54 protein-coding genes and 1 pseudogene (1 of these 55 running past the window's edge) are annotated in these 56211 nt (G+C 73.3%); 27 read left to right on the top strand and 28 right to left on the bottom strand.

Going from position 1 to position 56211, the window contains the following annotated elements:
- The first annotated feature begins 98 nt into the window (after positions 1-98).
- Positions 99-827, top strand: coding sequence for a lysophospholipid acyltransferase family protein (locus AB0K80_RS16230; RefSeq protein ID WP_365669913.1), 729 nt, complete (start codon positions 99-101; stop codon positions 825-827).
- Positions 828-865: 38 nt separating this feature from the next.
- On the opposite strand, the gene AB0K80_RS16235 is transcribed toward AB0K80_RS16230, so the two are convergent.
- The 5 genes and pseudogenes from AB0K80_RS16235 to AB0K80_RS16255 all read right to left on the bottom strand — a co-directional run bounded on the left by AB0K80_RS16235 (position 866) and on the right by AB0K80_RS16255 (position 5692).
- Positions 866-1741 carry a PhzF family phenazine biosynthesis isomerase gene (locus AB0K80_RS16235; RefSeq protein WP_365669915.1) on the bottom strand — a complete coding sequence of 292 codons (876 nt, stop codon included), beginning with the start codon at positions 1739-1741 and terminating at the stop codon, positions 866-868.
- A gap of 56 nt (positions 1742-1797) precedes the next feature.
- A pseudogene (locus AB0K80_RS16240) lies at positions 1798-2414 on the bottom strand (cytoplasmic protein).
- A gap of 25 nt (positions 2415-2439) precedes the next feature.
- Positions 2440-3510, bottom strand: a complete 1071-nt coding sequence (locus AB0K80_RS16245; RefSeq protein ID WP_365669917.1) for a low specificity L-threonine aldolase — start codon at positions 3508-3510, stop codon at positions 2440-2442.
- Positions 3507-4256, bottom strand: a complete 750-nt coding sequence (locus AB0K80_RS16250) for an SDR family oxidoreductase (RefSeq protein ID WP_365670287.1) — start codon at positions 4254-4256, stop codon at positions 3507-3509. Before AB0K80_RS16250 ends, AB0K80_RS16245 begins: the two co-directional genes overlap by 4 nt.
- 38 nt (positions 4257-4294) lie before the next feature.
- The gene (locus tag AB0K80_RS16255) at positions 4295-5692 is read right to left on the bottom strand and encodes a DUF6421 family protein (protein WP_365669918.1); all 1398 of its coding nucleotides are present in this window, start codon (positions 5690-5692) and stop codon (positions 4295-4297) included.
- Between the two features lie 308 nt (positions 5693-6000).
- Here AB0K80_RS16255 and AB0K80_RS16260 point away from each other — a divergent pair, with 308 nt between their 5' ends.
- Entirely contained in the window at positions 6001-6681 is a 681-nt protein-coding gene (locus AB0K80_RS16260; RefSeq protein WP_365669919.1) for a glycerophosphodiester phosphodiesterase family protein, read from the top strand.
- Positions 6682-6690: 9 nt separating this feature from the next.
- Here AB0K80_RS16260 and AB0K80_RS16265 read toward each other — a convergent pair whose 3' ends face one another.
- Positions 6691-7230 carry an N-acetyltransferase gene (locus AB0K80_RS16265; RefSeq protein ID WP_365669921.1) on the bottom strand — a complete coding sequence of 180 codons (540 nt, stop codon included), beginning with the start codon at positions 7228-7230 and terminating at the stop codon, positions 6691-6693.
- A gap of 80 nt (positions 7231-7310) precedes the next feature.
- Between AB0K80_RS16265 and AB0K80_RS16270 the strand changes: the two genes are divergently transcribed.
- The 8 genes from AB0K80_RS16270 (at position 7311) to AB0K80_RS16305 (ending at position 14353) form a co-directional block, all read left to right on the top strand.
- Positions 7311-7703 (top strand): VOC family protein, encoded by a 393-nt coding sequence (locus tag AB0K80_RS16270; protein ID WP_365669923.1) that lies wholly within the window; start codon positions 7311-7313, stop codon positions 7701-7703.
- 182 nt (positions 7704-7885) lie between these two features.
- Positions 7886-8650 carry a VOC family protein gene (locus AB0K80_RS16275; RefSeq protein ID WP_365669925.1) on the top strand — a complete coding sequence of 255 codons (765 nt, stop codon included), beginning with the start codon at positions 7886-7888 and terminating at the stop codon, positions 8648-8650.
- Between the two features lie 77 nt (positions 8651-8727).
- A complete protein-coding gene (locus AB0K80_RS16280; RefSeq protein WP_365669927.1) occupies positions 8728-9774 on the top strand; it encodes an aldo/keto reductase in 1047 nt (348 codons plus the stop codon).
- A gap of 264 nt (positions 9775-10038) precedes the next feature.
- Positions 10039-10608 carry a DUF5134 domain-containing protein gene (locus AB0K80_RS16285; protein ID WP_365669929.1) on the top strand — a complete coding sequence of 190 codons (570 nt, stop codon included), beginning with the start codon at positions 10039-10041 and terminating at the stop codon, positions 10606-10608.
- 122 nt (positions 10609-10730) lie between these two features.
- Positions 10731-11663, top strand: a complete 933-nt coding sequence (locus AB0K80_RS16290; RefSeq protein ID WP_365669931.1) for a M56 family metallopeptidase — start codon at positions 10731-10733, stop codon at positions 11661-11663.
- A gap of 80 nt (positions 11664-11743) precedes the next feature.
- Entirely contained in the window at positions 11744-12415 is a 672-nt protein-coding gene (locus AB0K80_RS16295; protein WP_365669932.1) for a phosphatase PAP2 family protein, read from the top strand.
- A 364-nt stretch (positions 12416-12779) separates the two neighbouring features.
- On the top strand, positions 12780-13469 hold the full coding sequence (locus AB0K80_RS16300; RefSeq protein WP_365669934.1) for an HAD-IA family hydrolase: 690 nt from the start codon (positions 12780-12782) through the stop codon (positions 13467-13469).
- Between the two features lie 197 nt (positions 13470-13666).
- Positions 13667-14353, top strand: a complete 687-nt coding sequence (locus tag AB0K80_RS16305) for a TetR/AcrR family transcriptional regulator (RefSeq protein ID WP_365669937.1) — start codon at positions 13667-13669, stop codon at positions 14351-14353.
- On the opposite strand, the gene AB0K80_RS16310 is transcribed toward AB0K80_RS16305, so the two are convergent.
- Positions 14341-15843 (bottom strand): hypothetical protein, encoded by a 1503-nt coding sequence (locus AB0K80_RS16310; RefSeq protein ID WP_365669939.1) that lies wholly within the window; start codon positions 15841-15843, stop codon positions 14341-14343. The two genes, AB0K80_RS16305 and AB0K80_RS16310, sit on opposite strands and share 13 nt — an antisense overlap.
- Before the next feature lie 193 nt (positions 15844-16036).
- Here AB0K80_RS16310 and AB0K80_RS16315 point away from each other — a divergent pair, with 193 nt between their 5' ends.
- On the top strand, positions 16037-16696 hold the full coding sequence (locus AB0K80_RS16315) for a DUF305 domain-containing protein (RefSeq protein WP_365669942.1): 660 nt from the start codon (positions 16037-16039) through the stop codon (positions 16694-16696).
- A 73-nt stretch (positions 16697-16769) separates the two neighbouring features.
- On the opposite strand, the gene AB0K80_RS16320 is transcribed toward AB0K80_RS16315, so the two are convergent.
- A complete protein-coding gene (locus AB0K80_RS16320; protein ID WP_365670289.1) occupies positions 16770-17228 on the bottom strand; it encodes a DUF6214 family protein in 459 nt (152 codons plus the stop codon).
- Positions 17229-17421: 193 nt separating this feature from the next.
- On the opposite strand from AB0K80_RS16320, the gene AB0K80_RS16325 reads away from it, so the two are divergent.
- Complete coding sequence (locus AB0K80_RS16325; RefSeq protein ID WP_365669945.1) at positions 17422-18765, top strand: FAD-dependent oxidoreductase; 1344 nt, start codon at positions 17422-17424, stop codon at positions 18763-18765.
- A 54-nt stretch (positions 18766-18819) separates the two neighbouring features.
- Here the strand turns inward: AB0K80_RS16325 and AB0K80_RS16330 are convergent, their stop codons facing one another.
- A complete protein-coding gene (locus AB0K80_RS16330; RefSeq protein ID WP_365669946.1) occupies positions 18820-19197 on the bottom strand; it encodes a helix-turn-helix domain-containing protein in 378 nt (125 codons plus the stop codon).
- 131 nt (positions 19198-19328) lie between these two features.
- On the opposite strand from AB0K80_RS16330, the gene AB0K80_RS16335 reads away from it, so the two are divergent.
- Entirely contained in the window at positions 19329-20408 is a 1080-nt protein-coding gene (locus AB0K80_RS16335; RefSeq protein ID WP_365669947.1) for an NADH:flavin oxidoreductase/NADH oxidase, read from the top strand.
- 24 nt (positions 20409-20432) lie between these two features.
- Here the strand turns inward: AB0K80_RS16335 and AB0K80_RS16340 are convergent, their stop codons facing one another.
- On the bottom strand, positions 20433-21737 hold the full coding sequence (locus AB0K80_RS16340; protein ID WP_365669949.1) for a PHB depolymerase family esterase: 1305 nt from the start codon (positions 21735-21737) through the stop codon (positions 20433-20435).
- A gap of 383 nt (positions 21738-22120) precedes the next feature.
- Between AB0K80_RS16340 and AB0K80_RS16345 the strand changes: the two genes are divergently transcribed.
- Positions 22121-22921: a pectate lyase gene (locus AB0K80_RS16345; RefSeq protein ID WP_365669951.1), complete on the top strand. Its 801-nt coding sequence runs from the start codon at positions 22121-22123 to the stop codon at positions 22919-22921.
- Positions 22922-23021: 100 nt separating this feature from the next.
- Here AB0K80_RS16345 and AB0K80_RS16350 read toward each other — a convergent pair whose 3' ends face one another.
- Positions 23022-23783, bottom strand: coding sequence for a PaaX family transcriptional regulator C-terminal domain-containing protein (locus tag AB0K80_RS16350; protein WP_365669953.1), 762 nt, complete (start codon positions 23781-23783; stop codon positions 23022-23024).
- A gap of 74 nt (positions 23784-23857) precedes the next feature.
- On the opposite strand from AB0K80_RS16350, the gene AB0K80_RS16355 reads away from it, so the two are divergent.
- Entirely contained in the window at positions 23858-25528 is a 1671-nt protein-coding gene (locus AB0K80_RS16355; protein WP_365669955.1) for an acyl-CoA dehydrogenase family protein, read from the top strand.
- 126 nt (positions 25529-25654) lie between these two features.
- Positions 25655-27709 carry a HEAT repeat domain-containing protein gene (locus AB0K80_RS16360; protein ID WP_365669957.1) on the top strand — a complete coding sequence of 685 codons (2055 nt, stop codon included), beginning with the start codon at positions 25655-25657 and terminating at the stop codon, positions 27707-27709.
- A 141-nt stretch (positions 27710-27850) separates the two neighbouring features.
- Here the strand turns inward: AB0K80_RS16360 and AB0K80_RS16365 are convergent, their stop codons facing one another.
- The gene (locus AB0K80_RS16365; protein ID WP_365669959.1) at positions 27851-28435 is read right to left on the bottom strand and encodes a hypothetical protein; all 585 of its coding nucleotides are present in this window, start codon (positions 28433-28435) and stop codon (positions 27851-27853) included.
- A 306-nt stretch (positions 28436-28741) separates the two neighbouring features.
- Here AB0K80_RS16365 and AB0K80_RS16370 point away from each other — a divergent pair, with 306 nt between their 5' ends.
- The 3 genes from AB0K80_RS16370 (at position 28742) to AB0K80_RS16380 (ending at position 31771) form a co-directional block, all read left to right on the top strand.
- Positions 28742-29830, top strand: a complete 1089-nt coding sequence (locus AB0K80_RS16370; protein ID WP_365670291.1) for an exo-alpha-sialidase — start codon at positions 28742-28744, stop codon at positions 29828-29830.
- 81 nt (positions 29831-29911) lie between these two features.
- A complete protein-coding gene (locus AB0K80_RS16375) occupies positions 29912-30589 on the top strand; it encodes a uracil-DNA glycosylase (protein ID WP_365669961.1) in 678 nt (225 codons plus the stop codon).
- Between the two features lie 258 nt (positions 30590-30847).
- A complete protein-coding gene (locus AB0K80_RS16380; RefSeq protein ID WP_365669963.1) occupies positions 30848-31771 on the top strand; it encodes a hypothetical protein in 924 nt (307 codons plus the stop codon).
- A gap of 108 nt (positions 31772-31879) precedes the next feature.
- On the opposite strand, the gene AB0K80_RS16385 is transcribed toward AB0K80_RS16380, so the two are convergent.
- Both AB0K80_RS16385 and AB0K80_RS16390 read right to left on the bottom strand, forming a co-directional pair.
- Positions 31880-32908, bottom strand: a complete 1029-nt coding sequence (locus AB0K80_RS16385; protein WP_365669965.1) for a lactonase family protein — start codon at positions 32906-32908, stop codon at positions 31880-31882.
- 75 nt (positions 32909-32983) lie between these two features.
- Positions 32984-34480: an FUSC family protein gene (locus AB0K80_RS16390; protein WP_365669967.1), complete on the bottom strand. Its 1497-nt coding sequence runs from the start codon at positions 34478-34480 to the stop codon at positions 32984-32986.
- Positions 34481-34691: 211 nt separating this feature from the next.
- On the opposite strand from AB0K80_RS16390, the gene AB0K80_RS16395 reads away from it, so the two are divergent.
- The 3 genes from AB0K80_RS16395 (at position 34692) to AB0K80_RS16405 (ending at position 36776) form a co-directional block, all read left to right on the top strand.
- The gene (locus AB0K80_RS16395; protein WP_365669969.1) at positions 34692-35168 is read left to right on the top strand and encodes an Lrp/AsnC family transcriptional regulator; all 477 of its coding nucleotides are present in this window, start codon (positions 34692-34694) and stop codon (positions 35166-35168) included.
- Between the two features lie 19 nt (positions 35169-35187).
- Positions 35188-35874: an HAD family phosphatase gene (locus AB0K80_RS16400; RefSeq protein WP_365669971.1), complete on the top strand. Its 687-nt coding sequence runs from the start codon at positions 35188-35190 to the stop codon at positions 35872-35874.
- Positions 35875-36011: 137 nt separating this feature from the next.
- Positions 36012-36776, top strand: coding sequence for a DUF4142 domain-containing protein (locus tag AB0K80_RS16405; RefSeq protein ID WP_365669973.1), 765 nt, complete (start codon positions 36012-36014; stop codon positions 36774-36776).
- Positions 36777-37139: 363 nt separating this feature from the next.
- On the opposite strand, the gene AB0K80_RS16410 is transcribed toward AB0K80_RS16405, so the two are convergent.
- Complete coding sequence (locus tag AB0K80_RS16410; protein ID WP_365670293.1) at positions 37140-37850, bottom strand: LysR family substrate-binding domain-containing protein; 711 nt, start codon at positions 37848-37850, stop codon at positions 37140-37142.
- Between the two features lie 148 nt (positions 37851-37998).
- Here AB0K80_RS16410 and AB0K80_RS16415 point away from each other — a divergent pair, with 148 nt between their 5' ends.
- From AB0K80_RS16415 to AB0K80_RS16435, 5 genes are all read left to right on the top strand, one after another.
- Complete coding sequence (locus tag AB0K80_RS16415) at positions 37999-38391, top strand: DUF5997 family protein (RefSeq protein WP_365669975.1); 393 nt, start codon at positions 37999-38001, stop codon at positions 38389-38391.
- A 240-nt stretch (positions 38392-38631) separates the two neighbouring features.
- Positions 38632-39120: a hypothetical protein gene (locus tag AB0K80_RS16420; RefSeq protein WP_365669977.1), complete on the top strand. Its 489-nt coding sequence runs from the start codon at positions 38632-38634 to the stop codon at positions 39118-39120.
- Between the two features lie 196 nt (positions 39121-39316).
- Positions 39317-40540 carry a GAF domain-containing protein gene (locus tag AB0K80_RS16425; protein ID WP_365669979.1) on the top strand — a complete coding sequence of 408 codons (1224 nt, stop codon included), beginning with the start codon at positions 39317-39319 and terminating at the stop codon, positions 40538-40540.
- A gap of 127 nt (positions 40541-40667) precedes the next feature.
- The gene (gene adh, locus AB0K80_RS16430) at positions 40668-42185 is read left to right on the top strand and encodes an aldehyde dehydrogenase (protein WP_365669981.1); all 1518 of its coding nucleotides are present in this window, start codon (positions 40668-40670) and stop codon (positions 42183-42185) included.
- A gap of 138 nt (positions 42186-42323) precedes the next feature.
- Positions 42324-42986: a phosphatase PAP2 family protein gene (locus AB0K80_RS16435; RefSeq protein ID WP_365669983.1), complete on the top strand. Its 663-nt coding sequence runs from the start codon at positions 42324-42326 to the stop codon at positions 42984-42986.
- A 20-nt stretch (positions 42987-43006) separates the two neighbouring features.
- Here AB0K80_RS16435 and AB0K80_RS16440 read toward each other — a convergent pair whose 3' ends face one another.
- The 13 genes in view from AB0K80_RS16440 to AB0K80_RS16500 are tightly spaced (at most 7 nt apart) and all read right to left on the bottom strand, a layout consistent with a single transcriptional unit that may run on beyond the window.
- The gene (locus tag AB0K80_RS16440; RefSeq protein WP_365669985.1) at positions 43007-44332 is read right to left on the bottom strand and encodes a glutamate-1-semialdehyde 2,1-aminomutase; all 1326 of its coding nucleotides are present in this window, start codon (positions 44330-44332) and stop codon (positions 43007-43009) included.
- A 7-nt stretch (positions 44333-44339) separates the two neighbouring features.
- The gene (locus AB0K80_RS16445; RefSeq protein WP_365669987.1) at positions 44340-44891 is read right to left on the bottom strand and encodes a dTDP-4-dehydrorhamnose 3,5-epimerase family protein; all 552 of its coding nucleotides are present in this window, start codon (positions 44889-44891) and stop codon (positions 44340-44342) included.
- Positions 44888-46108 carry a polysaccharide pyruvyl transferase family protein gene (locus tag AB0K80_RS16450; RefSeq protein ID WP_365669989.1) on the bottom strand — a complete coding sequence of 407 codons (1221 nt, stop codon included), beginning with the start codon at positions 46106-46108 and terminating at the stop codon, positions 44888-44890. The genes AB0K80_RS16445 and AB0K80_RS16450 overlap by 4 nt, the downstream gene beginning before the upstream one ends.
- The gene (locus AB0K80_RS16455) at positions 46105-47052 is read right to left on the bottom strand and encodes a glycosyltransferase (RefSeq protein ID WP_365669991.1); all 948 of its coding nucleotides are present in this window, start codon (positions 47050-47052) and stop codon (positions 46105-46107) included. The genes AB0K80_RS16450 and AB0K80_RS16455 overlap by 4 nt, the downstream gene beginning before the upstream one ends.
- Complete coding sequence (locus AB0K80_RS16460; RefSeq protein WP_365670295.1) at positions 47049-48344, bottom strand: hypothetical protein; 1296 nt, start codon at positions 48342-48344, stop codon at positions 47049-47051. Before AB0K80_RS16460 ends, AB0K80_RS16455 begins: the two co-directional genes overlap by 4 nt.
- Positions 48345-48349: 5 nt before the next feature.
- Positions 48350-49633, bottom strand: coding sequence for a DUF4910 domain-containing protein (locus AB0K80_RS16465; RefSeq protein WP_365669994.1), 1284 nt, complete (start codon positions 49631-49633; stop codon positions 48350-48352).
- Positions 49621-50646, bottom strand: coding sequence for an SDR family oxidoreductase (locus AB0K80_RS16470; protein WP_365669996.1), 1026 nt, complete (start codon positions 50644-50646; stop codon positions 49621-49623). Before AB0K80_RS16470 ends, AB0K80_RS16465 begins: the two co-directional genes overlap by 13 nt.
- Before the next feature lie 3 nt (positions 50647-50649).
- Positions 50650-51297 carry a PIG-L family deacetylase gene (locus AB0K80_RS16475; RefSeq protein WP_365669998.1) on the bottom strand — a complete coding sequence of 216 codons (648 nt, stop codon included), beginning with the start codon at positions 51295-51297 and terminating at the stop codon, positions 50650-50652.
- Positions 51294-52088, bottom strand: coding sequence for a sugar phosphate nucleotidyltransferase (locus tag AB0K80_RS16480; protein WP_365670000.1), 795 nt, complete (start codon positions 52086-52088; stop codon positions 51294-51296). The genes AB0K80_RS16475 and AB0K80_RS16480 overlap by 4 nt, the downstream gene beginning before the upstream one ends.
- Complete coding sequence (locus AB0K80_RS16485; RefSeq protein ID WP_365670002.1) at positions 52085-53335, bottom strand: class I SAM-dependent methyltransferase; 1251 nt, start codon at positions 53333-53335, stop codon at positions 52085-52087. Before AB0K80_RS16485 ends, AB0K80_RS16480 begins: the two co-directional genes overlap by 4 nt.
- A complete protein-coding gene (locus AB0K80_RS16490) occupies positions 53332-54543 on the bottom strand; it encodes a glycosyltransferase (protein ID WP_365670003.1) in 1212 nt (403 codons plus the stop codon). The genes AB0K80_RS16485 and AB0K80_RS16490 overlap by 4 nt, the downstream gene beginning before the upstream one ends.
- Before the next feature lie 2 nt (positions 54544-54545).
- The gene (locus tag AB0K80_RS16495) at positions 54546-55778 is read right to left on the bottom strand and encodes an O-antigen ligase domain-containing protein (RefSeq protein ID WP_365670005.1); all 1233 of its coding nucleotides are present in this window, start codon (positions 55776-55778) and stop codon (positions 54546-54548) included.
- 1 nt (position 55779) lies between these two features.
- Positions 55780-56211, bottom strand: the final stretch of a protein-coding gene (locus AB0K80_RS16500) for a right-handed parallel beta-helix repeat-containing protein (protein ID WP_365670007.1). The gene runs 1113 nt beyond the window's last position; 432 of the gene's 1545 nt are visible here — the last part of the coding sequence; its start codon lies off the right edge, out of view; it ends in the stop codon at positions 55780-55782.

A 56211-nucleotide genomic window follows, 5' to 3' on the forward strand; every position in this document is an offset into this window, starting at 1 on the left:
GGGCACGATCTGCGACAAGCCGCAAACCTACGGCTGCGTAACTTGTCGTCGCTGGGAGCCCCCTTCCCAGACAGAGCAGGAAGGGTTCCACCTCGCCCATGGCCGAACTCGTCTACCGTCCCGTCATCGGTTTCGCCCGCACCCTGTTCAAGGTGTGGGACCTCAAGATCGACTGCCGGGGTTCGGAGAACATCCCGCGTTCGGGCGGTGCCGTGCTGGTGAGCAACCACATCAGCTATCTGGACTTCGTCTTCAACGGTCTGGCGGCGCTGCCGCAGAAGCGTCTGGTGCGCTTCATGGCGAAGGAGTCCGTCTTCCGGCACCGGATCTCCGGGCCGCTGATGCGCGGGATGAAGCACATCCCCGTGGACCGCGAGCAGGGGGAGGCGGCGTACGCGCACGCCCTGGACTCGCTGCGGTCCGGGGAGATCGTCGGGGTCTTCCCGGAGGCGACGATCTCCCAGTCGTTCACGCTGAAGAGCTTCAAGTCCGGTGCCGCGCGCCTGGCCCAGGAGGCCGGCGTGCCGCTGATCCCGATGGCGGTGTGGGGCACGCAGCGGCTGTGGACCAAGGGGCAGCCGCGCAACTTCAAGCGCAGCCACATCCCGATCACCATCCGGGTCGGCGAGGCGATCGAGGCCTCCCGCGACAAGTACGCGGGGGCGATCACCCGGCAGCTGCGCGATCGGGTGCAGGAGCTGCTGGAGGCGGCGCAGCGCGCCTACCCGGTGCGGCCCAAGGGCCCGGACGACACCTGGTGGATGCCGGCGCACCTGGGCGGCACGGCCCCGACGCCGGAGGCGGTCCGGGAGGCCGAGGCGCGGTAGAACACCGGCCCGGGCCCGCCCGGCCGCCGTGTGCCGGGTCAGGGCAGCGGCACCGCCGTACCGCTCACCCGGATGCGCGGGTCACCGGCGCGCACGTCCACCGTGAGGGTCGACGGGCGGCCCAGGTCGTGTCCCTGATGGAGGGTCAGGCGTGCGTCCGCGGTGATGGCTCCCAGCTCGCGGAGGTAGGCGCCGAACGCGGCGGCGGCCGCGCCCGTGGCGGGGTCCTCCACCACGCCGCCCACCGGGAACGGGTCGCGCACGTGGAACACCGTCTCGGACTCGCGCCACACCAGCTGGAGCGTGGTGAGGTCCAGGCGCCGCATCAGGCGCGCGAGCCGCTCGAAGTCGTAGTCCAGGTCGGCCAGGCGCGCCCGGCCGGCGGCCGCGAGCACCAGGTGGCGGGCACCGGCGTTGGCGATCCGGGGCGGCAGCGCCGGGTCCAGTTCGGCGGCCTGCCAGCCGAGGGCGGCCAGCGCCTCGGCCACGTCGGCGTCCTCGACGTCGGTGACCTGGGGCTCCACGCTGGTCAGCGTGGCCTGCGGGGCGCCGGTGCCGTCGTCCGTCACGGACACCGGGACGGGCCCGGCCGGGGTGTGGAAGAGGAGATCGCCGGGGCCGATGCGTTCCGCGAGGGCGACGGCGGTCGCGACCGTGGCGTGGCCGCAGAACGGCACCTCGGCCTTGGGGCTGAAGTAGCGGGCGTCGAAGACCCGGCCCGGTGTGCCGCCCGCGTGCTCCGGCGCGGCGGTCAGGAACGCCGTCTCCGAGTAGCCGATCTCGGCGGCGAGGGCCAGCATCGCGGCGTCGTCGAGGCCACGGGCGTCGAGCACGACCCCGGCCGGGTTCCCTCCGGCCGGATCGCTGGAGAAGGCCGTGTAGCGCAGGACCTGGGCTGTCGTATGGCTGGTCATACCGGCTGCAACGCCGCCCGGGCGGGGGCTATTCCCCGGCCCGGGCGGCCGGCCCGTCAGGCCCGGGAGGGGGCCGGGTCGTGCACGGCGATCCGTGCGCCCGGGCTGAACTTCTCCAGCAGCTCGGCCAGTTCGGCGGCGGCCGACACCAGGTCCCCGGCCGGCATCGGCGCCATGCCCTCCAGCAGGAAGACGCCGGACGTGGTCTGCTCGGTGAGCCGGGTGCGCGGGCCCTGGCGCCAGTTCCAGCGGCGGCAGGTCACACCCGCGTCGTCGCGCCAGACCAACTCCCCGGCGTCGGGGTGCTCGACGACCTCCGCACCAGCGGCGACGGTCACGAAGTGGGCGACGCTGACGGCGTTGTAGAGGTCGACGAGGAGGTTGATGCGGGGCAGGCCCGTCTCGGACAGGACCCGCTCGGCTTCGCCCCGAACGCCGTGTAGACCTCGCGCCACGCGGCCATGTGCGGATCCTCGTGCGGGGCGCGTCCGTCCAGGCGTGCGGCCAGCCGCCGGGCCGCCTCGTCCAGCAGCGCCGAACCGGCCGCCGTGCTGGGACCGTTGACCAGGCCGTACGCCTCGACGGCCACGTGGGTGAAGCCGGGTGCGAGCGCGCGCACCTCGTCAGAGAGTATGCGCCGATCGGCAGCCAATGGCTTTCCGATCAGCCGCATACCTGCAATCGCAGGGACGATGCCGCTAGCGCGCCATCTCTTCCTTGAGGGCGCTCACGAACGTGTCGACGTCGTCCTCGGTGGTGTCGAAGGAGCACATCCAGCGCACGTCGCCGGCCGCCTCGTCCCAGAAGTAGAAGCGGAACCGCTTCTGCAGGCGTTCGCTCACCTCGCGCGGCAGGCGCGCGAAGACCGCGTTGGCCTGGACCGGGTGGAGGATCTCCACGCCGTGCACGGCGCGTACGCCCTCGGCGAGGCGCTGGGCCATCTCGTTGGCGTGCCGGGCGTTGCGCAGCCACAGGTCCCGGGCGAACAGGGCCTCCAGCTGCACCGAGACGAAGCGCATCTTGGAGGCGAGCTGCATGGACAGCTTGCGCAGGTGCTTCATGTGGCGCACGGCGTCCTGGTTGATGACCACGACCGCCTCGCCGAACAGGGCGCCGTTCTTGGTGCCGCCCAGGGAGAGCAGGTCGACGCCGGCCGCGTTGGTGAACGCCCGCATCGGCACGTCAAGGAAGGCGGCGGCGTTGGCCAGCCGGGAGCCGTCGAGGTGCACCTTCATGCCGTGCGCGTGGGCGTGCTCGCAGATGGCCCGTATCTCGTCCGGCGTGTAGACCGTGCCCAGCTCGGTGGCCTGGGCGATCGAGACGACCTGCGGCATGGCGCGGTGCTCGTCGTCCCAGCCGTAGGCCTGCCGGTCGATCAGCTCCGGGGTGAGCTTGCCGTCGGGCGTCGGGACGGTGAGCAGCTTCAGCCCGCCGACCCGCTCCGGCGCCCCGCACTCGTCGACGTTGATGTGCGCGCTCTCGGCGCAGATCACCGCGCCCCAGCGGTCGGTGACCGCCTGCAGCGCGACGACGTTGGCGCCGGTGCCGTTGAAGACCGGGAAGGCCTCGGCGGTGGCGCCGAAGTGGCTGCGGACGACCTGCTGGAGGTGCTCGGTGTAGGCGTCCTCGCCGTACGCGACCTGGTGCCCGCCGTTGGCCAGGGCCAGGGCGGCGAGCACCTCCGGGTGGGTCCCGGCGTAGTTGTCACTGGCGAAACCGCGGACCTCGGGGTCGTGGTGGCGACGCGCGTCGGTCTTCGGGGGGTTCACGGCTTCTCGGTCAGCCACAGACGGTTTCCGTTCACTTCCGCGGCGGGCTTCTCCCAGACTTCGGCGATGGCCTCGGCGAGGTCCTTGACGTCCGTGAAGCCCGCGAACTTCGCGTTGGGGCGATCGGCGCGCATCGCGTCGTGCACCAACGCCTTCACCACCAGGATGACAGCCGCCGAGCTCGGGCCCTGCTCTCCCCCGGCCTTGCCGAAGTAGTCGGCCAGGGCCAGCGTCCACGCCTCGGCGGCGGCCTTGGCGGCGGCGTACGAGGCGTTGCCCGCGGTGGGCTTGCTGGCGCCGGCCGCGCTGATCAGCACGTACCGGCCGCGGTCGCTGCGCTGCAGCGCCTCGTGGAAGGCGAGGGAGGTGTGCTGGACGGTGCGTACCAGCAGCATCTCCAGGAAGTCCCAGTCGTCCAGGCTGGTCCGGGTGAAGGTCTCGCTGCCGCGCCAGCCGCCGACCAGGTGCACGAGCCCGTCGACGCGGCCGAACTCCTTCTCGGTGCGAGCGGCCCAGTCGCGGGTGGCCTGGAGGTTGAGCAGGTCGACCGTCTCGCCGGTGACGGTGGCGCCGCCGTGCCCGTAGCGCGCCGCGTCCACGGCCTCGGCCAGCCGCTCCGGGTCGTTGTCCGCGCCGACGACGGTCGCCCCCGCCTCGGCGAGCCTGACCAGCGCCGCCCGGCCGGCGGGTCCGCCCGCGCCGGCCACCGCGATCACCGCACCGCTGAGCGCCCCGTTGCCCGCCATGATCTTCGCCTCCTGAGCAGTGGTGTTGTCGCGGTCGCTCACGCGGCGACCCGCTCGGCGCCGTCCGCCGTGATGCCCTTGGTGGAGGCGATCACGTGCTTCAGCTTCTTGGACAGTGCCTCATAGAACATGCTCAGCGGAAACTCGTCCGGAAGCACGTCATCGACGAGTTTGCGCGGCGGCTGCGTCAGGTCGAGCGCGTCCGGGCCCTTGGCCCACTTGGAGCCCGGGTGCGGGGCGAGGTAGGTGGAGACCAGCTCGTAGCCGGCGAACCAGTGGACGAGCTTGGGGCGGTCGATGCCGTCGCGGTACAGCTTCTCGATCTCGGCGCACAGCTGGTTGGTGACCTGCGGGGCGCGCTCCCAGTCGATCGAGAGCTTGTTGTCAGTCCAGCGGACCACGTCGTGCTTGTGCAGGTAGGCGAAGAGCAGCTGGCCGCCGAGGCCGTCGTAGTTGCGCACCCGCTCGCCGGTGACCGGGAAGCGGAACATGCGGTCGAACAGCACCGCGACCTGGACGTCACGGGCCTGCGGGACGCCCTCCTTGGCCAGTTTCACGGCCTCCTTGAAGGCGGTGAGGTCGCAGCGCAGCTCCTCCAGGCCGTACATCCAGAACGGCTGGCGCTGCTTGATCATGAACGGGTCGAACGGCAGGTCGCCGTGGCTGTGGGTGCGGTCGTGGACCATGTCCCACAGCACGAAGGCCTCCTCGCAGCGCTTCTGGTCGTGGACCATGGCGGCGACGTCCTCGGGCAGCTCCAGGCCCAGGATGTCGACGGCGGCGGCGGTCACGCGGCGGAAGCGGGCGGCCTCGCGGTCGCAGAAGATGCCGCCCCAGGTGAACCGCTCGGGGGCCTCGCGCACGGCGATCGTCTCGGGGAACAGGACGGCGGAGTTGGTGTCGTACCCGGCCGTGAAGTCCTCGAAGGTGATGCCGCAGAACAGCGGGTTGTCGTAGCGGGTGCGCTCCAGTTCGGCCAGCCAGTCGGGCCAGACCATGCGCAGCACGACCGCCTCGAGGTTGCGGTTGGGGTTGCCGTTCTGCGTGTACATCGGGAAGACGACCAGGTGCTGCAGGCCGTCCTGGCGGTTCCGGGCCGGCTGGAAGGCCAGCAGCGAGTCGAGGAAGTCGGGCACCTCGAAGCCGCCCTCCGCCCACCGGCGCAGGTCCTTGACCAGGGCCTCGTGGTAGTCGTGGTCGTGCGGCAGCAGCGGGGAGAGCTCCTGGACGGCGTCGGCGACCTGGCGTACGGCGAGTTCGGCGTCGGCGCGGTCCGGGGCGCCCTCGGCGTCGAAGTCGATCGATCCGTCCTTGGACTGCCAGGGCCGGATCCGCTCCACGGCATCCTTGAGCACGGGCCATGCCGGGTGCTCCACCACCCTGCCTGCCGGAGAAACCTGCTTCTCCGCACCCACCTGCACAAGAATTTCCGTCATGTCCCATCCTCCACAGGAGAACCTCGCGTATGGAGACCGTATACACACGAGGTTTCTTCCAGCAAGGGGAGCCCCAGGAAATCATCCTGCGCAGCCCCCACCCACGCCGCACTTTTTCCTGTCGGACACCTGCCCTGCCGCGACTAGGCCAAACGGGTCACGCCCGGCGCGTCGCCGCGGGCGCAGGCGATACGGTCCACACAGGGCCGCAGCGGTTACGGTCCACAGGGGCCGTAGCCATACGGTCCACGGGGGCCGCAGGGCCGCGGCCCGCTCACAGCGCAGCGTCGACGGAAGCGAGTCCCGTCTTGAACTTCGTCACCATCGGTCACCGTGGAGTCATGGGTGTGGCACCGGAGAACACCCTCCGGTCGTTCGTCGCCGCCCAGGAGGCGGGTCTGGACGCCATCGAACTCGATCTGCACCTGAGCAAGGACGGCGCGCTCGTCGTCATGCACGACCCCGACGTGGACCGGACGACCGACGGCACCGGGCCGATCGTCGAGAAGACCCTCGAGGAACTGCGTGCCCTGGACGCGGGCGACGGCGAGCGGATCCCGGTGTTCGAGGAGGTGCTGGACGCCGTTCAGGCGCCGCTGCAGGCCGAGATCAAGGACGTGGCCGCGGCGCGGGCCCTGGCCGAGGTCATCCGGGAACGGGACCTGACCGGCCGTATCGAGGTGTCCTCGTTCCACGACGAGGCGATCGCCGAGATCGCCCGTCTGGTGCCGGGCGTGCGCACCGCGCTCATCGCCGGCCGGTACGGCCTCGACATCGCGGACCGCGCCGTGGAGGCCGGCGCGGAGACCGTCTGCCTCAACATCCGACGGCTCTCCCTCGAGGTCGTGGAGCACGTGCGCCGCGCGGACCTGAGGATCATCGGCTGGGTGGTGAACACGCAGCAGGACGTGCGGCTGGCCCGGGCGTTCGGGCTGGACGGCGCGACCACCGACTACCCCGAGATCAGGCAGGCGATCGCCGCCGTGTGACGAGGCCGGTCAGGCGAGGTCCTTCACCAGCAGCTCGAACCGCAGGTCGTCGCGGCGCGGGATGCCGAAGCGCTCGTCGCCGTACGGGAAGGGGGTCGTCTTTCCCGTACGGCGGTAGCCGCGGCGCTCGTACCAGGCGATCAGGTCCTCCCGGACGGAGATCACCGTCATGCGCATCTGCGCCGCACCCCACCTCTCGCGGGCCTGCCGCTCCGCCTCCGCGAGGACGGCCTTGCCGAACCCGCCGCCCTGCAGGGTCGGGCTGACCGCGAACATGCCGAAGTAGGCGTGGTCGCCGCGGTGTTCGAGCTGGCAGCAGGCGACGATCCGGCCGTCCCGCTCGGCCGTCAGCAGCCGGCTGTCGGGCGACTTGACGACCTCCAGCACGCCCTCGGGGTCGGTGCGCTGCCCGTCCAGGATGTCCGCCTCGGTGGTCCACCCGGCCCGGCTGGACTCTCCCCGGTACGCCGACTCGATCAGCGCGACCAGCTCGTCCACGTCGGCGTCGGTGGCGTCGCGGAAGGTCAGTCCGGTGACGGAGGTCTCCATGAGGGCACTCCCAGGTGCTGGAGGGTTCGGGCGAGACGAAAGCAACGACGAGGGTAACCCTGCCACTAGGCTCCGGGTGCATGGTGCATGTTCTCAGCAGCCGGATCCTGCTCCGCCCCACCGACCCCGAGCGCTCCCGCGCCTTCTACGGCGAGCACCTGGGCCTCGCCGTGTACCGGGAGTTCGGTACGGGCCCGGAGCGCGGCACCGTCTACTTCCTCGGCGGCGGTTTCCTGGAGGTCTCGGGCCGGTCCGACACGGCGCCCGCCGCGGACGTGCGGCTGTGGCTCCAGGTCGCGGACGTGGCCGCGGCGCACGAGGAACTGCGGGCGAAGGGGGTGGAGATCGTCCGTCCGCCGGTGAAGGAGCCGTGGGGCCTGGTCGAGATGTGGATCGCCGACCCGGACGGAACGCCCATCGTGCTGGTGGAGGTGCCCGCGGATCATCCGCTGCGGTACCGGCCGGAGATCTGAGAGGCCGCTGCCTCTTCCGAGCCGGTGCTCGCCGCGCCGGGCGGCGGTCCGGGTCAGTGTGGTGCGGGGCGAGAGTCCGGGGGCCGGTGCCGTACACCAGGGGGTTCCACCGGATGGCCGGGGGCCGGGGCCCGGCTTAACGTGCTGGAGGGGGACACGGCACGCGCCATGAGGGGAACGCCATGAAGCTCGACGCGCCGGTGACCGACGGGCCCTGCTGGAGTGAGCTGGGCACCAGCGACCTGGAAAGCGCCGCACGGTTCTACACCCGGCTGTTCGGCTGGCGGCCCGAGAGGGATGCGCGCCAGGAGGTCGGCGGTTACACGGTCGCGCACCTCGGGGACGCGGCCGTCGCCGGGCTCACGCCGCTGTACCAGCCGTCGCAGCCGGTGGCGTGGACCGTGTCGTTCGCGGTGCGCGACGCGGATGCCGCCGCCCGGGAGGTGACGGCGGCGGGCGGGCAGGTGCTGTCCGGGCCGGCGGACGTGTTCGACATGGGCCGTTTCCTGGTGGCGGCCGATCCGGGCGGCGCCGTCTTCCAGCTGTGGCAGGCCGGTACCTTCCCGGGCGCCGGGCTGTCCGACGCGCCCGGCTCGCTGGGCTGGGTGGAGCTGCTGACCCGCTCCCCCGAACAGGCCGTGTCCTTCTACACGACGGTGTTCGGCTGGGACGTCGACGCCGGGCGCCACTACACCCGGTGGCGTCTCGGCGACGCCGAGTTCGGCGGCATGGTGACGATGGACGACAAGTTCCCGCCCGAGGTGCCCGCGCACTGGCTGCCGTACTTCGCGACCGAGGACGTCGACGGCACCACCGGAGCGGCCACACGGGCGGGTGGGGACGCGCTGATGGTGCCCACGACCGTGCCCGACGGGCCGCGCATCGCGGTGCTGCGGGACCCGCAGGGCGCCATGTTCGGGGTGTACCGGGCCGGGGAGGAGGACTGACCCAGGGAAACGGTTGCGCTGGAGCGCGCTCCACCTCCTAGCGTCGTCCGTACGACCTGCCCGGAGGGGACAACACTGTGCGTTACACACTGTTCGGCAAGACCGGTCTGCGCGTGAGCGAACTGAGCCTGGGCGCCATGACCATGGGCGGCGACCAGGGACGGGTCACCGACAAGGAGACCAGCGGGAAGATCCTCGGCGGTTACGCGGACGCGGGCGGCAACTTCGTCGACACCGCCAACATCTACACCGGCGGCGAGTCCGAGAACGTCCTCGGCGAACTGCTCCACGGGCGGCGCGACGCGTTCGTCCTGGCCAGCAAGTACACCTGCGGCATCCGCGCGGGTGACGTCAACGCCGCCGGCAACCACCGCAAGAACCTCGTCCAGTCGGTGGAGGCCAGCCTGCGGCGGCTGCGCACCGACCGGCTGGACGTGCTGTGGGTGCACGCGCGGGACAACTTCACCCCGGTCGAGGAGGTCATGCGGGCCCTGGACGACCTGGTGCGCACCGGCAAGGTGCTGTACGTGGGTGTCTCGGACTGGCCCGCCTGGGAGATCGCGCAGGCCAACACGCTGGCGGAGCTGAGGGGCTGGACCGCGTTCGCCGGGTCGCAGCTGCGCTACAACCTGCTGGAGCGCACACCGGAGCGCGAACTGCTGCCGCAGGCGCGGGCGTTCGACATGGCCGTACTGGCCTGGGCGCCGCTGGCGGCCGGGAAGCTGACGGGGAAGTACCGGCGGGGCGAGCCCGGGCGGCTCGGCTCGGCGGAGGAGGACCGGCGGGAGGAGGCCGTCATCGACGCCGTGCTGGAGATCGCCGAGCAGGGCGGCTGGAGCCCGGCGCAGGTGGCGCTGGCCTGGCTGCTGTCCCGGCCCGGCAACGTCGTCCCGATCATCGCGGCCACCCGGCAGAGCCAGCTCGCCGACAACCTGGCTGCCGTCGACGTCCGCCTGGACGCGGACGCCCTGGCCCGCCTGGACGAGGTGAGCGCGGTGCCGCTGGGCTTCCCGCACGACTTCCTGCGTGACCCGGCCGTCACGCGCAACGTCTACGGCGACCGCTGGCAGGACATCGACGACCGCCGCTCCACCCACCGCCGCACGGTGCACGACGTGCTCTGACCGCTCCCCCGTACGTCCTCCGTTCTCGTGTCCGGGCCCGGGCCCCGGTCCGGGAGCAGCCCGCTCGCCGGACCGGCCGGCGGGGGCGGGGGGCGCACTGCTCATGAGGCGCGACGTCAGCAGGGTGGTCTACTCGTCAAACAGAGCGTCTGACCTGCGCTGCTCCGTCGAACGCTCCCGTGCACTCCCTTGCGCTCGCGTGCGCGCCGCCGCCCGAGGGCATCTCTGGACCGACCGTGGAGCGGGTCGAGGGGGAGGTGCGGGGTGCACGGACCGGCGGCGTCCGGCTGGCTGCTGGTCGCGCTGTGCGCGGCGACCGGCGCCTACTGCCTGCTGCGGATGCGCAGCGGGGTCGAGGAGCAGCGCAGCGCAGCGGGCGGCGAGGCGCTCATGGGGTTCGGCATGGCCGTGATGGCCGTGCCCGCGGCGGTGTTCACCCCGCCAGGGTGGGCCTGGGCCGGATACGCGGTGGTGTTCGGGGCGGCGGCGGCGCGGGCGCTGTGGGCGCTGCGGACGAGCGCCCACCACCTCCACCACCTGGTGGGCGCGACGACCATGGTCTACATGGCACTGGTGATGGGCGGCTCCCCCGCGCACGGGCACACCTCGGGCCCGTCCGGCCTTCCCGCACTCACCGGGGCACTCCTGCTCTACTTCACCGGGTACGTGCTGCTGACCGGAGTGCGCCTGGTGCCGGTCCCCAACGGGGTCCGAGGCAGAACCGGGGGCGGCGGAGCCCGGGGCGGGACGGCCGCCTGGGGTGACCCGGAACTGGCGCGGGCGTGCCGGCTGTCCATGGGGATCGCGATGCTGGCGATGCTGCTGACCCTGTGACCCGAGCGCGGTCCGACCCGTCGCCGGGCACTGTGACGCAGGCCCGTACGGGTCCGTTGTCTGCGTCACTTCACGGCCGGCGGCCGTACCCCTGAGCGGTACCGCGCTCATATGCTGCGCGCATGATGCTCCCCGCGGCCCTGCTGCTGCTCGGCGTCCTCACCGCCGTCGCCGGTCCCCGGCTGCTCGCCCGGGCCGACTGGGTGGACCGCGAACCGGTACTGGCACTGTGGGTGTGGCAGTGCGTGGTCGCGGCCGTGCTGCTGTGCTGCGCCCTGTCGATGACGCTCAGCGCGGCCGCCGCCTGGCGGGCGGTGGGCGGCCAGGTCTTCGCGTCGGCGCCGAGCCCGGTGGTGAAGGCCTACGCCCTCGGCACGGCCGGCCCCTGGGCGGCGGCCACGGCGGTCGTGCTGGCCTGCGCCGGGCTGTGGAGCGCGACGATGCTGGTCCGGGAGGTCGTCCGGGCACGCGTCCGGCGCCGGCGCGGCCGGGCCGAACTCCTGCTGCGCGCCCCGCAGCTGCCCGGTGAGAAGCCTGTCAGCCGACTCGTCGTGCTGGAGGGCGAGCGGCCCGATGCCTGGTGGCTGCCCGGCACCCCGCCCCGACTGGTCGTCACCACCGCCGCGGTGCGCCGGCTCAAGGGGCGGCAGCTGGACGCCGTACTCGCCCACGAGGAGGGGCACGCGCTCGCGCGGCACGAGTGGCTGCGGCACTGCTCGGCCGCGCTGGCGTACGGGTTCCCGCAGGTGCCGGTGTTCGCCGCGTTCCGCGACGAGATGCACCGGCTGGTCGAACTCGCCGCAGACGACATGGCCTCCCGCCGTTTCGGCCGGCTGACCACCGCGCTGGCGCTGGTCGAACTCAACGAGCACCGCGGCGTGTTCGGCCCCTGCCCGACCCCGCAGGCCCAGGTGCCGCAGCGGGTGCACCGGCTGCTCACCCCGCCGGACCGGCTGCCGGCGCTGCGGCGCCTGCGGCTGACGGCGGCGGCCGCGCTGGTGCCGGTGATCCCGGTCCTGGTGGCGTTCGTTCCGGGTCTGCGGGCACTCGGGTAGCGAAGCGAGCCTCCGGGGAGCCGCAGCCGCCGGCCGCCCGGAGCTGGAACCGGACCCTCCGCGTCAGCGAGGATCACACCATGCACACCCCGACCCTCGACGCCCCGCCCCGTCCGCCGACCCACCGCACGGCCGCCCGGTCCGCCGGGGTCCTGGCCGTGTGCTCCCTGCTGCTGCTGGTCCTGGTGGCGGCCCGGTGGCGCCCGCTGATCGTGGTGGACGGTGACGTCTCCCGCACCACGCACCGGTGGGCGGTCGGCGAGCCCGGCATCACCCAGGTGTGCCGTGTCCTGACGGACTGGGTGTGGGACCCCTGGACGATGCGTCTGCTGTGCGCCGTGGTCGTGGTGTGGCTGATCTGGCGTCGCGCGGCCCGCTGGACGGCGCTGTGGCTGGGGGCGAGTGTCGCGCTGAGCACCCTGCTGCAACAGAGCCTCAAGGCGGCCGTGGGCCGGCCCCGCCCGGTCTTCCCCGACCCCGTCGACTCCGCCCACTACGCGGCCTTCCCGTCCGGTCACGCCATGACCGCCACGGTCGTCCTCGGCCTGCTGCTGTGGCTGCTGCACCGCGGGGGCGTCACCCGCGCCGTGTGGCACACCGCCGTGGCCGTGGCCGTCGTCTCGGTGGCCGGGGTGGGTCTGACCCGCGTCTGGCTGGGCGTCCACTGGCCCACGGACGTCCTCGGCGGCTGGCTGCTGGGCGCCCTGGTGGTGTCGCTGGCGGTGTGGGTGTACCGGCTGCGGCGGCCGTGACCGCGCGCTGCGGGACCTCCAGGGCCGCCGCCGCGCCTGCGCCGGACCGGCCGAGCCGCGGCCGCCGCCCGGTACGGGGGCCGGGGGCCGGGTGATCCGGCGCGGCGCGGAGCTCGGCGCCGGGGCGGAGCTCGACTCCGGGCGGGCGAGCGCGGTGCCGAGGAGGCCGGGAGCCGTTCCCGGGCGTCGCCGGGCCGGACGGCCTGCTGCGCCTGGCCCCGCGCCGCAGCGAGCACATGGTGTGCGCGGGCTGACCTGCCGTCCTCACCGCGGGCGGGATCGCGTCCGGGCGCGGCCCGCAGGGGTTTGGCCGGCCGGCGAGGTGCCGTGGCTCCTCGGCGCGGCCGGCTCATAGGATCTCCCCGTGACCGCCGTGCTGTTCGACTTCTCCGGGACCCTTTTCCGTATCGAGTCCGCCGAGTCCTGGCTGCGGGGTGTGCTGGCCGAGCGCGGGGTGGAGCTGCCCGCGCCGGAGGTGTCGGCGGCGGCCGAGGCGCTGGAGCGGGCGGGGGCGCTGCCGGGCGGGGCCCATCCGGTGGAGCTGCCCGGGGAGCTCGCTGCCCTGTGGCGCGTCCGGGACCGCAGCGCCGAGCTGCACCGGGCCGCCTACACCGCTGCCGCCCGCCGGGTCCCGCTGCCCGACCCCGCGCTGTACGACGCGCTCTACGACCGGCACATGAGCCCCGCCGCCTGGGCGCCGTACCCGGACGCCGCCGAGGTGCTCGGCGCACTGCGCGAGCGGGGCGTGCGCGTGGGGGTCGTCAGCAACATCGGCTGGGACCTGCGTCCGGTCTTCCGCGCGCACGGCCTGGACCCGTACGTCGACACGTACGTCCTGTCGTACGAGCACGGGGTCCAGAAGCCCGACCCGCGGCTGTTCGCCACCGCCTGCGAGGAGTTGGGCGTCGATCCCCGCGCCACGCTCATGGTGGGCGACGACCGGCACGCGGACGGCGGCGCCGCCGCGCTGGGCTGCGGGGTGCACTTCGTGGACCACCTGCCGGTGACCGACCGGCCCGACGGGCTGCGGCCGGTGCTGGACCGGGTCGGCTGACCCGTTTGTGCCGAGCGGCCGACGGGTCCGGGCGGAGCCGAGAAGTAGCCTGAGGCCACCAGTGGGGCAAAGCGTCCGCCCCGGACGATCCCCCGCGTCGCCCGAGGCAGACAACAGCCCGCGACAGGCCTCCAAGAGCCCTGGCCGGACTTCGCTGAGTATAGTTGGCTGGCAGCCAGCCAACGAGGAGTTCGACAATGTCCCCGCGCAGCGCCTCGGTCAACGAAGAGTTGCGGAGGCGTTCCAAGGAACGGCTCCTCCAGGCGGCGGTCGAGTTGGTCAGCGAGCACGGCTACGAGGCGACGACGCTCGGCGACATCGCCGACCGGGCGGGTTCGGCCCGCGGCCTGGTGTCGTACTACTTCCCCGGCAAGCGCCAGCTGGTGCAGTCCGCCGTGCACCGGCTGATGCACCGCACCCTGGAGGAGGCGCTGGAGCGCGAGCCGCGCACCGAGGACGGCCGGGAGCGGCTGGCCCGGGCCGTCGACGCGATCCTGGGCCTGGCCCGGGACTATCCCGTGCTGATGCGCCAGCACATGGCCGGGCTCCTCCAGGCCGAGGGGTTCGTGCCGTGTCCCGAGCAGCGGCGGCTGGCCGAGCTGCTGCGCGACACCGTGGCCCGGCAGGGCTCCCGGGACGTCGACAGCGACTACCCGATGCTGCGCGCACTGCTGATGGGCGCCGTGTACACCGCCCTGGTGCCCGGGGTGCCGATGCCGCTGCCGGTGCTGCGCGCCGAGTTGTTCAAGCGCTACCGGCTGGACTGGGACATGGGTGTCCCGCCGGACGCCGAAGGGCCCGGCGGGACGTGCGACACGGATCTGTCGCGGTTCTTCGCGACCGGGGCCGCACCGGGGTGCGGGCCCGAGGGTCAGTCGAAGTAGTCCGGCTGCGTCTGCACGTTGAGCTCACGCAGGTGGACCCACCTGGCCGGGTCCGTGCGCCGGTCGTCGATCTTCAGGACGTCGAAGCCCTTGGCGATGTCGTTCGAGTAGATGTAGCCGTTGTAGTAGTACGCCGACCAGGAGCCGCCGGTGGTGATCGCGTCCGTGCTCAGCGGGCCGCGCTCGAAGTAGGCGATCTCCTTGGGGGCGGCGGAGTCGGTGAAGTCCCAGACGGAGACGCCGCCCTGGTACCAGGCCTGCACCATGAGGTCCTTGCCCTTGACCGGGATCAGCGAGCCGTTGTGGGCCACGCAGTTCTCGGTGTCCGCCTGGTGGCGGGGGATCTTGAAGTAGCTGCGGAAGACGAGCTTGCGCTGGTCCCCCTTGCCGACGATGTCGTAGATGCCGTCCGCGCCGCGGTTCGGGCCGGTGGCCGCGTTGCAGGTGGCGCCGCTGCCGCCGCCCAGCTCGTCGGTGAACACGACCTTGTTCGCCTTCTGGTTGAAGGTCGCCGAGTGCCAGAAGGCGAAGTTGACGTTGTCCTGGACCTGGTCGATGATCTTCGGCCGCTCCGGGTCCTTGATGGACATCAGGATGCCGTCACCCATGCAGGCGCCGGCGGCCAGGTCCTCGGAGGGCAGCACGGTGATGTCGTGGCAGCCGGTGGTCTTGGACACGCCCGGGTTGGTGGGCGCGCCCGGGTTGCCGCCGCCGTCCGGGCCCTCACCGGGGAAGAGCACCGGGAAGTCGATGACCGCCGCCTTCTCCGGAGCGCTGCGCGGCACCTTGATGATGGAGATGCCGTCGTGCGGCGGCTGGCAGTCCGGGTAGGCGGCGTTCGGCGAGTACGAGGAGACGTAGATGTAGACGTTCCTGCGCTCGGGCACCAGCGTGTGGGTGTGCGAGCCGCAGGCGGTCTCGACGGCCGCGACGTACTTGGGGTTCCGCTTGTCGCTGATGTCGAAGACCTTCATGCCCTCCCAGGAGGACTTCTCGGTCGCCGGCTGCGTGGTGCTGTTGCAACTGCTGTCGCTGCGCGAGGAGTCGGTCGACAGGAACAGCAGGTTGCCGGAGACGGAGACGTCGTTCTGCGAGCCGGGGCACAGCACCTGGGCGACCGTCTTCGGCGCCTTGGGGTTGCTGATGTCGAAGATGCGGAAGCCGTCGTAGTTGCCGGCGAAGGCGTACCTGCCCTGGAAGGCCAGGTCCGAGTTGGTGCCGGGGAGCACGTCCTTGGGGACGTTGGCGAGGTGCTTGATGTTGGCGGAGTGGACGATCTCGTCCTGGCCGGGTATCTCGCCGCTCTCGATGGCCTCCCGGGCCTCGGCACGGGCGCTCTTGGAGACCTCCTTGGGCTTGGCCGGAGTGTCCCCGGGGTCGGGGATCGCGGCGGCCGGGGCGGCCGTCAGGAGCGCGGCGAGCAGCCCGCCCGCCGCCGCTGCCACTCCCAGGCGTCTGCGCCGTGTTCGGGGGTCGTTCAACAGGATCACTGTTTCCTCCCTCTGCTCCGTTCACCTCGGAGCTGTGCAGGCACCCCGAAGTATTGTCTTCACCATGCACATTCCAACAGTGGGCAACAGACTCGCAATCAAGTTTTCGGATCGGCAACGCCCGGAAGCGTGCTAGGACTTCCCCCACACCCACGAGGTGTTTTCCTCAACCCGCCTGCCACAGGAGGTCGTTGTGCTCTTCCGCCGTGCGTCACGCGCGCCCCTCGTCGCCAGCGGGCTGACCGCCCTCGCCCTGCTGGGACTTGGGGCCTGCGACTCCGGCTCGGACACCGGGTCCGCCGGGCGGAGCGGGCCTTCGGTCATCGCCCCCGGTAAGCCCGGCGAGGAGAACCGCACCCTGTCCCCGCAGGAGGCCTCCGAGCGGCGCGCCCAGGACGACTCCCCCAACTCGGCGGACGTCTCGTACGCGCGGATGATGATCGAGCACCACGCGCAGGCCCTGGAGATGACCGAACTGGCCCCGGGGCGTGCGGCGTCCGCGCCGGTCAAGCGGCTGGCCCAGCGGATCACGGCCGCTCAGCGGCCCGAGATCGACGCGATGAAGGGCTGGTTGAAGGCGCACGGGAAGAGCGAGAAGGCCGAGGGGCACGGGCACGACCACGCCGCGATGCCCGGCATGGCGAGCGAGGCCCAGCTGAAGAAGCTCCGCGCGGCGCACGGGAAGGCCTTCGACCAGCTCTTCCTCACCCTCATGATCACGCATCACGAGGGGGCGATCACCATGGCCACGGACGTGAAGGCGCAGGGCAACAACATCCAGATCGAGGAGATGGCCGACGAGGTGATCGCCCAGCAGACCAGCGAGATCACCCGGATGCGGGACATGCTGTAGGGGCTTTCGCGGCCGGTGTCAGTTCGATGCCGGCCAGGACGCCGGGGACCCCCACCCCGCCCCGGCGGGCGCCTCAGCGGCGGGCGCGGCGGGGGGTCAGGAAGCCCGCGTCACGCGCCTGGCCGATCAGCCTGAGGGCCTTGCGACGGCTGTGACCGGTCGCGTGCATCACCGCAAGAACGGGGTCCGCGCCCTGTTCCTGGGCCGCGCGGTACTCCCGTGCCGCCAGCAGCCGCCCCTCCGCGCCGCGCGGCCAGTCCGGCCGGGCCCGGCGCGCTCCGCCGCCTTCGGCACCTGGTCCGGCGCCCGCGCCGCAGGCCTCGCCCAGCGGACCCTCGAGCCACTCGGCGAGCACCGCCAGGTCGTCCAGGGACAGGGCGGGTTCCGCCCGGACGTCCTCCACGCAGACGCTTCCCCCGTACTCCACGGCCAGCGCGTCGACCCGGGCGCCGTCCGGGAAGGCCAGCCGCACCTCGAACCACCGCGCCGTGTTCCGGCCCTCCCTCACCTGCCAGGCGGCCCGTACGGACACCGACCCGTCGGCCGGAGAGCGATCCGACAGATGAAGGAAAGTTGCTTCTAGCACACACGGAACGTAACCGCATCATCACATTCCATACGAACGGACACGCATGACCGTCCGGCGCACAGCACCCTGTCAGCGGAGCTGTGGCGGTGCGATGCTGGAGACATCAGCGACCTCCTGAGGACCGAGGAGTTCCGCCGTGCTGCGTGTCGCCGTCGTGGGTTCCGGGCCGAGCGGGTGCTACACCGCCCAGAGCCTGGTCCAGCAGGACTCCGAGGTGCGCGTCGACGTCCTGGACCGGCTGCCGTGCCCGTACGGCCTGGTCCGCTACGGCGTGGCACCGGACCACGAGAAGATCAAGTCGCTGCAGAGCAGCCTGCGCACCGTCCTGGAGCACGACCGGGTGCGTTTCCTCGGCGGCGTCCAGGTCGGCCCGGGCGGGGTTCCCGCAGCCCGGCTGAGGGAGCTGTACCACGCGGTGGTGTACTGCGTGGGCGCCGCCACCGACCGGCACCTGGGGATCCCCGGCGAGGATCTGCCGGGCAGCTGGTCGGCGACCGAGTTCGTGTCCTGGTACAGCGCGCACCCCGACGCCGTCGACGACGGTTTCCTGAGCGGTGCGCGGTCGGCCGTGGTCATCGGCGTGGGCAATGTCGCCGTGGACGTCACCCGGATGCTGGCCCGCGGTCCGGCAGAGCTCAGCCCCACCGACATGCCGCAGGCAGCCCTGTCCGCGCTCAGCGCCAGCCAGGTGGCCGACATCCACATGGTGGGCCGGCGCGGCCCGTCGCAGGCCCGTTTCACCACCAAGGAGCTGCGCGAGCTGGGCACCCTGCCGGACACCGGCGTCCTGGTCGACCCGGCGGAGCTGGCGCTGGACCCGGCGTACCTGGAGCCCTCCGCGCTGCCGGCCGCGCAGCGCCGCAACGTCGAGGTGCTGCGCGGCTGGGCCGAGGCCGCCCCCCGGGACACCCCGCGGCGGATCCGGCTGCGGTTCTTCCTGCGCCCCGTCGAACTGCTCGCCGGCCAGGGGCGCGTCGCGGCCGTGCGGTTCGAGCGGACGGCGCCGGACGGGCACGGCGGCGTGACAGGCACCGGACGGTTCGAGGACATCGAGGCCCAGCTGGTGCTGCGCTCGGTGGGCTACCGCGGGGTGCCGCTGGAGGGGCTGCCGTTCGACGCGGCCACCGGCACCGTGCCGAACCTGGCCGGGCGTGTGCTGCGCGAGGGCGTGGTGACCCCGGGCGAGTACGTGGCGGGCTGGATCAAACGGGGCCCGACGGGCGTCATCGGCACGAACCGGCCGTGCGCGAAGGAGACGGTGCTGTCCCTGCTGGAGGACGCCCCCGTCCTGGAGCGCCGGGAGATCCCCGAGGACCCGCTCACAGTGCTGCGCGCCCAGGGGGTGAGGCCGGTCGAGTGGTCCGGCTGGCAGGCGATCGAACGGGCCGAGGCGGAGCTCGGGGCGTCGCTGGGCCGGGGTGTGGTGAAGCTCCCCGACTGGGAGTCCCTCATGAACGCCGCGTACGGCGGCGCCCGTTAGGCGGCGGGCCGCCTGACGGCGGACGGACCGGACGCCCCGTCCCCGGCACCGGGCTCAGGCCGTGCCGGTGGTGCGGGCGGCCTGCCGGTCGGCGGCGGCGAGGAGGGCGTCGAGGAGTCCCGGGAAGAGGCCGTCCAGGTCGTCCCGGCGCAGGCCGTTCATCTTGGCCGTGCCGCGGTAGATCTGCCGGATCACCCCGCTCTCGCGCAGCACCCGGAAGTGGTGCGTGGTGGTGGACTTGGTGACCGGCAGCTCGAACTGCGAACAGCTCAGCTCGCCGCTCGCGGCGGCGAGCTCGCACACGATCCGCAGCCGCATGGGATCGGAGAGCGCGTGCAGGACCTCCTCCAGCCGGATGTCCTCGCGCGCCGGGTGCGGCAGGTCGCGGCCGGTGGGGGTCGGGGCGGCGGTCGTCACGGCGGGGCTCCACATTCGTCCGGGAGCTCCCATTGTACGAGGAACCTCGAACCATTGGTTCGATAGCCATCGTAGTTTGACAACCTCCGTACTACGATGCGTACCGTACTACCCGACCACCGGTCCCGTGACGAATGGAGTCCGCCGTGAGCGCGCTGTTCGAGCCCTTCACCCTGCGTGGGGTGACGATCCCGAACCGGGTGTGGATGCCCCCGATGTGCCAGTACTCGGCCGCGCCGGAGGGCCCGGACGCCGGCGCCCCGCACGACTGGCACTTCGCGCACTACGCCGCCCGCGCGACGGGCGGCACGGGGCTGATCATCGTCGAGGCCACGGCCGTGTCGCCGGAGGGCCGGATCTCGCCGTACGACCTGGGCCTCTGGAACGACACTCAGGTGGAGGCGTTCCGCCGCATCACCCGCTTCCTGGCCGGCCAGGGCACGGTCCCGGCGATCCAGCTCGCCCACGCCGGCCGCAAGGCGTCGACCGACCGGCCCTGGAAGGGCGGTGCGCCGGTCGGCCCCGAGGCACACGGCTGGCAGCCGGTGGCGCCGAGCCCGCTCGCGTTCGACGAACGGCACCCGGTGCCCACCGAGCTGACGGAGACACAGATACAGCAGATCGTCGGACAGTTCGCCGCCGCGGCCCGCCGCGCGCTCGCCGCCGGCTTCGAGATCGCCGAGATCCACGGCGCCCACGGCTATCTGATCAACGAGTTCCTCTCGCCGTACTCCAACCACCGCACCGACGCCTACGGCGGCTCGTACGAGAACCGCACCCGTTTCGCCCTCGAAGTGGTCGACGCCGTACGGGAGGTGTGGCCGCAGGACAAGCCGCTGTTCTTCCGCATCTCGGCCACGGAGTGGCTGGAGGAGGGCGGCTGGAGCCCGGACGACACCGTCCGTTTCGCCGCCGACCTCAAGGCCCACGGCGTCGACCTGCTCGACGTCTCCACCGGGGGCAACGCCTCCGGCGTCCGCATCCCCACCCACCCCGGCTACCAGGTGCCCTTCGCGGCCCGGGTGAAGGCGGAGACGGCCCTGCCGGTCGCCGCGGTGGGGCTGATCACCGAGACCGAGCAGGCGGAGAAGATCCTCGCCAACGGCGAGGCGGACGCCGTCCTGCTCGGCCGCGAACTGCTGCGCAATCCGTCCTGGGCCCGGCTCGCGGCCCGGGAGCTCGGTGCGGAGGTCCGGGTTCCGGATCAGTACCACCGGTCGGTGTGAGCCGGGCCGGCGGCCCGGGAGGTGTCAACCGGCCGCGCACACCGTCCCGTTGAGCGTGAAGGACGTCGGCGTCGAGCTGTTGCCGCCGTGGCTCGCCTGATACCCGAGGCCCACGCTCGCCCCCGGCGCGATCGTGCCGTTGTACGAGACGTTCGTCGCGGTCACCGCACCGGACGACGGCGTGTACGTGGCGCCCCAGCCGCCCGTGACGGTCTGGCCCGCCGGCAGGGTGAAGCCGAGCTTCCAGCCGTTGATCGTCGTGGTGCCGGTGTTGGTGACGGTCAGGGAGGCCGTCAGGCCGGTGTTCCAGGCGTTGGTGCTCACCGTCACCTTGCAGGCGCCCGGCCGGGGCGGGGGCGTGGGGCCCGAGGAGTCCAGCCCGAAGAAGGTGAGCACCCGGGCGGCCATGCCGTTCGCGTACACGTTGTGGCCGACGCCCCGGAGGCTGATCGCCTCGACCGGGGCGCGGTCACCGGTGCCGCCGTAGCGGGTGCGGGTCCAGCCGGACTGGGGCGAGTCGGTGGCGGCCGGGGTCTGGCTCACCCCGTGCACGTTCGTCCACTGCTTGATCATCTCGCCGAAGTTGGGGTAGCGCAGCACGTCGTCCTCGGTGCCGTGCCACAGCTGCATCCGCGGCCGGGGGCCGGTGTAGCCGGGGTAGGCGCCGCGGACCAGGTCGCCCCACTGCTGCGGGGTGCGGATCACGGTGCCGTTCGCGCAGGCGCTGTTCCACTCGGAGCCGTCGGTGGTGGCGAAGCAGCCGAACGGGACGCCCGCGAAGGCGGCGCCCGCCGCGAACACGTCGGGGTAGACGCCGAGCAGGACGTTGGTCATCATCGCGCCGGAGGAGATGCCGGTGGCGAAGATGCGGCCGGTGTCGGCGTCGTAGGTGCGCACCACCCAGTCGACCATCGACTTGATGCCGACCGGGTCGCTGCCACCGCCGCGGCGCAGCGCCTGCGGCGAGGAGACGTCGAAGCACTTGCTCGCGCGGGTCACCGAGGGGTAGACGACGATGAACCCGTAGCGGTCCGCCAGCGAGGCGTACTCGGTGTTGTTGTACATCGCCGGACCGGAACCGGTGCAGTAGTGCACGGCCACCACGACCGCCGGGTGCGCGGCGACGTGGTCCGGCACGTACAGGTACATCTGGAGATTGCTGGGATTCGTCCCGAAGTTCGTGACCTCTCTGAGCGTCGCGGTCGGGGCCGCACCGGCCCGGGAAGGGGCCGCCGCGGCCGGTCCCCCGATCGCGAGCAGCGGCAGCAGCGCGGCCAGGACCATGAACACCAGCCCGCCGGTGAACGTACGCGTACGCGGAGTCCTCATCGACCCGCCCTCTCAGGAAAAGGAAGCGTCCGAGGCGGCACATGATGACATGGGCATGCCGCTCATGGAAGCGCTCCCACACCCCTGTGGCTTTTCATGGCCGGCCGAATGTGTCCTACGCGAACCGTTGACTAGAAAGCGCTTGCCCCCTACCGTCCACGTTCAGCGACGTGACCGGCTCAAGCGGTACAGGGCCTGAAAGGTCCACTACGGTCACGCATTGGGTTCAGAAACACGTCCGTCGATCACATAGATGCACGAGTAAGGGCTCCCGAAGGGACGCACCCGCATGCGCGCTCTCCCCCCACGTACACGAGCGCGACGCACCCCGACGCGAGTGCTCCCCGCGGCACCAACCCCCCACTGAGACAGAAGGAAACAACATGACTTCTGCATCACGCCCCCGCCCCCGCGGGCGCGCGCTGACCGGGGCACTGGCCTCCCTCGGTCTTTCGGTTGGCATGATCATGACCATGAGTGGTGCCGCGGAGGCCGCCACCTGGCCGACCCCGAACGGCAGCCAGGGCGTCTCCGCCACCATCCCGGTCTCCGGCACCAAGGACTACGGGATGAAGCGCCTGTACGGTACCGGGGCGCTCGGCTCCGGCAGCCAGGACGAGGACCAGGGCCCGATCCTCGAGCTCGCCGACGGCGCGGTCCTCAAGAACGTCATCATCGGCGCCCCGGCGGCCGACGGCATCCACTGCAAGGGCAGCTGCACGCTGCAGAACGTGTGGTGGGAGGACGTCGGCGAGGACGCCGCCACGTTCAAGGGCACGTCCTCCTCCAGCGTCTACACCATCTCCGGTGGCGGCGCGAAGGAGGCCAGCGACAAGGTGTTCCAGTTCAACGGCGCCGGGACGCTCAACGTCTCGAACTTCGCCGTGAAGAACTTCGGGACCTTCGTCCGCTCGTGCGGCAACTGCAAGACGCAGTACAAGCGGACGATCAACCTGAACACCATCGAGGTGAACTGGAAGGGCAACAAGCTCGTCGGGATCAACACCAACTACGGCGACTCGGCCACCTTGCGCAACATCACCATCATCGGTGACACGAGCAAGAAGATCGTGCCGTGCCAGAAGTACATCGGCAACAACACCGGCAAGGAGCCGACCACGAACGGCAGCGGGCCTGACGGGACCTACTGCAAGTACTCCTCCTCGGACCTCGTCTACAAGTAGCCCGCAGGCACCTGCCGGAGGCGCCCCCCGTAACCCTCCACGGTGAACGCGGCCGTACGAAGCGCTCCCCCCACGGCGCTTCGCACGGCCGCCGCGTCGTTCAGCTCCCGCGCACGCGTGCGCGTACCTCCCCGGTCAGCTCCCGCTGGTAGTCCGTGTACGCGGCGCGCAGCGCGGCGCCCGGCCAGTCGCCGGGCAGCAGGTCCAGGGGCAGGACGGGGTCGGCGAGCAGATGCCGTACGACGGCCGCGAAGGCGGTGAGGCGCTCGGCGGGGCCGTGGGCGCGGGCCAGGTGGGCGAGCAGCGCCCGGGCCGTGCTCGCCCAGTCCTCCAGGGGCCACAGGGTGGCGGCGAGCCGCCGCCCGGGCTGTGCGGGGCGGGCCGTGTAGTGCTGGGCCACCTCGTCGAGGCCGGCGGGGAGCGTGCGGCGCAGGTTGGCCGGGCGCAGCCAGACGCCTTCGCGCAGTTCGGCGAGCCGGAGTGCCGCGAGGTGGGTGCGCAGCTCGGCGCGTTCGGCGGGGCCGCGTCCGGTCGCGGTGATCACCACCATCTCCCAGTCGCCGTCCCACGCGCGCGTGCGCGGGCGCACCGCCTCGTCCTGGCGCCGCTGGCGCTCCAGCAGCCGTGCGCTGAGCCGGTAGCCGGTGCCGGTGCGCCGCAGATCACCGGCCGCGACCATCCGGCTGAGCGCCGCCCGCAGGGTGGACCCGCCGACGCCGAAGCCCTCCACGAGCCGCACGAGCTCCTTCACCGGCAGCTCGGGGGGATGCGCGCCGAGCAGCAGACTCAGCACGACCGACCGTGCCGACAGCGGCCGCAGGTCCAGGTCGCCGGGGTGGTGGGCCGCCGCATGGGTCCGCATGGCCCCGTACTGTACGCGGCGAACCTCGTGTTGCACGATTGCTGCGGCCGCAGCGGTAGTGCAACACTCGGGGTATGGTCCCGACACGCATGGACGAGCAGCAGGGGTACGGCGCACCCGCCACGCACCAGGTCACCAACCAGCCCCCTCCGCTGGCCCCGTACGACGCCTGCGACGACCCGGCCCTGCTGGAGGGGCTGCGGCGGGAGGGCGCCGGGTGGGCCGAGGAGGACCTGCGGCGGCTCGGGCGGCTGTCCGGCAGCGTCCAGGCGCAGGAGTGGGCCGAGCAGGCCAACCGCCACGAGCCGGTGCTGCGCACCCACGACCGGTACGGCCACCGCATCGACGAGGTCGACTTCCACCCGAGCTGGCACCACCTGATGCGCACGGCCGTGGCCGAGGGGCTGGCCGCCGCCCCGTGGGCGGACGACCGGCCCGGCGCCCATGTCGCCCGGACCGCCGGCGGCCTGGTGTGGGGCCACACCGACGCCGGACACGGCTGCCCGACGTCCATGACGTACGCCGCCGTGCCCGCGCTGCGCCGGCAGCCGGACCTCGCCACGGTCTACGAACCGCTGCTGACCAGCCGGGTGTACGAGCCGGGCCTGCGGGTGCCGGCCGAGAAGCGCGGTCTGCTGGCGGGCATGGGGATGACCGAGAAGCAGGGCGGCTCCGATGTGCGCACGAACACCACCACGGCCACGCCCACCGCCGAGCCCGGCGTGTACACGCTGCGCGGGCACAAGTGGTTCACCTCGGCGCCGATGTGCGACGTGTTCCTGGTGCTGGCGCAGGCCCCGGGCGGGCTGTCGTGCTTCCTGGTGCCGCGCGTCCTGCCCGACGGCACCCGCAACACCTTCCGCATCCAGCGGCTGAAGGACAAACTGGGCAACCGCTCCAACGCGTCCTGCGAGCCCGAGTTCGACGCCACCGTGGCCTGGCTGGTCGGCCCGGAGGGCAAGGGCGTCAAGACCATCATCGAGATGGTCAACTGCACGCGCCTGGACTGCGTGATGATGTCGGCCGCGCTGATGCGCAAGACCCTCGTGGAGGCGGGTCACCACGCACGGCACCGCAGCGCGTTCGGGGCGCGGCTGATCGACCAGCCGCTGATGCGCAACGTCCTGGCCGATCTGGCCCTGGAGTCGGAGGCCGCCACGACCCTCACGCTGCGGCTGGCCGGCGCCGCCGACCGCGCGGTGCGCGGGGACGCCGGGGAGGCCGCGTTCCGCCGGATCGCCACCGCCGTCGGCAAGTACTGGGTCACCAAGCGGGGCCCGGCCTTCACCGCCGAGGCCCTGGAGTGCCTGGGCGGCAACGGCTATGTCGAGGAGTCGGGCATGCCGCGCCACTACCGGGAGGCTCCCCTGCTGTCGATCTGGGAGGGCTCGGGGAACGTCAACGCCCTGGACGTGCTGCGGGCGTTGCACCGCGAGCCACAGGTCGTGGAGGCACTGTTCGCCGAACTCGCCCTCGCGCGGGGGGCGGACGCCCGGCTGGACGCGGCCGTGGCGCGGCTCAGGGGCGGGCTGGCGGAGGGCTCCGAGGCGGGGGCGCGCCGGCTGGTGGAGCTGATGGCGCTGGTCCTGCAGGCCTCCCTGCTGGTCCGGTACGCCCCGGCGGCGGTCGCCGACGCGTTCTGCGCGACCCGGCTCGGCGGCGACTGGGGGCACGCGTTCGGCACGCTGCCCGACGCGGCCGACCGCGGCGCCGTGCTGGACCGCGCGCTGCCCGGCGGGCACTGAGGCGTCTTCCGGCCAGGAGCCGCACGGTTCGCGCACCGCCGCCTCCTGTCACGGCCGCCAGCGGCCGCGTTGTCAGTGCCGTGGTGCAGACTCCGGGTCAGACGGCACTGAGCTGGGGAGGACGACGTGCTTACGGGGATCGACGAGGTGGACTGGGCCTCGCTGCGGCATGCGTACGGCAGCGCGAAGGACGTGCCCGGGTTGCTGCGGGGACTGGCCTCCGCCGACCCCGCCGAGCGGGAGACCGCGCTCGACGGGATGTACGGCGCCGTGCACCACCAAGGAGACGTGTACGACGCGACGCTCGCCTGTGTTCCGTTCCTGCTCGACCTCGTCGCCCGCGAGGAGGTCCAGGACCGGGCGGGCATCGTGGAGCTCCTGGTGAGCATCGGCGGTGAGCACGACGGGGAGTCGGGGCAGGCGGACGCCGGGGGTGAGGCCGGCTCGCTCACCGCGCGCGCCCGTGCCGCGGTCCGGGCGGGCGGAGAGGTGTTCGCCCGGCTCACGCAGGACGCGGACGCCGACGTACGGCGGACGGCGGTGGACGCGCTCGTGCGGTTCCTCGACGAACCGGCGCGCGTGCTCGGCCTGGTGCGGCAGCGGATCGCGCGGGAGCGGGACGAGAGGGTGCAGCTCGCCCTGACCGAGGGCCTGGGCCTGTTCGCACGGCGGCATCCCCGGCAGGCCGCCGAGGCGCTGGACCTCCTGACGGAGCGGAGCGCACCGCCGTACGGCCCGGCACTGCGGCTCGCCGCGCTGGGTCAGCTCGCGAGCCACGCGCCCGAGCGGCTTCCGGCGGATCTGGTGCCGACGGCCGTGGGCCTGTTGCGGGCCAGGGCGCAGGAGCGCCGCGGCGAACCGGACGCGACGGAGCAGCCGTTCGTCACGGACACGCTCATCGGCCGGCTGCGGCTGCTGCGCCCGTCCGACGAGGAGGGCTCGCGTCTGCTGCGCACCCTGCACCAGGCGCTGGACGACCGGGTGGGCGACCGGATCGCCCTGCTGTGCGGGCAGTTGCGCTGCCCGGACCCGCTGGACCGGTGCAACGCGGTGTGGATGTCGGCGGGCCTGTTCCGCGAGTGGCGGGCGGACTACGCCGAGCCCGTCGCCCTGATCGGCGCCCAACTGGCCGCGCCCGAGGACCGGTTGCGCGAAGCGGCGGCGTTCGTCCTGTCCGAGCTGTTCGAGCTGGCCGCACCCGCCGCCGACGACCTGCACGCGCTGGTGTCCGGCCGCCCCGAGGGCTGGACACACCGCTGGGAGCACGGGGCACCGACACTGGGTGACCCGCTCAAGGCGCTGGCCAGGACGGGAGACGCCCGCGCGGTACCGGTCCTCGGCCAGATCCTGGCCGGTCCGGCCGTGCCCTACGACCTGGGGTACGTGGTCCCCCACCTGGGACGGGCCGCCACCCCGCTCGCCCCGGCGCTGCGGCGCAGGCTCGCGGAGATCGCGCTCGACTCCTCCGGGACGCAGGACGGGGCCGTGCCCCTGCTGTCGGCGCTGGCCGCGCTGGGCGACACCGAGTCCGTCCCGACCGTGCTGCGGCTGCTGCAGGGCCCAGCCGAGGGGGTGCGGCGCTCCGACGCCACCGTGGTGCAGGCGCTGGCCACCCTTCGCGCGCTGGGGACCGGAGCTCGCGAGGCGGCACCGGTCGTGCGGGGGCTGCTGGACACCGAGTACGCCGGGCCGGCGGCCGAGGCGCTGGCGGTGATCGAGCAGGACCCGGAGGCCGCCCTGCCCGTCCTGCTCCGGGAGGCGGCGCACGAGGACACGTTCCGTCGCCGGCGGGCCGCCGAGGCGCTGGGCGGACTGGGCCCCGCGGCCGGGCCCGCACTGCCCGGGCTGCTCCGCATGGCCGGCCGGACGGAGGCCCCCGACACGCTGGGCGTGTGGGAGCGGGCGGCGGCCGCGTGCGCGGTGTGGCGCATCACCGGGGAGCCGGGGCACGTTCTTGCGACGCTGCGCTTCGCCTGGTCGCAGAACGTCCACATCCGCCTTCCGATCGCCACGTGCGCCGCGGCGATGAGCGCCTCGGCCGGGCCTGTGCACGACCTGCTCGCCGCGGAGCTCGCGACGCCCCGGCGCCACCAGGCGGGCCCGGACGGACTGGACATTCCCCACATCCACGAGGACGAGCGGCTGGTGCGGCTGTGCAGGGAAGGGCTGGCGCGGGGGTAGGCCGGGGGTCGGGCTGACGCCGGGGGCGGGCGAAGGCAGGTTGGCGCGGGGGGCGCCAGGCTGGTGACGGGGCCGGACGGGGGCGGGCTGGTGCCGGGGGCGCGCCTGCCCGGCTCCCACCGGCGTCTTCACAGCCCGTCGTCACCCCAGTGTCCGTCCCCACTGCGGGCCGAAGCGGGCCCACTCGGTGTCCCACTGGTCCATGCGGCGGCGTTCCAGGCGGGCGCGTACCGCGCGGCCCGTGGCGAAGGGTGCGGCGGCGGCGAGTGCGCCGGTGAGCGCACCGATCAGGGCGGCCCGCAGACGGGCCTGGGACGCGCTGGGCGGCTCGGTCACCAGGCGGCCGTCCAGGTCGGTCCACACGGTGACCGGGGTGCCCGCCGCGCTGCCGGCGCGGACCCGGACCTGGCCCGAGTGCCGGGAGCCGTCCGCTGCGGTCCACCGGGCCTCGGCCCACACCTGCCCGGCACCGGAGCGCTGGGCGGTCTGCGCGGCCGTGCCCGGCGCGTGCTCGGTGAGCCGGGCCGCCACCGGGTGCCACTCGGCGCGCTCCCTGGCCAGTTCCTGCTCCACCGCCCCGCTCACCGCGGTCCCGGCGAACACCCCGGCGAGGACGGTGAGCGCCCAGGCCCCGAGCACCACCCAGGCCTCCACCCTGTCGGCGCGGCGCTTGAGCGGGTTGCGCCGCCACCGCCACAGCCACACCTTCGGACCACGCAACGCCATCGAAGGCTTCCTCCTCATGAGCGCTCACCGTCCCGGACCGCCCTCCCATACGCACGACGGCCCTTCGATGCTCACGGCACCTGCCCTTCGACCCGACGGTGCCACGCTCCCCGCACCCGTGCGGGCGTCTTCGCGAAACAGGCCGCGCATCGGCCCCGGGGCCCGGCCGGGATCCCCGGTCCCCGGCCCGCCACACCGCCCTGACCTGCGACGCGGCACGCTCGGGGGGTGACTGTCAGTGGCGGGGTGCAGACTGGCCGGTGTCTGGACGAAGGCGTCGACGAGGACGCCGCGGAGGTGATCGGCATGACCGAGGTACTGCTCGCCGTGGGGACCCGCAAAGGCCTGTTCATCGGGCGCCGGCGAGGGGGTGGCGGCTGGGAGTGGGACGAGAGCCCGTACTTCAACGCTCAGGCGGTGTATTCGGTCGCCCTCGACACCCGCGGCACCACCCCGCGCCTGCTGGCCGGCGGCGACAGCGCGCACTGGGGCCCGTCCGTGTTCCACTCCGACGACCTCGGCCGGACCTGGACGGAACCGGCCCGGCCGGCCGTGAAGTTCCCGCAGGACACCGGTGCGTCGCTGGAACGGGTGTGGCAGCTGCACCCCGCCGCCGCGGAGCCGGACGTGGTGTACGCGGGTACGGAACCGGCCGCGCTGTACCGCTCCGAGGACCGCGGGGAGTCCTTCGAACTGGTCCGGCCGCTGTGGGAGCACCCGACGCGGTCGCAGTGGATGCCGGGCGGCGGCGGTGAGGGGCTGCACACCGTGCTCACCGACCGGCGGGACCCGCAGGCCGTGACGGTCGCCGTGTCGACCGCCGGAGTGTTCCGCACCACCGACGGCGGTGCGACCTGGGCCCCCTCCAACTCCGGTGTCTCGGCGGTGTTCCTGCCGGACCCGAACCCGGAGTTCGGCCAGTGCGTCCACAAGGTCGCGCGGGACGCGGCCACCCCTGACCGGCTGTACCTGCAGAATCACTGGGGGGTCTACCGCAGCGACGACGCGGGCGCGCAGTGGACCGACATCGGCGCGGGCCTGCCGTCCACGTTCGGTTTCGCGGTGGCCGCCCATCCGCACCGCGGGGACACGGCGTACGTCTTCCCGATCAACGCCGACTCGGACCGGGTGCCGGCCGACCGCCGCTGCCGGGTCTTCCGTACCTCGGACGCGGGCAAGAGCTGGGAGCCGCTGACGGCGGGGCTGCCGCACGACGACCACTACGGCACGGTGCTGCGCGACGCGATGTGCACCGACGACGCCGACCCGGCGGGCGTCTACTTCGGCAACCGCAACGGCGAGGTGTACGCCTCGGACGACGACGGCGACACCTGGCGGCAGTTGGCGTCGCATCTGCCGGACGTGCTGTGCGTGCGGGCGGCGGTCGTCGGCTGAGCCGGGCCCAAGGAGCGGACGCGGTCAGGGTCTTGGCCACCGGTTGATCTCCGCTGCCCGTACGGCAGTAGGGTGACGCCCGTGGCACCACGACCCTTGCATGAGATCGTCGAAGCGGGCTGGGCGAAAGCCCTGGAACCGGTGGCCGGACGGATCGCCGCGATGGGCGACTTCCTGCGCGCGGAGATCGCCGCGGGACGCACCTATCTCCCGGCCGGACCGCACGTCCTGCGCGCCTTCCAGCAGCCCTTCGACGAGGTCCGCGTCCTGATCGTCGGCCAGGACCCCTACCCCACCCCGGGGCACGCGGTGGGGCTGTCGTTCTCGGTCGCGCCCGACGTGCGGCCGCTGCCGGGCAGCCTCATCAACATCTTCCGGGAGCTGACCAGCGACCTGGGGGTGCCCCAGCCGTCCACCGGTGACCTCACCCCTTGGACCGAGCAGGGCGTGCTGCTGCTCAACAGGGCGCTCACCACCGCCCCGCGCAAGCCCGGCGCCCACCGGGGCAAGGGCTGGGAGGAGGTCACCGAGCAGGCCATCCGGGCCTTGGCCGGGCGCGGCAAGCCGCTGGTGTCGATCCTGTGGGGCCGTGACGCCCGCAACCTGCGTCCGCTGCTCGGCGACCTGCCCGCCGTGGAGTCCGCGCACCCCTCCCCCATGTCCGCGGACCGCGGCTTCTTCGGCTCCCGCCCCTTCAGCCGCGCCAACGACCTGCTGATCCGTCAGGGGGGCCAGCCCGTGGACTGGCGCCTGCCGTGACCGGGGCGGTGCCTTGGGAGGGTGACGGGACGTCACCGCGTGGGCTCCCCTCCCCGTGAGGTTGAATCCCGGACATCCGGGACAGGTCGACCGCCGTGCGGTGTCCCCGGACGGTTCGCACAGGGATCGGCTTTGAGTCGTACGTCACCATCTCGTCACCCGATCCGCGCAGGACTCATCAGACAAAACCGGACGGATTCCGCTCACCTGCACCCTCCCCGAACAGGGGAGCCCAAGAAGCCAGTAACATGCGGCGCCATGAGCTCCCCCACTGGGCCCGCGTCCGGCCTGCCAGTACGAATGCCGCGCCCCCGCCAGCCCGGACGGCACCGCCGTCCCGAACCCCTGGTGGCTCCCGAGGGCGCGCCCGCGCTCGTCCTCGCCGTGCCGGGCACGCCCAGTAGCGCCACCCGCGGCCTCGCCGAGGAGGTCGTGAGCATCGCCCGTTCCGAGCTGCCCGGTCTCGACGCGCGGATCGGGTACCTCGACGGGGACGACGCCGAGTTCTCCTCGCTGCAGTCCGTGCTCGCGCACGCCGCCCAGGAGCGCACCGCCCGCTACGAGCAGGCGCGGGCCGCCGGGATGGACGTCAAGGAGCCCGACGGCCCCGTAGCCGTCGTCGTGCCCCTGCTGGCCGGGCCGGACAGCGCGCTGCTGCGCCAGGTCCGCCAGGCCGTGATGGACAGCCGGGTCGCCGCCGAGCTGACCGATGTGCTCGGCCCGCACCCGCTGCTCGCCGAGGCGCTGCACGTGCGTCTGTCGGAGGCCGGGCTGGCGCGCGCCGACCGCGCCCGGCTGTTCACCGTGGCGACGGCCGCGGACGGCATCATCCTCGCCTCCGTCGGCGGTGACGAGGCCGTGCAGGCGGCCGGCATCACCGGCATGCTGCTCGCCGCGCGCCTGGCCGTGCCGGTGATGGCGGCGGCCCTGGACCAGGAGGGCTCGATCGCCTCGGTGGCCGAGCAGCTGCGCTCCTCGGGCTCGCAGCAGCTGGCGCTGGCGCCGTACCTGATCGGCCCGGAGATCGACGCGAGCCTGATCGAGGAGGCCGCCAAGGAGGCGGGCTGCCCCGCTTCGGAGGCGCTCGGCCCGTACCCGGCGATCGGCAAGCTCGCCCTGGCCAAGTACACGACCGCGCTGGGCATCGCCCCGCAGCAGCCGCAGGGCGCTCCGGCCCGCTGACACGGAGCACCGCACGCACGTACGGACGGACGCAGGGGCTCGCTTCCCGAGAGGGAGGCGGGCCCCTGCGTCGTACGTCCGGTGTCTGCGGCCGGTCGAGGACCGGCCTCAGCCGATCACCACGCAGGACGCCGACGGCACCGCGAGGGAGCCGCCGAGGTGCGGGACGCCCGTGTCGGGGTCGACGGCGAACCAGGTGACCTCGCCCGAGCGCTCGTTCGCGGCGTACAGGAAGCCGTTCCAGCCGGTGAGGGCGCGCGGCCACCGGCCCCCGCAGGGCACCGTCGTGACCAGGCGCAGCGCCTCCTCCTCGACGGCGAACACGGACAGCACGTCCTCACCGCGGGTCGCGGTCCACACGAAGCGGCCGTCGGGCGAGACGACGATGCCCGAGGGATAGGCGTCGCCGGCCGGGGCGCCGGGCAGCACGGGGGTCTCGGTGAGCGGCTCCAGCGCGCCGGCGGCGGCGTTCCAGCGGCAGACGGTGACGGTGGGGGCGAGTTCGTTGACGACGTACGCGTGCCGCCCGTCCGGGTGGAAGGCCAGGTGGCGTGGGCCGGAGCCGGGGCGCAGCGCGCTCTCGCGGTGCGGCCGCAGGACGCCGTCGGTCAGGGCGCACACCCGCACCGAGTCGGTGCCGAGGTCGACGCTGACGGCCCAGCGCCCGGTCGGGTCCGGCTGCACCTGGTGGGTGTGCGGGCCCTGCTGGCGCGGGGCGTACGGGCCGGAGCCGGTGTGCCGGAGCACGCTGGAGGGCGCGGGGGCGAGGGTGCCGTCGGGCCGGACGGGGACGGCGGTGACGCTGCCGGAGCCGTAGTCGGCGGTCAGGACGTGACCGGCGAAGACGCTCAGGTGCGTCGGCCCGCTGCCGCCGACCGGCACCGGCGGTCCGGCCGGCTCCGGTGTGTCCCCGGTCACCCGGTACGCGGCCACCGCGCCCTGGGCCGTCTCGCTGACGGCGTACAGCGTGGCGCCGTCGGGTGACAGGGCCAGGTACGACGGGTCGGGGAGGCCGTTCACGGTGCTCAGGAGGGTCAGCGCGCCGCTTGCGGGGGCCACGGCCGCCGTCACGATGCCGGGGCCGCCGGCCGCCGTGAACGACCCGATGAACGCCCGCTGTCCGTTCCCGTGTGCCACCGCTGGTCCCCTCTCGTAGCCGCCGTCGAGGGCGACGGTAACAGAGAGGTCTAGACCAAGGGCAGGTCTCGCGGGTTACGCGTTGGCCAGCGGGGAACGGGACGGCGTGCGCAGCGGCTGGGCGAGCTCGGCCAGGGCCCGCTCCAGCCCGTGCAGATGGGCCAGGACGGGTTCCGTCACCGACGGTTCGGCGGGCGTGACGGCGACCTTCCGGGGACCGTCGCCGGTGAGCGCCTCGACCGCCGCCTCCACACGCCAGCAGGCCGCCGCCAGCCGGGCGTCGTGGGAGGCCTCCGGGTCGGCGGCGACGGCGACCAGGCCGCGGATCTCCCGGGCGCAGTCGTCCAGCAGGTCCAGCACCCGGCGGGCGCGGCGCTTACGGCCGAGCATCGGGTTGAGCGGGTGCACGAGGGGGGCGACGGAGAGCCGTACCCGGCCGAGGAGCTGCTCCAGTTCGGCCACCCGCGGGGCGGGGTCGGCGGCGGCGTCGCCCGCCAGGCGCGCGGCGGTCTCCGCGGTGCAGGCGTGGACGCAGCGCAGGGCCCGCTGGATCCAGGCGTCGGTGACGCTGTGCGTGGTCACGGGCAGCACGAAGAGAACGGCCAGGGCGGCACCGAGCGCCCCGACGCCGGTCTCGGTGAGCCGCAGGGCGAGCAGGCCCGGGCTGAGCACGCCGAGCAGGCCGTACAGCAGCCCGGCCAGGAGGGTCACCCAGAGCATCATCCAGGTGTAGGAGACGGCGGCCGTGTAGAAGATGCCGAAGACGCACACGGCGGTGAGGACGGCGGTCGGGACGGGGGCGCCGTGCAGGGGCAGGGCGACGAGCAGGCCGAGGCCGATGCCGATGACCGTGCCGAGCAGCCGCCGGAAGCCGCGGACCAGGGTCTCGCCGCGCGAGGTGGTGTTGACGAAGATCCACCACGTGGCGCCGACGGCCCAGTACCAGCGCTGGCCGGACACCAGCTGGCCCACGACCAGGGCGAAGCCCGCGCCGGCGGTGGCCTGGATCGCCTGGCGGGTGGTCACCCGGGCCAGGCCGGTGCCGCCGGGCGGGGCGAGCACGGGAGCCGGGGGCAGGCGGCGCTCGTAGCACCACAGGCCGAAGCGCACCACGGCGGCGCCGAGCACGGAGAGCAGGACGGCGGCGTACAGCTCGGGCAGCCGGCCGGGGGTGGCGTGCAGGAACTGGGCCACGAAGAAGGTCATGAAGGCGAACACGCCGAGGCTGTGCCCGCGCGGGCCCCAGCGGCGGGCGTACACCCCCGCGCCGACCACGGCGAGGAAGGTGAGGTCGCGCGCCACGGGATGGTCGTGCAGTTCGGCGGCGGCGGCGAGCACGGGCAGCCCGAGGGCGGGCAGCAGGGCGGTGGTGACCGCCTGGCCGCGCACGGTGGCGTCGGTGACGGTGAACAGGGCGAGCAGTGCGGCGAGGCCGCCGGTGACGGTGCCCGCGAGGGAGTGTCCGGCCAGGCCGCACACGACGACCGCCAGCCCGACACCGAGCACGGCGCGCGCGGCGAAGCGCAGCCGCGTCCGGCCCGGGTCCGGAGCCACGAACACCCTCTTCAGCACGGAATACCGCCCCCTTCGTACGACCGGCAGGACACCGGCGTGACCTGGCATGAAAAAGGCGCCGCGGGGGTCCGCAGCGCCATCGACGGCCCTATATCAGCATCTCTGCCACCACTGGCTCAACAGGCTCCTTCTACACTGGGCCATTGGTACAGCATCGGCCGCCGTCGGGCGGTCGCCGGAGAGCCAACGGACGAGGAGGCCGGGCGTCATGGCCGTGGACGAGCTCGACACCCGCATCCTGCGGCTGCTGCTGGAGCAGCCGCGCACCAGCGTGCGCGAGTACGCCCGCATCCTCGGGATCGCGCGCGGCACGCTCCAGGCCCGCCTGGACCGTCTGGAGCGCGAGGGGGTCATCACCGGCACCGGGCCGAGCCTCTCCCCCGCCGCGCTCGGCCACCCGGTGCTGGCGTTCGTGCACGTCGAGGTCACCCAGGGCCACCTCGACGAGGTGGGTGACGCGCTGGCCGCGGTGCCCGAGATCGTCGAGGCCTTCTCCATCACGGGCGGCGGGGATCTGCTGACCCGGGTGGTGGCACGGGACAACGCGCACCTGGAGGACGTGATCCAGAAGCTGATCAGCCTGCCCGGGGTGGTCCGCACCCGCACCGAGGTGGCGCTGCGCGAGCGCGTCCCGTACCGGCTGCTGCCGCTGGTGGAGTCGGTCGGGCGGTCGGCCCGCAGATGACCTCTGAGATGCTGACGGCATGAGCGATCTCAGCGGCCTGGCGGTCATCTTCGATCTCGACGGAACGCTCGTGGACAGCGAGCCGAACTACTACGAGGCGACCCGGCAGACCCTGGCCGCACACGGCGTCCGCGACTACACCTGGGCGGACAACGAGAGTTATGTGGGCATCAGCAACCAGGACGCGACCGTCCTGTGGAAGGAGCGCTTCGGCCTGAGCGTCCCGGCGCAGGAGCTGCTCGCCGAGCTGTACCGGCGTTACCTCGAACTCGCCCGCGCCCACACGCCGGTGTACCCCGAGATGCGCAGGTTCGTGGAGCTGCTGGCCGCGGAGGGTGTCCCGATGGCCGTGGCCTCGGGCTCCTCCCCCGAGGCGATCGGGGTGGTCCTGGCGGGCACGGGTCTGGCCGCGTACCTGCGCACGGTCGTGTCGTCCGAGGAGGTGGCCCGCGGCAAGCCGGCCCCCGACGTCTTCCTGGAGGCGGCCCGCCGGCTCGGCGCGGCCCCCTCCGACTGCGTGGTCCTGGAGGACGCCGCCCCGGGCGCCGCCGCGGCGCACGCGGCCGGCATGCGCTGCGTCGCCCTGCCGTACGTCGCCGAGCAGGCCGACGCGCCGGAGTTCGGCACGGCGGATCTGCTGCTGCGGGACGGGCAGCGGGAGTTCACGGCCCAGGGTGTGTACGACTGGCTGATACGGCGCGGCTGACCCGGCAGGGCGGTGCACACCGACTGCGTTGCCCCGGTGCCGCGAAGGTGTGCGAAATTTCTTGCCCGAACGGTGATTGGCTCGCCGTTCTGATCCGTATCTCCTGGTGTTGGGCCGTTCATATCCCAGGAGGCACGATGCGCATCTCGCGCAGCACGGTTGGAACCGCGTTCGTGGGCGGTGCGATGATCCTCACCCTCACCGCTCTCGCCTACCCCGGCATGCTGGGCGTGCAGAACGCGTCGACCAGCCAGGACCGCATCATCGCCAACACCAAGTACGGTCCGCTGACCGAGGCGGACCGCGACTTCGTGGTGAGGGTGCGCGCGGCCGGGCTGTGGGAGTACCCGCTGGGGAACCTGGTGCTGCAGAAGGGCACGACGCCGGCAATGAAGGAGGCGGGCAAGCACCTGATCGTCGGGCACGGCCGGCTCGACGCGACCTGCCGCCGGATCTCCCAGGAGCTGGGCATCGTTCTGCCCAACGAGCCGTCACCGCAGCAGCAGCAGTTCGTGGCCACCGGTGAGGGCACCACCGGCAAGGAGTTCGACTCCACGGCCGTGAGCATCATGCGGGTCGCGCACGGCTCGATCTTCCCGACCGTGGCCAAGATCCGGGCCACCACGAGGAACAGCCTCGTCCGGGAGCTCGCCGACCAGACCAACGACACCGTGCTCGACCACATCTCGATCCTGGAGAAGACCGGCATGGTCAACCACGAGCAGGTCACCAACCAGATCGTGAACCCGCCGAAGCTGCCCCAGGACCAGACCACCCCGCCGCCTCCGCAGCCGGGCTCGCCGGTCCGGGTCCTGGAGATTCCGGAGGACTTGAAGGACCTGCAGACGGTGGCGCCGAACCCGTCCTACGGAGCACCGGCGCCGGCACCGTCGGCCGGCTGAGCGCGCCGCCGCCGTACCGTGCCCCGGGGCGTCCGGCTCTCCGACCGTGACGCCCCGGGGCTACCGCCCCGGGCGGCCGGCAGTTGTTACGCCCCGGAGTTTTGCTCCCCGGATGGCCGACAGCGCCGACGCCCCGTGCCTCGGCCTCCGGACGGCCGACGGCCGTTAGGTCTCAAGGTCACGCCCCGCGGACGGCCGACCGCCGTTACGCCCCACGGCCACGGCCCGGCACGGCCGACGGCGGTGACGCCCCGGCCTCGCCCCCTGGACGGCCGACCACCGTTACCCCAGGGCCACGGCCCCCGGACGGCCGACCACCGATACAGCCCGGGGCCCCCTGGCGCCCGGCCGACGCGCCGTCGGTTACGACCGGCGCCGTGGTCTGCCGCGCTTCGCTCCCTTGGGCGCCCCGCCCGAGCCCCGCCGGGAAGCGGCCGTGCCTGAGCCGCGCCGAGGGGTCGCACCGTTCTGCTTGCCGGTCGCCGCCCGGCCGGACTTCTCCTCCTGCTGGGCCGGCCGCCGGCCCCGGGTGCTGTTGACCGTCCGGCCCCGGACGATGCCGATGAAGTCCTCCACCAGGTCCGTCGTCGCGTCCTGCGGCCAGGCCAGGGCGACGCTGGACTCGGGGGCGCCGAGGAGCGGCCGGTGCGTGAGGTCCTTGCGGTGGTGCAGGCGGGCCAGGGAGAGCGGGACGGCGAGGACGCCGATGCCCGCCGCGACCAGCTCCACCGCGTCGCCTGTCGTGGCGGGGCGTTCGAAGGCGGGCCGGCCGGGCAGCCGCTCCCAGTCGAGGACGTCGTCCAGGGGGTGCAGCACGATCTCGTCGGACAGGTCCTCGAGGGACACCTCGTCGACCGCGGTGACCAGGTGGTCCTTCGGGACGACGACGACCGTCCGCTCGGTGTAGAGGGGGATCGCGCTCAGCACGGTCCGGTCGACGGGCAGCCGGACGAAGCCCACGTCCGCACCACCGCCGAGCAGCAGGTCGCACGCCTCCCCGGCGGGCACCTGCGCCAGGGTCAGCGGGACGTCGGGCAGCCGCTCGTGCCAGACGCGCACCCACTTGTCGGGCATCACCCCGGGGACGTACGCCAGCCGGAACGAGGGCGGCAGCTCCGGGGACGGGGACGCTTCCTGGGGCGGGGGTGCTTGCGAGCCTGTCACCTGGCCAGGCTACCGGCCGTGGTCGGGGGTCGCGCACACGCTCGATACCCTGGACACCATGACGTCGCACCAGAGCACCCAGACCATGAAGCCCGCCACGGCGGCGAAGAAGCTGGGTGTGTACCTCGAGGCCACGCCCGCCGAGTTCCGGGAGGGCGTCGTCTCGCGCGCCGAGCTGAACGCGCTCCAGGCGGACCCGCCCGAGTGGCTGCGCGAGCTGCGGCGCAACGGCCCGCACCCCCGGCCGGTGGTCGCGGCGAAGCTGGGCGTGTCCATCGCGGGTCTGGCGCGCGGCGGCGTCACGGAGCCGCTGACCACGGAGCAGATCGAGGCGCTCAAGCGGGAGCGCCCCGAGTGGCTGCAGCGGGAGCAGGCCACGCAGGCGGAGGTCCGCAAGGAGGAGGCGCGGATCAGGCAGCGGAACGCGGAGCGGGCCGCACGCCAGGACTGAATCGCGACCCCGTCCGACATGGTGACACCCGGGTACGAGCCGCCGCTCCCGCGCCGGTGACGGCGCCTGCGCGGTCGCGCGCGCCCGTGCCGCAAACGCCAGACCGCGCCACCCCTTCCGGCGCGTAGAAACATCTACCAGCATGGCCTCGTCGGCGGCCCGGGTGCGAAGGCTCCGCGGGTCCGCTGGCGCTGTGCAGCGCGCCCCACCGGGCGCGGCCGACCGCGCCTGGGGTGGACCATGCCGAACAACATGTGGAAGCAAGCCGTCGAGTGGCTCGCCGCGGCCGCCACGGACCCCCAGGAGTGCAAGCGCGAGTGGGAGCACGGCACGGGCACCGTCCTGCTGGAGGCCGGACGGTTCTGGGACGTGCTGTCGGTTCCCGAACGCCTGGGCCTGCTCGCCCTGGACATCCTCTGGCGCAACCCGCTCGACGTGCCCGGGCCGACCCTGGTGGACTGCGCGGCCCGCCGGGTCGGTTTCTTCCTGCCGCCCGACCCGGTCAGCGAGTGGGTCGGCAGCGGGGTGCGGCACGTGGGCCGGGGCGCCTGGATCGCCGTACCGCCGCCGTACCGGCCCGCCGGGCGCATGGAGTGGCTGGTGCCGCCCGACGGGGCCGGGAGCCTGCACAGTCCGGGCGTGCTGGAGGCCGCGCTGCGGGAGGCCACCGGCGCGCTCGCGGTCCTGGCCCCGGTCAGCGCGGAGCAGAAGGGACAGGGCTGGTGGTGACCGGCTGAACCGGCCCGGCGCGGACCCGGCCGCGCGGAGCCGGCGGGTGGTGCGTCCGGTGGGCTCCTGGTGCTGGTGGCCGGTCGCCGGTGTCGGCCACAATGACGGCACCGACGTCCGTGGGAAGCCGCGCCGGCCCGCGGCGGCCGCCCCGTGGGACCCGTGCTCCCGGACCCGTGCGACGACAGGGGAGGACATGTCACAGGCCACCGACCTGCGGCAGCGCAGGGCCGCGCTGGAGCGGGAGTGGTCCCGCTGGGTGCCGCGGCTGAGGACACCGGGCGGGGCCCCGGCCGGCAGCCGGGCGCTGCGCCGGGAGGTGACGGAGTCCTGGGTGCGCTCGCTGAGCAGCGTGGACCCCGGCCGGGACTGTGCCCCGGTCGCCGACCCTGGTTCGGTGCGCCACCGGTGGACGTCCTCGCCGCTGCGGGGACCGGTCACCGACCTCGCCGACGAGCTGCACAGCATCGCCGAGGACGCCGGGTTCGTCACGGCGGTCACCGACGAGTCCGGCACGATCCTGTGGACGTGCGGCGGCCGGACCATGCGCCGCCGGGCCGAGGGCGTGAACTTCGCGCCCGGCGGCCGGTGGGACGAGCAGGCCATGGGCACCAACGCGCTGTCCCTCGCCCTGCGCACCGGCCGCCCCAGTTCGGTGTTCTCGGCCGAGCACCTGGTGACGGCCCTGCACGGCTGGGTCTGCTACTGCGCCCCCGTCCACAGCCCGGACGGACGGGTGCTGGGCGTGCTGGACCTGTCCACCACCTGGGACCGCTCGCACCCCTTGGCCATGTCGACGGTGCGCACCCTGGTGTCCGCCATCGAGACCCGGCTCGCCGCGCGGCAGCCCCGCTCGGCCCGGGTGCGGCTGACCTGTCTCGGTGCCGGACGGGCGGTACGCGGTGGGCTTGCTCTGCCGCTGCGCCCCCGTCAGCTGGAGATCCTGACCCTGCTCGCCCTGGAACCGGAGGGCTTCTCCCCCGAGCGCCTGCGCGAGGCGCTGTACGGCGACCGCCCGGTCACGGCGTCCACGTTCAAGGCGGAGATCTCCCACCTTCGCCGCGCCCTCGGCGGCGACGTCGCGCACCGCCGGTACGCGCTCACCGCTCCCGTCTCCTGCGACGCGACGGACGTACTGGGCGCCCTGGAGCACGGCGACACGGAGACCGCGGTGCGCCTGTACCGCGGGCCGCTGCTCCCCCGCTCCACGGCCCCCGGCATCGAGGAGTGGCGGATCCGCCTCGAGGTGGCCGTACGCGAGGCGGTGCTGGCCAGTGCCCGCCCGGACCACGCCCTGCGGTACGGCGAACGCGTCCCGTACGACGCGGAGGTCCACGAGCACGCGCTGCGTCTGCTCCCTGCGGGCGACACCCGGCGGGCGCTCGCGGCCGGCCGCCTGACCGCGGCCCTGCGCGACTGAGCGGCGGCCGCAGGCGCGGCTGAGGACACCAACCTCGCGCCAACCTTCGGGGCGCACAGTGGGCGGCGTCCCGGCGGCGTGGGTCGTCGGGGCGGTCACCATCCGCTCAACACCGAGGAGAGCCGCCATGGTGTACGCGCAGCCCGGAACGGACGGCAGCATCGTCACCTTCGCCCGCCGCTACGACAACTTCATCGGCGGTGACTGGGTCGCCCCCGTGGAGGGCCGCTACTTCGACAACCCGACACCGGTGACGGGCGAGGTCTTCTGCGAGGTGGCCCGGTCGTCCGCGGCCGACGTCGACCTGGCCCTGGACGCCGCCCACCGGGCGGCCGACCGGTGGGGCCGCACCTCGGCCGCCGAGCGCGCGCACGTCCTCAACAGGATCGCGGACCGCATCGAGCAGCACCTGGAGGAGATCGCCGTCGCCGAGACGTGGGAGAACGGCAAGCCGGTCCGCGAGACGCTGGCCGCCGACATCCCGCTGGCCGTGGACCACTTCCGCTACTTCGCCGGGGTGATCCGCGCGCAGGAGGGCAGCATCGCTCAGATCGACGCCGACACGGTCGCGTACCACTTCCCCGAGCCGCTGGGGGTGGTCGGCCAGATCATCCCGTGGAACTTCCCGGTGCTGATGGCCGCCTGGAAACTGGCGCCCGCGCTGGCCGCCGGGAACTGCGTGGTCATCAAGCCGGCCGAACAGACCCCGGTGAGCCTGCTCTACGTCATCGACCTGATCGCCGATCTGCTGCCGCCGGGCGTGGTCAACGTCGTCAACGGGTTCGGCGTCGAGGCGGGCAAGCCGCTCGCCACCAGCCCGCGGGTGGCGAAGGTGGCCTTCACCGGCGAGACCACGACCGGCCGCCTGATCATGCAGTACGCCAGCGAGAACATCATCCCCGTCACACTGGAACTGGGCGGCAAGAGCCCGAACATCTTCCTGCCCGACGTGACGGCCGCCGACGACGACTTCCTGGACAAGGCAGTCGAGGGCTTCGTGATGTTCGCGCTGAACCAGGGCGAGGTGTGCACCTGCCCGTCCCGCGCCCTGATCCACTCCGCCATCTACGACGACTTCATGGCCCGCTGCGTCGCACGCACCCGGGCCATCGTCAGCGGCGATCCGCTGGACCCGGCGACCATGATCGGCGCGCAGGCCGGCGCCGACCAGTACGACAAGATCCTCTCCTACCTCGACATCGGCAAGCAGGAGGGGGCCGAACTCGTCACGGGCGGAGGTACCCGTACGGTGCCCGGGCTGGAGGGCGGGTACTACATCGAGCCGACCATCTTCCGCGGCAGCAACGACATGCGGATCTTCCAGGAGGAGATCTTCGGCCCGGTGGTGTCGGTGACGACGTACGACTCGGTCGAGGAGGCGCTCAAGCTCGCCAACGACACGCTGTACGGCCTGGGCGCGGGCGTGTGGACCCGGGACGGGAGCACCGCGTACCGGCTGGGCCGGGAGATCAAGGCGGGCCGGGTGTGGACGAACTGCTACCACGCCTACCCGGCGCACGCGGCGTTCGGCGGCTACAAGAAGTCCGGGATCGGCCGCGAGACCCACAAGATGATGCTCGACCACTACCAGCAGACGAAGAACCTGCTGGTGAGCTACTCGCCGAAGAAGCTGGGCTTCTTCTAGCCACGGTTCGTCGGCGGGCGGTCCGGCGCGAGCGGCGGTTGTTAGGGTCGGGGCTGATCCCGACGCCGACACGACAGGGGGCTCGCGTTGGACCGCCCGGCCGCAGCGCAACGGGGAGTCGGCGGACGCGGTGGGCGGGTGACCGGCCGGCCCGCGGCCGCGGTGCTGCCCGCGGCGCTGCGCGGGTGCCTCGGGCTGGTCGCGGTCCTCGCCGCGCTGATGGTGGTCGTGCTGGGGGTGCTGTACGCCGGCCACAGTGAGCCCGGCAGGGTGGACCGGTGGGTCGTCGACCCGACGGCGGACCGTGTGCGGCAGCCGTGGCGGGGCGTCGCGCTGGCCGTCGACTTCCTGGGAGAGCCGGCCGGAGCGGCGCTGCTGGTCATGGCCGCCGTGACCGGCCTCCTGCTGCTGCGGCGTCCTCGCGCGGCGGTGCTCGCCGTCGCCGGCGCCGCCACGGCCGTGGGGACGGCGACGCTGCTCAAACACCTGGTGGGGCGCACCATCCACGGCGCCGGCAACCTGTCCTACCCGAGCGGGCACACCGCCTTCCTCACCGCGGTCGCCCTCATCGCGGCGCTGCTCGCGGCCGGCCGGCTCGGCCTCGGCGGGGCGGCCGGCCTGTCACTGGTGCTCACCGCGGCGCTGGTGGCCGGCGCCGCCATGGGGTGGGCGCAGGTCGCCCTGGGCGCGCACTACCCCACGGACGTCCTGGGCGGCTGCTGCACCGCGCTGGCGGTGATCCCGGCGACCGCGTGGCTGATCGACCGGACGGCCACCCTCCTTCGGCGTGCGGGCCGTTGAGGGCACGTCACACCGAGCGGTCACACCAGGCGGCGGAACACCGGTTTCACCGGCCGCCCGGCCAGCCAGGGCGTGGGATCGCCGGCGTCCAGTGCCTTCCGGTACACCGCGCAGGCCTGGGCCACCGCCTCGACGGTGTGCGCGATGTCGGCGTCGTCGAGCGCGCTGCTCACCACGAACGACGGGGCCAGTACCCCGCCCGCGAGGAGCCGGCGCAGGAACAGGGTGCGGTACTGCTGCGACGGCTGCCCGCTCTCGTCGAGGGTGGCGAAGACCAGGTTGCTGGCGCGGCCGCGGACGACGACGTGGTCGCCGACGCCCATGCTCGCCGCGGCGTCGCGGACCCCGGCGGCCAGCTTCTCGCCGAGGGCGTGCAGCTTGGCGGTGACGCCCTCCTCGGCGTAGGTGGTCTGCACGGCCATCGCGGCGGCCAGGGAGTGCGTCTCCGCGCCGTGCGTGGTGGACAGCAGGAACACCCGGTCGCCGGAGTGCCGCAGCCCGCCCCGCTCCATCAGCTCGCGGCGCCCGGCCAGCGCGGAGACGGCGAACCCGTTGCCCAGCGCCTTGCCGAACGTGGACAGGTCGGGGACGACGCCGTACAGGCCCTGGGCGCCCGCCTCCGACCAGCGGAAGCCGGTGATCATCTCGTCGAAGACCAGGACGCAGCCGTGCCGGTCGGCCAGCTCCCGCAGGCCGGCGAGGTAGCCGGGCGGCGGCTCGGTGTGGGTGGCGGGTTCGAGGATCAGGCAGGCGACCTCGCCCTCGTACCGGGTGAGCAGGTCCTCGGTGGCGGCCAGGTCCCCGTACGGGAACGCCACGGTCAGTTCGGTGGTCGCCGCCGGGATGCCGGCGGACATCGGTGTGGTGCCGATGAACCAGTCGTCGACGGAGAAGAAGGGATGGTCGGCGCACAGGGCCACCCTCGGGCGCCCGGTGGCGGCGCGGGCGAGGCGTACCGCGGCGGTGGTGGCGTCGGAGCCGTTCTTCGCGAACTTCACCATCTCGGCGGTCGGCACCGTCGCCAGGAAACGTTCCGCGGCCTCGACCTCCACGATGGACGGCCGGACGAAGTTGCTGCCGCGGTCGAGTTCGCGCCGCACCGCCTCGACCACCCGGGGGTGGGCGTGGCCGAGGCTGACGGACCGCAGACCGGAGCCGTACTCGATGTAGCGGTTGCCGTCGATGTCCCACACGTGGGCGCCGCGGCCGTGGCTGATGACCGGGGCCAGGTCCTCGGGGTACTGGTCGTCGCCCTTGGCGTAGGTGTGGGCGCCTCCGGGGACCAGGGCGTGCAGCCGCTCGTTCGCCGCCCGCGACCGGGGCAGGAGGAACTCTTCGGTGTCCAAGGCGACTTCACCCTTCCATGTGTGTCAGGACCTGGGCGAGGCTCGGGGCCTCCCGGTCCCGCGGGGACATCGAGGTGACCGGCAGCGGCCAGGGGATGGCGAGCTCCGGGTCGTCGAAGGCGATCGTGACGTCCTCGGCGGGATCGTGCGGGCGGTCGATCCGGTACGAGGTGTCGGCGGGGCCGGTGAGCGCCTGGAAGCCGTGCGCGCACCCCGCCGGGATGTACAGGGTCGTCTGCGTCTCGCCGGACAGCTCGAAGAAGGCTCGGTTCCGGTACGTCGGTGAGTCCGGCCGCAGGTCCACGACGACGTCGAAGATCTCCCCGTACGAGCACCGCACCAGCTTGGCCTCGCCGGAGCCGGAGCGCAGGTGCAGGCCCCGGACGACGCCCCGGACCGAGCGGGACACGCTGTCCTGGACGAAGGCGTGCGGGTCGAGGCCCACCGAGCGGACCACGTCGGCGTCGAAGGTGCGGCAGAAGAAGCCGCGTTCGTCGGCGTACGGCGTCGGCTCGAACAGGTACGCCCCGGCGATCGCGGGGACTTCGGTCGCTTTCACGCGGTCTCCTGAGGGGTTCGGGCGCGGCCGGCCGCCGGGAACAGGGCCGCGGTCAAGGCGGTGAACTGCCGCTCCAGTTGCCGGGTGGCGGTCAGGTTGCGCTCGGCGAGGGTGTGCCGCAGCTCGTCCGCCCGCTTCTCCAGCGCCCGGAACTGCTCCAGCAGCCGGCCGGCGTCGACCTCGCGCGCCGGGTGGCAGTACGCGCCGAGGCCCATCCGGTCCATCAGCGCGTCGGTCTTCGCCGCGTAGCTGACGGCCAGGGCCGGGGTGCCGGTCCTCAGCGCGCAGATCAGGTTGTGGTACCGGATCGCCACCACGGTGTCGGCGGCCGCCGTCTCCTTCATCAGGCCGGCCAGCGAGCGCGCCTCGGCGGCCGTGACCAGCGGCGAGTCCACCGCGTCGAGGATCGCGGCGACCACCGGCGCGTCGCAGGCGTCGCCGGTGAGCAGCCGGACCGGTCTGCCCTCCCCGGCCAGCGCGCGGACGAAGCGGATCGTCCCGTCGAGGTAGCGCCGGTGGATCTCCTCGGCCCGGGCGCGGTCGTCGTTGCCGCCGTGGAAGTCCATGACGCCGACGCAGACCGTGCCCGCAGCCCCCGGGGGCGCGCTCACCCGCGGCGCCGGCAGGGCGAAGGCGAGGTCCGGGTGGACCGCGTCGCGCGTGGTGTCCACGCCCATCGCCCGCAGCGCGTCGCGGGACTGGACGTCCCGGTACGAGCGGTACGCGGCCAGCCGCGCCGACCAGCGCACCAGGGCCCGGGTCGGCCGGTCGCGGATCGGGGCGGCGCCGACGCCGACCAGCGCGACCCGGGTGCCGAACAGCCGGCCGGAGGCGCAGAGCAGGAACAGGGAGTACGGGAAGCCCCAGGGGCGCAGCGGCAGCGTGGCCTCCAGGACGCCCATGCCGGGCACGATCACCACGTCGTGCCGGCGCACCCAGGCGGCGGTGCGGAACACGTCGACGGCCTTGCCCAGTCCCTTGGCCGCGATCGCGCCCGCGCGGGAGGCGGTCCGGTACTCGCCGCGGTACCAGTGCAGCCGCGTCGCGGGGATGCCGAACCGGGCCGTGACGGCCTCGGGTCCGCCGCACAGCGCGTCCACGGCCGCCTCCGGGTGCTCGGCGCGCAGGTACCCGAGCACGGCTTCGAGGGAGCCGTCGTTGCCGAGGTTGCCCGACCCGAGCAGGCCGAACAGCCCCACCCGGGTCGCCGTGCTCATGCCCGCCGCCCTTCACGGCCCGCGACCAGGGCGTCCACGGAGACGGTGAGCAGGGCCGGGTCGACCGGGGCCCGGTCCTCGACCCGCTCGCCGGTGCCCGGCCGGACCCGGCTGGTCAGCCACGCGGCCAGGTGGCGGAAGCAGGCGCGCCGGTCGGCCGGGGACAGCGGCGCCCGCCGGATCGCCGAGGCGAAGCCCCAGACGTACTCGGCGAGCAGCCGGGGCGTCGGGTGCAGCGGGCCGGCCCGCCGCGGGTCCAGGTTGACGCACCGGGCGCGCTTGGAGGGGTTCGCCCGCTCGGCGCGGGTGGGGTGGTCGCGGCGGAAGTACAGCAGTTCCGGCACCTGGTGGAAGCGTCCGTGCAGGGTGATCTCGGCGACGTAGGTGCGGTCCGCGTGGTGGTAGCTGTCCATCGGCTTCACCCGGCGCAGTACGTCGGTCCGCATCACCCCGTAGAAGTCGTCGCCGCCGGGCTCGAACAGCAGGCTGCGGAAGCGCTCCGGCGCGTGCGGCGAGCCGGTGGCGAGCGTGTACGCGTACGGGATCTTCACCTGGCCGTCGCCGTCGATGACCGCCTGGTCGGTGTGGGCGAGGATCACGTCCGGCCGCTCGTCCAGCGCCTCGACGCAGCGCCGCAGCAGGTCCCGGCCGTACAGGTCGTCGTGCGAGGCCCACTTGAACAGTTCGCCGCGGGCCTCGGCGAGCACCCGGTTGTGGTTCGGTGTGGCGCCGATGTTCCGGGGCAGCCTCAGGTACCGGATGCGGGAGTCCTCGGCCGCGTAGGTGCGGCAGATGTCCTGGGTTCCGTCGGTGGAGGCGTTGTCGGAGATGATCAGCTCGAAGTCCTGGTAGGTCTGGCCGAGCAGGGCGTCGAGCGACTCGGCCAGGTACTCCTCGCCGTTGTAGACGGGCAGGCCGATGCTCAGCCTGGGACGGTCGGTCATGGGGTCCTCACTTCGCAGACGGGGTTGCGGCGGTGCTCGCGCAGGGCGGACCGCAGCTGCAGCCACCACACGGCCGAGCCGCTGAGTGTCGCGGCGGCGACGCCCCAGGCGGAGCCGACGGTGCCGGCGACGGCCGCGCCGCCGAGCCCGCCGCCGACGTACCCGGCGGAGGCGAACAGCTGGCAGCGCAGGCTGCGGCGGGCCGCGCCGAGCGCGCGCAGCCCGGCCGCCGCGCCGGTGCCGAGGCCGGCGCCCGCGACGCCGAGGGTGACCGGCACGATGAGATGTGCGGCGGAGTGCCAGACGCCGCCGAGCACCAGCTCGCCGAGGCGGTCCGGCATCAGCAGCAGTGCCGCGCCCCACAGCAGCGCGGCGGCGGCCTGCCCGCCGCCCAGCAGGAGGCAGAACGTTTCTAGCCGCTGCGGGCTCTGCCGGAGCACCCGTGCCGCTTCCGGGACGGTGACCAGGGAGAGACCCATCAGCACGGCGAGGAACGGGCCGAGCAGGAGTTCGGCGCCCCGCACCGCGCCCACCGCGCCGACCCCGGCGATCGCACCGAGGCCGTACGCCCGCAGCTGGCTCGCGCCGCTGAGGCTGACGTTCTCCACCAGGTACCGGGAGCCGAGGTCGCGCTGTTCGCGCAGCCAGCCGCGCGCGCCGGCCGTCCGGGGCCGGATACCGGACTGGAGGCAGCCGTAGGCGGCGGCCACCGCGGCGGACGCGCCCCAGGCGAGCACGAAGGCGGCCACGCTGCCCACGCGGGCCGCCGCGAGCAGGGCCGGGACGAGCGCGACGCACCACACGAGGTCGTTGACGAACGCCTTGCGCCCGGCACCGGCGGCGAAGAACGAGAACCTCCAGGCGTCCTGCAGCAACAGCCCCGGCAGTACGACGCCGAGCGCGGTGAACGCGGGCCCCACCCGGCCGCCGAGGGCCGGTCCGGCCACCAGGCACACCGCGCCGATGGCCGCGCCCACGCCGAGCGCGGTTCCCGTCGACCGGGCCACCGCGGCGCGCCAGGACGCCTCCGGCACGCCGCTGAAGCGCACCGTGAGCGGGTCGGTGGCCAGCCCGCGGGAGACGTTGAGCACCACGCCGTAGGTGACCCAGGCCAGGCTGAACACGCCGAACGCGGTCACGCCGAGCGAGCGGGCCACGTAGATGCCCACCGCGAAGTTGGACATGCTGGAGGCCGCCTGGTCGGCCAGTCCCCAGGACAGCCGGCCGGCGAGGGCCCGCCGGCCGGATGCGGCCCTCGGCGTCGTGGTCCGCGGGTTCTCCCCGGTGGTCATCGGCGTCATGCCTTGATCAGCCCGGCGTCGTGCAGGGCGTCCGCCGCGGCGGCGACCGTGTCGAACGGCAGCCCGGACCGCTCGGCGACGTCCAGCAGGCTGTGCTCGCCGTCGGACAGGTTGAGCACCCAGAGCAGGGCCATCTGGGCCTGCTTGGTGTCGCTGCGGCCGCCGAGCGCGTCGTACAGCCCGCGCCGCCCCAGCTGGGGTTCGCCGTAGGGGCTGAGGTTGACGTACCGCCGGTTGCGGTCGAGTACGGCGAACGCCTCGCGGCAGACGGCGAGCGTGTCCGCCATCGCCTGGGGGGAGACGAACTCCAGGTTGTCCGCCGAGGTGTGGTACTCGGGGTAGCCCGCGTACGGGGTGCGGGTGAGCGAGCCCACGCCGAGGTCGAACCCGGGCGAGCAGTACTGCCGCTCGTCGTAGCCGTAGGGGGTGAACTCGACGACGCGGTGCGGGCGTTCGGTGGCGGCCAGCACGTGCCGCATCACCCGGTCGATCTCCGCGTCACCGCGCCGGCTCCGCTTGTACGTCAGCGCGCCCGGGTCACCCGCGCAGGCCAGCACGAGCCCGTGCCTGACCCGTTCCACCCGCTCGGCGTTGCGGGCCAGCCACGTGATCGCGCCGATGGTGCCGGGCGCGAAGACGAACCGGTAGGTGTAATACGGCGTCCGCTCGGCCAGCTCCCGCGCCAGGAACGTCGCCACCGCGATGCCGGCCAGGTTGTCGTTGGCCAGCGAGGGGTGGCAGACGTGGCAGGAGACGATCACCTCGTCGGGGACCTGCCCGGGGACCACGTGCTCGGCGTAGGTGAGGTGGCCGTCGGCGAGGGTGGAGTCGATGCGCACCTCGTACTCGCCGTCCGGCAGCGCGTCCAGGGTCTCCTGGGCGAGGCAGAACCCCCAGTCCGGCTTGTAGTAGCTGGTGCGGTACGGCACCCAGCTCGGGTGGTCGGGCAGGGTGTGCAGGTGGGGGCGCAGCTCGGACAGGGGCAGGGTCGCCGACACCGGCACGCTGTAGCCGAGCACGTGCAGGCTGGAGGCGGCGAAGTCGACGACCCGGTGGCCTGAGGCGTCGGCGATGTAGGCGTCCCGGATGTTCCACTCCTGCGGCACCGTCCAGTCGAGCACCTGGGTCCCGGTCGGCACCTCGTGCACGTCCAGCGGAACGTACTCGCCGACGATGTCCAGGGTGGCGCGCACGCCGTCGCCGGTGATGCTCCGGCACAGCGGGTACAGCCGCTCCACCAGGGCGTACATCGCGTCGCCGGGCGTGGTCACGGGCGCCACCGCAGGGTGTCGTCCACGGCACCGGCCTCGGACGCCGCGCGCAGCACGGCCAGCCGGGTGAAGCGCTGTTCGAAGGCCTCCTTGGTCAGCCCGTGTGCCCGGTAGGCGTCGGCGAGTTCGAGCGCGCCGCGCTTGACCGTCCACTCGCAGTCGAAGCCGGGTATCGCCGCGCGGAACCGGGAGAAGTCCACCCGGTAGGACCGCGGATCGGCCCCGGTCTCCCCGGTGATCACCACCTCGGAGCCGGGCACCGCCTCGGCGACCTGCTGGGCGATCTCGGCGACCGTGACGTTGTTGGTCTCGCTGCCGATGTTGAACGCCCGGTCGTGGACCGCCTCGCGCGGCGCTGTCAGCGCGGCCGTGAAGGCGCGCGCGATGTCGGCGGCGTGCACCAGCGGGCGCCAGGGGGTGCCGTCGGACATCACCAGCACCTCGCCGGTCAGCAGCGCGTGGCCCACCAGGTTGTTCAGCACGATGTCGGCGCGCAGCCGGGGCGAGTAGCCGAAGGCGGTGGCGTTGCGCAGGTACACCGGGGTGAAGTCGCCGTCGGCCAGCGCGTGCAGGTCGTCCTCCACCCGCACCTTGGACTCCGCGTACGGCGTCACCGGGCGCAGCGGGGCGTCCTCGGTGACCAGGTCGTCGCCGCCGGCGGCGCCGTAGACCGAGCAGGTCGACGCGTACAGGAAGCGCCGCACCCCGGCGTCGCGGGCCAGCCGGGCGAGCCGTACCGACGCGCCGTGGTTGATGTCGTAGGTGAGGTCCGGCGCCAGCGAGCCCAGCGGGTCGTTGGAGAGCGCGGCCAGGTGGATCACGGCGTCCACCCCGGTCAGGTGGCCGGCCGTGACGTCGCGCAGGTCCACCCGGTGCCCGGGCGGGTCGGCGGGTGCCGGGCCGAGGACGCAGTCGGCGAACAGGCCGGAGTCGAGGCCGACGACCTCGTGTCCGGCGGCGGTGAGGACCGGGGCCATCACGGTGCCCAGGTAGCCCTGGTGTCCGGTGAGCAGTACGCGCATGGGTCAACCCCCCAGGTTGAGCGTGAGTTTGGTGACGGCGAACGCCTCGGCGTAGCGCGCGTGGCATTCGATGCCGCGGATCCGGGCCAACCCGAGGAAGGCCTCCCGGTCGTACCAGGGCCGGTGGCGCTGCGAGGGGTAGTGCTCCTGCAGCAGCCGCACCTTCTGTTCGGCGATCTCGGGCGTCAGCGGCTGGTACGCCGTCATACGGCCGAGGTCGCCGTCCCACTTGACGATCTCGTAGCCGAGCACGAGGTGGTCGCGGAACGCGCTGGGTATCAGCGTGGCCAGGCCGCGGTGGTCCTGGTGCGCGTCAGCGGTGCGCGGGGCCAGCACGAGATCCGGCTCCGTCGCCGCGCGCAGCTCCTCGACCGCGGCCTTGGCCTCCTCCCAGTGGGCGGGCAGCCGGCCGTCCGGCAGCTTGTGCACGGTCAGCCGCAGGTCGGCGCCCGGGCAGAAGGCGGTGAGCGCGTCCTGCTCCTCCTGCTCCCGCTCGCTGCCGCCGCCGGTCAGCACCAGCGCGTCGACGCGGAGGCCCGGCCGCGCGCGGCACAGCGTCAGCAGCGTGCCGCCGGCGCCGAGGGCGATGTCGTCGCAGTGCGCGCCCACCGCGACGATCCGGTCCACGCGCCCGGTCCCGAGCCGGATCACGCGCTCACCGCCGCGCCGTCCCGCTCCCACACGGCCCACGGGCGCTCGCCCCGGGCGTAGGCCTCGTCGAGCGCGGCTCGCTCCTTGACGGTGTCGGTCGGCTTCCAGAAGCCGCGGTGCTGGTGGGCCACCAGCCGGCCACGCTTGGCCAGTTGGGCGCATCCGTCGGCGACCAGGTCCCCGTTCTCCGGGATGTGGTCGAAGATCTCCTGGCGGAGCACGAAGTAGCCGCCGTTCTCCCACAGCGGCAGTTCGCTCACCGCGGTGATGCCGCCGACCAGGCCGTCCTCGCCCAGCTCCACGCAGTGGAACGAGGACTGCGGCGGCACGACCATCATCGACGCGCCGGCGTCGCGCTGCGCGAACCTGTCGATCATCTCCGGCAGCGGGGCGTCGGTGAGGACGTCGGCGTAGTTGGCGAGGAACATCTCGTCGCCGTCCAGGTGGTGGCGCACCCGGCGCAGCCGCTCCCCGATGGGGGACTCGATGCCGGTCTGCGCGAACGTGATCGTCCAGTCGGCGATGTCGGTGGACAGCAGCTCGGTCCGCCCGCCGCGCAGCACGAAGTCGTTGGAGGTGGTCTCCTCGTAGGTGAGGAAGAAGTTCTTGATGTGGTGGGCCCCGTAGCCGAGGCACAGGATGAACTCCTTGTGCCCGTAGTGCGCGTAGTAGCGCATGACGTGCCAGATCAGCGGTCTGGGGCCGACCATCGCCATGGGTTTGGGCACGTCGTCGGAGGTTCCGTTGCGCATCCGCATCCCGTAACCGCCGCAGAACAGAACGACCTTCATGCTGTGACCTTTCGGGACGGGACCTCGACGATGCTCAGTTCCGGGATGGGAAAGACCAGCCGGCCGCCCCAGTCGTGCACGTAGGACAGCTGCTCGACGAGCTCGGGCCGCAGGTTCCACGGCAGGACGAGCACGTAGTCCGGCCGGTCGGCCGCTATCTGCTCGGGCGGCAGGATGGGGATGCGGGTGCCCGGGGTGAACCGGCCGTGCTTGTAGGGGTTGCGGTCGACGGTGTACGGCAGCAGGTCGGGCCGGATGCCGCAGTGGTTGAGCAGGGTGTTGCCCTTGCCCGGAGCGCCGTAGCCGACGACCGTCTCGCCGCGCTCGGCCGCCTCGATGAGGAACTTCAGCAGGTCGCGGCGCACCTTGGCCACCCGGGCGGAGAACTCGGTGTACCCGGACAGCTCCTGCAGTCCGGCGGCCTTCTCGCGGGCCAGTACGTCGGCCACCTGCTGCGCCGGCTCGCCGGCCACCTCGGCCGGCCGGGCCCACAGCCGGATGGAGCCGCCGTGCGTGGGCAGCAACTCGACGTCGACGAGCGTGAGTCCGCCGCTCGCCAGCGCCCGGATCGCGGAGGCGACCGTGTAGTACTGGAAGTGCTCGTGGTAGATCGTGTCGTACTGGTTCTCCTCGATGAGGGTCAGCAGGTGCTGCACCTCGATGGAGACCCAGCCGTCGTCGGCGACCAGGGCGCGCAGTCCCTGGGTGAACCCGATCACGTCGGGGATGTGCGCGTACACGTTGTTGGCGACGACCAGGTCTGCCGGGCCGTGCTCGGCGCGGACGGCCGAGCCGGTGTCCGGGGACAGGAACTCCGTGAGCGTGGGCACCCCCGCCTCGCGCGCCGCCGCGCCGACGTTCACCGACGGCTCGATGCCCAGGCAGCGGATCCCCCGCTCCACCACGTGCTTCAGCAGGTACCCGTCGTTGCTGGCGACCTCGACCACGAAGGCGCCTGGTCCGAGACCGACCCGCTGTACGGCGTCGGCGACGAACCTGCGGGCGTGCTCCACCCAGGAGGTCGAGAAGGAGGAGAAGTACGCGTATTCCTTGAACGTCTCCTCCGGCGTGATCAGCGGCGGGATCTGCGCCAGCCAGCAGTCGGTGCACACCCGCAGGTGCAGCGGGTACGCCGGTTCCGGCTGGTCCAGTTGGTCCGCGGCGAGAAAGCTCTCACACGGTGGCGTCGCACCGAGATCGACGACGCTCGCCAGCGCCGCCGAGCCGCACAGTCGGCATCGTGTCATGTCCTGCCCCCCATTGCTTCCGTCCGACCCGCGATCGCGGTGCGGTACTCCTCCACCAGGCGCTCCAGCCCGACGGCCGGGCTGAAGCCCTGCTCGTAGCGGCGCCGGGCCGCCTCGCCCATCTCCCGGTTGCGGTCCGGCTCGGCCGCGATCCGGCGTACGCAGGCCGCGAGCGAGGCGGCGTCACCCGGCCGGTGCAGCAGCCCGGTCACCCCCTCCTCGACGAGTTCGACGAAGGCGCCGTGACCGGCGGCGACGACCGGGACCCCCGCCGCCATCGCCTCCACGACCACCAGGCCGAACGCCTCCAGCCATGTCGAGGGAGCCAGCACGGCGACCGAGCGCGCGACGGCCTGCCGGCACTCCGCCGGGTCCAGCAGGCCGGCGTAGCGCACGTCGTCCCGGCCCGCCGCCCAGGCGGTCACCTCCCGCTGCAGCGGCCCCGCCCCGGCGATCACGAGCGGTACGCCCGCACCGCCGCTCGCGGCGATCTCGTCCCAGGCGGCCATGAGCAGCCGTACGCCCTTGGCCTGCGCGAGCCGGCCGAGAAAGAGCAGGTGCTCTCCCCCGCCTGCCCGGCAGGCGCCCGGGTCGGGTACGAAGTTGTGCTTCACGGCGAGCCGTTCGCCCGGCATGCCGGCCCGGACCAGGACATCGCGCTGCGCCGCGGAGATGCACAGGAACCGCTCCACCCCGGACCACCAGCGCCGCCGGTTGACCGTGAGGCTGACCGCGAGCGGCACCGTCGCCAGACGCGAGTTGCGGTAGCAGCCGTGCCGGACGGCGGGCAGCGGGACCGCCGATCCGACGCACGCGGTGCACGGCCGGCCGTCCCGCTGCAGCGTGCCGGGCGGGCAGACCTGGGTGTAGTTGTGCAGGGTGGCGACGGCGGGCACGCCCGCGTCGGCGCAGGCGGCGAGGACCGCGGGCGACAGCAGCGGGAAGACGTTGTGGACGTGGACGATGTCCGGCCGCTCGCTGCGCAGCCGGGCGGTGAGTTCCGTGCGGACCGCCGGGTTCCACGGCACCAGCAGCGGTACCGCCGCCTTGCCCGGCAGGGACCGGGCGGCGATGTCGTCGCTGCGCCGCTCGAACACCCCGACCCGGTGGCCGGCCTCGCGCAGCAGCGCCACCTCCTGGTCGACCACCTTGTTCTCGCCGCTCGGCTGCGCCGAGGAGTAGCGGTTGTGCACCACCAGAACGTGCATGCTCAGGTCACCTCCGTTCTCCGGGCCCAGCGCGGAATGTGCCGTCGCGTCCCGTCGGGCGCCGGGAGGGGCGTGGCCTGGGCGGGTGCCGCCAGCAGCGAGGCGGCCACGGCCAGGTGCAGCAGGTACGGTGAGGCGTCGCCCAGTCCGGCCTCGGTGTACGACGCGATCCCGCAGTAGCTGATCAGGAAGACCGCGCAGGCCCGCTGCAGCGACGGCGGCCGCAGCAGCGCGACGGTGCCCAGCACGACGACGAACGCCGCGACCAGGGCGACGCCGAGCAGGCCCTGTTCCTGGTAGACGGCCAGCCAGCTGTTGTCGATGGGCAGCCCGCCGAAGGACTTGTCGCCCAGGCCCGCGCCGAACAGCTGCTCCGCGGTCGTCCGCGGCGCCGCGAGCAGGGCGTGCCAGACCTTGGCCCGGCCGGTGAGGCTGGAGAAGTTCTCCTGGCTCTGTCCGCGCAGGAACCACGCCTGCAGCGCGGAGCCGAGCGCGACCGCGGCCACCGCCGCGCACAGCACCGCCCAGGCGAAGAACCGGCGGGCTGCGGCGCTGGTCAGGACCAGGGAGCCGATCGCCAGCACCAGCCCGATGAGCAGGCCCAGCGTGGCCGTCCGGGTGTGGGTCAGCGCGAGCAGGACGAGGGAGGGCACGATGACCACCGCCGCGCCGGCCTTGTCGGTCCGGCGGCCCAACAGGAGCAGCACGGTCAGCCCGATGATCACCGCGGCGTACTGTCCGATCTGCGGTGGGGTGAGCGGCCACACCGCGCCGACCAGCCGTCCGCCGTAGAGCTCGGGCAGGGCCGCGCCCGGTGAGACGGCCAGGCCGACGGCCACCGACCCGAGCACCGCGAAGTACATCCGGACGTGGTGCCTCACGAACGTCAGACCGCCGTCCCACCAGCGGCTGAGCAACCACAGCGTGGCGACGAAGACAGCCAGCCGGGCGCAGCGGAACAGCGCGCCGAACCCGGACCCCAGGTCCGCGCTGGAGATCACGCTGGGCACCAGCAGCAGGGTCAGCAGGAACAGGTAGGCGCTCGGCCGGACCCGCAGCCGGGGGTTGAGGGTGAGCGCCAGCGCGAAGGCGGCGACCAGCGCGCCCATCGTGACCATCTGGATGAGGGAGCGGGGCAGCGGGACGATGGTCTGCGCGCCGGCCGAGCCGAGCGTGTTGAGGACCAGCAGTCCCCAGACGGTCCCGACGGCCCTCGGCGTGCGGTCCACGCCCATCTCAACCACCGTCCCCTGCGCGGAAGGTGCTGCCCGCGTCCTGCCGGTACGGCGTGCTGCGCCACTGCCCGGAGTCGAGCGTCCGGCTCGGATCGTGGGCGACGAAGCTCCACGGTCCGCGGTAGACGTTGTCGTGCCAGCGGTTGTGCTGCCCGCTGGTGATCGCCTCGGCCACCCGGTCGCCCTTGTACGGCGACCAGTCCGGGTAGGTGCCGTAGTTGGCGAGCACCGCCATACGGCCGCACTGCACCGCGCACTTGACGACGGAGGTGTCCAGCAGGAAGCGGTTGCCGTGGATGTCCACCCGCTGGGTCTTCCACCGGCAGTCGGCGTACAGGGGCGCGGTGGCGATCGCCGGCTGTGCGCAGCGCTCGGTGTTCTTCACCAGCAGCGTGCAGTCACCGGAGGAGGTGTTGGCGGGGCTGTTGCAGAA

Source organism: Streptomyces sp. NPDC052682, assembly GCF_040678435.1.
GTDB lineage: Bacteria > Actinomycetota > Actinomycetes > Streptomycetales > Streptomycetaceae > Streptomyces.

Coding starts and splice junctions, on each gene's coding strand:
- AB0K80_RS16270 (WP_365669923.1), top strand. CDS start 7,311: ATGGTGCATGTTCTCAGCAGCCGGATCCTGCTCCGCCCCACCGACCCC.
- AB0K80_RS16265 (WP_365669921.1), bottom strand. CDS start 7,230: ATGGAGACCTCCGTCACCGGACTGACCTTCCGCGACGCCACCGACGCC.
- AB0K80_RS16290 (WP_365669931.1), top strand. CDS start 10,731: ATGATGCTCCCCGCGGCCCTGCTGCTGCTCGGCGTCCTCACCGCCGTC.
- AB0K80_RS16380 (WP_365669963.1), top strand. CDS start 30,848: ATGAGCTCCCCCACTGGGCCCGCGTCCGGCCTGCCAGTACGAATGCCG.
- AB0K80_RS16235 (WP_365669915.1), bottom strand. CDS start 1,741: ATGACCAGCCATACGACAGCCCAGGTCCTGCGCTACACGGCCTTCTCC.
- AB0K80_RS16415 (WP_365669975.1), top strand. CDS start 37,999: ATGACGTCGCACCAGAGCACCCAGACCATGAAGCCCGCCACGGCGGCG.
- AB0K80_RS16250 (WP_365670287.1), bottom strand. CDS start 4,256: ATGGCGGGCAACGGGGCGCTCAGCGGTGCGGTGATCGCGGTGGCCGGC.
- AB0K80_RS16230 (WP_365669913.1), top strand. CDS start 99: ATGGCCGAACTCGTCTACCGTCCCGTCATCGGTTTCGCCCGCACCCTG.
- AB0K80_RS16425 (WP_365669979.1), top strand. CDS start 39,317: ATGTCACAGGCCACCGACCTGCGGCAGCGCAGGGCCGCGCTGGAGCGG.
- AB0K80_RS16460 (WP_365670295.1), bottom strand. CDS start 48,344: ATGACCACCGGGGAGAACCCGCGGACCACGACGCCGAGGGCCGCATCC.
- AB0K80_RS16350 (WP_365669953.1), bottom strand. CDS start 23,783: ATGCGGACCCATGCGGCGGCCCACCACCCCGGCGACCTGGACCTGCGG.
- AB0K80_RS16420 (WP_365669977.1), top strand. CDS start 38,632: ATGCCGAACAACATGTGGAAGCAAGCCGTCGAGTGGCTCGCCGCGGCC.
- AB0K80_RS16450 (WP_365669989.1), bottom strand. CDS start 46,108: ATGAGCACGGCGACCCGGGTGGGGCTGTTCGGCCTGCTCGGGTCGGGC.
- AB0K80_RS16400 (WP_365669971.1), top strand. CDS start 35,188: ATGAGCGATCTCAGCGGCCTGGCGGTCATCTTCGATCTCGACGGAACG.
- AB0K80_RS16455 (WP_365669991.1), bottom strand. CDS start 47,052: ATGACCGACCGTCCCAGGCTGAGCATCGGCCTGCCCGTCTACAACGGC.
- adh (WP_365669981.1), top strand. CDS start 40,668: ATGGTGTACGCGCAGCCCGGAACGGACGGCAGCATCGTCACCTTCGCC.
- AB0K80_RS16485 (WP_365670002.1), bottom strand. CDS start 53,335: ATGACACGATGCCGACTGTGCGGCTCGGCGGCGCTGGCGAGCGTCGTC.
- AB0K80_RS16345 (WP_365669951.1), top strand. CDS start 22,121: ATGACTTCTGCATCACGCCCCCGCCCCCGCGGGCGCGCGCTGACCGGG.
- AB0K80_RS16340 (WP_365669949.1), bottom strand. CDS start 21,737: ATGAGGACTCCGCGTACGCGTACGTTCACCGGCGGGCTGGTGTTCATG.
- AB0K80_RS16495 (WP_365670005.1), bottom strand. CDS start 55,778: ATGGGCGTGGACCGCACGCCGAGGGCCGTCGGGACCGTCTGGGGACTG.
- AB0K80_RS16480 (WP_365670000.1), bottom strand. CDS start 52,088: ATGAAGGTCGTTCTGTTCTGCGGCGGTTACGGGATGCGGATGCGCAAC.
- AB0K80_RS16275 (WP_365669925.1), top strand. CDS start 7,886: ATGAAGCTCGACGCGCCGGTGACCGACGGGCCCTGCTGGAGTGAGCTG.
- AB0K80_RS16355 (WP_365669955.1), top strand. CDS start 23,858: ATGGTCCCGACACGCATGGACGAGCAGCAGGGGTACGGCGCACCCGCC.
- AB0K80_RS16255 (WP_365669918.1), bottom strand. CDS start 5,692: ATGACGGAAATTCTTGTGCAGGTGGGTGCGGAGAAGCAGGTTTCTCCG.
- AB0K80_RS16405 (WP_365669973.1), top strand. CDS start 36,012: ATGCGCATCTCGCGCAGCACGGTTGGAACCGCGTTCGTGGGCGGTGCG.
- AB0K80_RS16305 (WP_365669937.1), top strand. CDS start 13,667: ATGTCCCCGCGCAGCGCCTCGGTCAACGAAGAGTTGCGGAGGCGTTCC.
- AB0K80_RS16395 (WP_365669969.1), top strand. CDS start 34,692: ATGGCCGTGGACGAGCTCGACACCCGCATCCTGCGGCTGCTGCTGGAG.
- AB0K80_RS16490 (WP_365670003.1), bottom strand. CDS start 54,543: ATGCACGTTCTGGTGGTGCACAACCGCTACTCCTCGGCGCAGCCGAGC.
- AB0K80_RS16330 (WP_365669946.1), bottom strand. CDS start 19,197: ATGTGGAGCCCCGCCGTGACGACCGCCGCCCCGACCCCCACCGGCCGC.
- AB0K80_RS16470 (WP_365669996.1), bottom strand. CDS start 50,646: ATGCGCGTACTGCTCACCGGACACCAGGGCTACCTGGGCACCGTGATG.
- AB0K80_RS16295 (WP_365669932.1), top strand. CDS start 11,744: ATGCACACCCCGACCCTCGACGCCCCGCCCCGTCCGCCGACCCACCGC.
- AB0K80_RS16365 (WP_365669959.1), bottom strand. CDS start 28,435: ATGGCGTTGCGTGGTCCGAAGGTGTGGCTGTGGCGGTGGCGGCGCAAC.
- AB0K80_RS16410 (WP_365670293.1), bottom strand. CDS start 37,850: ATGCCCGACAAGTGGGTGCGCGTCTGGCACGAGCGGCTGCCCGACGTC.
- AB0K80_RS16370 (WP_365670291.1), top strand. CDS start 28,742: ATGACCGAGGTACTGCTCGCCGTGGGGACCCGCAAAGGCCTGTTCATC.